The sequence below is a fragment of the Cupriavidus pampae genome (assembly GCF_914271485.1).
Classification (GTDB): Bacteria; Pseudomonadota; Gammaproteobacteria; order Burkholderiales; family Burkholderiaceae; genus Cupriavidus; species Cupriavidus pampae.
In genome coordinates this window covers 283799-341469 of record NZ_CAJZAG010000001.1, presented here as the reverse complement: position 1 = coordinate 341469, position 57671 = coordinate 283799, and the positions used below count along the sequence as shown (strand labels likewise).

Sequence of the window (57671 nt, the reverse complement as noted above, 5' to 3'; positions counted from 1 at the left end):
CGATCATCTTCAAGCCGACCAACTGGCTGTCCGCGTACACCAGCTACGTGGAATCGCTGGAGCAAGGCGCCACGGCACCGCTGCAGGCCGTCAATGCCAATCAGGTGTTCGCCCCGCTCAAGAGCAAGCAGTATGAAGTCGGCGTGAAAGCGGACCGTTCCACCTGGTCGGCCAACGCCGCGGTGTTCCGCATCAAGCGCGGCCTGACGTACACCACCTCCGAAGGCCTGTTCACGCAGGACGGCGAAGCGCGTTACGACGGTCTGGAAATCGGCGGCAAGATCCGCCCCACGCCGCAGTGGCTGATCGGCGCCACGGTCCTGTTCCTCAATGCCAAGAACGAGAGCGCCGCCGAAGGGATCAACGGCAATCGCGTCGATGGCACGCCCAAGCAGCAGGCGGCGCTCTACACGGAATACCGCCTGTGGGATACCGGCTTCACGGTGACCGGCGGCGTCCAGTATTACGGCGCGCGTCCGATCGACCCGGCCAATACGGTGCGTCTGTCGTCCTACACGCTGTTCGATGCCGGCGTCCGCTACACGACGCGCGTCAACGGCAACCGTGCCACCTTCCGCTTCAATATCGACAACCTGACCAACAAGGCCTACTGGCTGACCAGCGCGTCGTATCTGACGCAAGGCGCCCCGCGCGTCTTCAAGCTCAGCGCGCAGCTGGACTTCTGATCGGTGAGTAACGGTTATCGGCTGGAAAATCACCTTCCAGCCGATAACCTTGTGATTTTTTGGACATTTCCCGTCACTTGCGTACGCTCTAAACCACAACTAGAATGCAAATCGTTCGCAATAACTCCAAACGCGCGGCGTCGCGACGGGATTGTCACCATGGCATTGACAGATACGGCCGGAAGCACGGGCCACGCTTTCGCGAGCATCTATCGCAGCCATCACGGTTGGCTGGTTGGCCTGCTGTCGCGCAAGCTCGGTAACGTGGACAATGCCGCCGACCTGGCGCACGACACCTTCGCGCGCCTGCTCAAGCACGGCGACGCCGAGTCGCTGCGGGAGCCGCGCGCGTACCTGACGGCCGTCTCGACCAATCTGACCACCGATTATTTCCGTCGTCTGGCGCTGGAGCGCGCCTATCTGGACGCGCTGGCCTGCCATCCGGAAGCCACCGTGGCCTCCCCGGAGACGCGCGCGCTGGTGCTGGAGGCCCTCACCGAGATCAGCCGTGCGCTCGACCGGCTGCCGCCGCGCGTGCGCGAGATCTTCCTGCTGTCGCAGATCGACGGCCTGGCCTACAAGGAAATCGCCGAGCAGCTCGAAGTGACGGTCAACGTCGTGCAGAAAGCCATGACCCGCGCCTACGTACAGCTGTGCCAGTTGGTCCACCGCTGATGGGCGCGCCGGATGCCAAAGTCATCGAGCAGGCCGCTGTATGGATGACAACCTTCCAATCGGGCGAGGCGACCGCCGCTGACGAAGTGGCCTGCGCCCGCTGGCGCGCCGCGGATCCCGAGCATGAGACGGCCTGGGAGATGATCAGCGCGATCAACCTGCGCATTCGCGATGGCATGGCGGGCGTACCGCCTGCCGTGGCCCGTCACGCATTGGGCATGAGCGCCACGCAGCGCTCCCGCCGCGACATGGTCAAATCGCTCGCGGGCATCGGCGCATTGGCGATGCTTGGCGGTGGTACCTGGCTTCTATCCGAACCCGGTCGCTATGACCGTCTTGCCGCGGACCAGTCGACCGGGCCCGGCGAACGGCGCACCATCGAGTTGCCCGACGGCTCGGTGGTCACGCTCAACACGGCGTCCGCGATCGATGTTGCATTCGACCGCGACACCCGCACCATTCGCCTGCTGACCGGCGAGATTGCCGTGCACACGGCGAAGGACGCACGGCATCGGCCCCTGCGCGTGGCCACCCGATTTGGCGATATCGTCCCGCTCGGCACGCGCTTCGTGGTGCGCGATGTCTCCGCTGGCACCGCCAGTGGCCGTGCCGACACGATCTCCGTGGCGGTAACCGAAGGCGCGGTCCGCATTGCGCCCGTGGCCGGCAGCACGCCCGCGCAGGTGTCGGCCGGGCAGCAGGCCAGCTTCAACGCGACGGCCGTGGGCACCGCTGAAACCCTCGACCTCGCCAGCCGGTCCTGGCTCGACGGCATGCTGCTCGCGCGCCGGATGCCGTTGCCCGATTTCATCGCCGAACTCGCGCGATACCGTCGCGGGGTGCTGCGCTGCGACCCATCGCTTGCCACCTTGAGCGTCTCCGGCGCGTTTCCGCTGGATGACACCGACGCCGCGCTGATGCTGCTGGCGAAAGCCGTACCCGTCCGCACCCGAGCGATCACGCCCTATTGGGTAACCGTCCTTCCTCGCTAGCTTCGGCAGTACAGTGCTTCGTCACTCCAATCGTGGTGCGCGCCGCCGCAGCGTTGCCGACCAGCCCCGCGCGCGCAGGCTGCACGGCACCCTGCGCGCGTTCCTCATGGCGGGCACCGGCGCCTTGATGGCGTCGGCTGCGCCAGGCGCCATCGCGCAGACCGCAACGACCACGGCCCCCGTCACGGATCAGGCCAGCGACAAAACCGGCCCGCGCTCCGCGCAGCGCTTCGATATCGCGCCCGGCCCACTCGACGTCACGCTCGCGCAATTCGGTGCCGCCGCCGGCGTGCCGATTGCGATCGATCCCGCAATGGCGGCATCGATGCATAGCGACGGCTTGCGTGGCACCTATACCGTCCCCGAGGCACTGCGCGCACTGTTGAGCGGACAGCCGCTCGAGGCCGTCGCGACCGCGGGCGGCGGCTACTGGCTGCGTCCAAGCGCCCTCACCGGACCGGCTCCGGAGGTGCCGCCGCCGTTGCCCATCTCCATGCTGGCCGAGGTGACCGTGACGGCCGCACCTGGCGCCAGCGGCGATGACAATTACCGTGCCACCACGGTCGACCTCGGGGCGATGGGCCATCGCGCGATCGTTGACCTCCCGTACAGCGTGGAGGTGATTACCCGCGATCAACTGGACAATCAACAGGCCGCGTCGCTCGTCGACGCCCTGAAAACCGATGCCTCCGTCACGCCGATCAGCAACAACATCGGCGGCCTGTCGTCGCAGATCGCGATTCGCGGTGTGGGGCTCGATCTGCTGAGTGGGCGCAAGATCGACGGCCTCAACATCTTCGGATGGAGCGGCGATCTACCGGTGGAACACTTCGAGCAGATTCAGGTGCTCAAGGGCGCGAGCGGCTTCCTGTATGGCTTCGCGCAGCCCGGTGGCATCGTCAACTTCATCAGCAAACGGCCCACCGATACCCCGAAGCGCGACGTCCTGACCTCGATCACGGACAGCGGCACGATGCTATTGAGCGGCGATCTGGGCGGACGCTTTGGCACGGACGATCGCTTCGGCTACCGCGTCAACGTGGTCGGCGAAACGGGTGACAGCTATGTCAAGCATGGTGGGCGCGTCGAACGGGGCTCCGCGTCGCTGGCGGTGGACTGGCGCGTGCTGCCGAATCTGGTGTGGGGTGCGGACGTGCTGACCGTCAACCGGCGCGTCACGGGTTCGTCGAGCTGGGGCATCTTCCCGAACGCGAGCGGCAGTGAAACCGACTTCGCGGTGGCGCAGCCCCCGCCGGCGATTCCGGGCAGCAGGCGGATTTTCTCGCCGTTCACCAGCTACGAAACACGCGCCAGGGTCTATGGCACCGATGTCAGCTGGGCGTTCGCCGAAAACTGGAAAGCCAGCCTGCGCTATCGCGGGTCCACGATGGAGCGCGTCTATATGAACGGCTCGATGTTCGTGAACCGCGTGGGCGACTACACCGAAGTGCAATATGGCGGTACCGACCAGTTCGACACCGACGACGTGCAGGCCCTGGTCACGGGCACCGTGCACACCGGATTCATTCGCCACGAACTGGTTTTCGGTACCTCGTACGGCCGCATTCGCACGTACTTCTCGAGCGTGACCAACGAGGCGGTGCTGGGCACCGGCAACCTCGCGAACCCCGGCAGCTTCGACAATCCGCACCTCGAGGCGCCGCCCGCCGACACGCTGGGCAGCTATACCACGCAACGCGCGGTGTTCGCTTCGGACACGCTCCATATCGGCGAGCATCTCGATGTGATCGCCGGCCTCCGGCGCAATGGTCTCCGTGACAGCATCAACGGGTATGACAAGACCGCCTATACGCCGACGGGGGCCGTGGTGTTCAAGCCGCTGCCCGCGCTCTCGATCTATGGCAGCTATATGGAGGCGCTGGAACAAGGCGCCACCGCGCCGCTGACGGCGGCAAACGCTCAGGAAGTGTTTGCCCCGCTGAAGACCCGGCAGGTGGAGGCCGGCGTCAAGGTGGACCGGCAGCGGTGGTACGCCTCCGCTGCCGTGTTCCGCATCCAGCGCGGCCTTACCTACACCACGGCGCAGAACGTCTTCACGCAGGATGGCGAGTCCCGCTACGACGGCCTCGAGCTGCTGGCGAAGACGCGGCTCACGGCACGCTGGCAACTGATCGGCAGCGTGATGTTCCTCGATGCCAAAAACGAGACCGGCGATCCGACGCTGGCCGGCAAGCGCGTGGACGGCACACCGCGCCAGCAGGCCAAGCTCTATACCGAATACCGGCTCGGCGACACCGGGCTGACGCTCACCGGCGGACTGCAGTACTACGGCGCGCGGCCGATCGACTCCGCCAATACCGCGACGGTGCCCGCTTACACGCTGTTCGACACGGGCATCCGCTACGAAGGACGCCTCGGCGGCGCCCGCACGGTCGTCCGGTTCAATATCGACAATCTCACCAACAAGGCGTACTGGCTCACGAGCGCGTCCTATCTGACGCAAGGCGCTCCGCGCACGTTCAAGCTCAGCGCCAGGATCGAGTTCTAGATTTTTCTCCCGCACCCAAAAATAGTTGGCAGATTTCCGGCGGTGCTCCGTCATACCTTGTGAAAGCAACGCAATGGTTCAGTCCAATTTGCATCAAGGGAGACCAACATGTCGACGAGCGCCTCCGTCTTCGCCCCGGCGGAAACACTGGCGGAAGTTTTTCTGGGGAATCGCGCGCAGCTCAGGCGCCTTGCCCATGGCATCGTGAGAAGCCCCGAAGCCGCGGAAGACATCCTGCAGGACGCCTGGATTCGCTTGTCCGACTGCGAACGTCTGGGCGCGATTCAGCGGCCCTTGTGCTATTGCTGCCAGGTCGTGCGCAACCTGGCGCTCGATCATTGCCGCCGCCAGACGCTCGAGTCGTCCTATCGCTGTTACGACATCGAAGTAGAGACGATTGAGCTACGCGCGGCCGCTTCGCCGCAGAAATCGCTGCAGGACTACGAAGTGCTCTGCGCGATCGACCGCGAACTGTCCAAGCTGCCCGAACGAACGCGGCATGCCCATGAGCTCTACCGCATCCACGGCCTGACGCAGCGGCAGATCGCCGAACGTCTCGACTGTGCGCTGGGATTGGTCAACGCGCTGCTGGCCGATGCCGCGCGGGCCATCGAGGGTTGTCGCAACCTGATGTATGCCGACTGATCTGTCGTAATACGCCGAAATCCGCAGCAGGAAAATTGGTGACGACAAGTGCGCGGCGTCGTGTCAGAATCCGAGCAGAACTGTTTGGATTTCCGACGCATGACACAAAATCAAGACGACGCGAATTGGCAGATCGCGTGGGAATGGGTGCAGCGGGAACACGGTGCCGAGGATTTCGATGAAGACCAACGCAGCCGTTTGATGCAATGGCTGATTGCGGACCCGGCTCATCGACGCGCCTATGACAAGGCTTCGCGCCTCTGGCTGATTGCAGGGCTGGTACCACCGAAGGTCCCGGCGAAGCTTGACTCCCCAGAATTCCCGCATTCCCCGGATTAATCACGCCGTTACTCGCACGCCGTTACCTCGCCACCGTAGATAGGTGGCCCGCCCTAGAGGATTCGAACCTCTGACCGCTCGCTTAGAAGGCGAGTGCTCTATCCAACTGAGCTAAGGGCGGCCTGCAGAAGAGGCCCGCATTCTACCGCACACGCCGCCATACCAGAAAGGTTGGCGCCGCTTTTACGGTCTTTACGATCCCTGCTCGCTATCCCTGCCTGTGACCCCTGGTCACTCACGGCTGCCGCTTGATCGCGCCGTCCGGGGAGGCATGCTCTCCCCCACGCTCGTCTTCGCGCACCCGCGGGCGGCGCGGCATGCCCGGGGCGTCGCCGTTGTCATGCGAGGACACGCAGTTGCGGCCCATCAGCTTGGCGTCATACAGCGCGCGGTCCGCGCGGCGCATCACGGCATCGGCGTTCTCGCCCTCGCGACGCTCGGCCATGCCGATGCTGACGGTGTAGGCAATCGGATCGGGGTCCGATGGGCACGGCGTGGCGCGCACCAGACTGTTCAGACGCAGGCTGGCGGCGCGGCCCGTCTCCATCGTGGTGTTGGGCATCACGATGGCGAATTCCTCGCCGCCCAGACGGCCGATGACCGCGTGAGGCGGCGCATTCCGACGCAGCAGCCCCGCGAAATGACGCAGCACGCTGTCGCCCGCCAGATGGCCGTATAGATCGTTGATCGCCTTGAAGTGATCGAGGTCGACAAACGCGACGGTCACCGGCTGTTTCGCGCGCTCCGCCTTCTTGCACGTCGCCTCGAGTTCCTCCCAGAACGCGCCGCGCGACAGCACATCGGTCAGATCGTCATGGCGCGCGCGACGCTCCAGCATGCGGCGCAGACGATCGTGCGCCATCAGCGCAAAGCTCACCGACAGCCCCACCATGCCGAACACCAGCAGCACGATGATGCCGTCATGCGACGTCACCGCCGGCAGATGGCGATGATCGACGAGCATGACCACCGCGGGCGCGATCAGCACACCGATCAGCGTCGTGCAGGCCAGCGCCACGAGGATCAGCGACAACGCGGCCAGCCGGCCGGTGCCGCGCTTGAGCGGCACGCGCGGCACCGTGATGCGCACGAGCTCGAGCAATAGGAGGATCTGGATGACGGACGCGGCCAGCGTGAGTGCCGCCACGGCGGGCTCGGGCAACGCGGCAACCGCGGGGGTCGCGGGCGAGAACCCGTGTTCGACCGCATGCGCGGCGCGCGCCGCAAGGCCCGGCACATTGAGCGCCAGCAGCACCATGCCGCGGCCCGGACGGCCGACGAAATGGCGCGTGCCGTAGACCATCATCGAAAGGCCGGCCGTGAGCACGAGCTCGGGCACGGCGTCGAGCGGCCAGGCGGGACGCATCACGTGGGCCGCGAGCAGCACGACCGCCAGGGTCACGATCAGGTCACCGATTGCCCATGAACTCAGGCCACTGCGCCCCATCCCTGGCGAGCGCCGCAGCACGGCGCAAACCACCGCCATCTGCAGCGCGAACAAGCCTGCGATCAGCACCACCACCTGCGACTGAAACATCTTCTTTCCCGTTCACAAGGGCGGTCGCTAGCTCCGCGTGGCCACGCCGCCCTGCTGTTGCGACCTGCGTGGGCCGTCATGTCGTTGTGCGCGGATTATGTCAGTGCGACGCACCAAGTCAAGCCAAAATCTGCCCCATCTTCAGCAGGGTGCCGCGCTGCGCCGGAGCACGCACTTCACATCGGATCAACTTTGCGGTTGACCCGCGGTCACCCAGCGGGCTACAATCGCCGGCTTCGGAGCGTAGCGCAGCCTGGTAGCGCATCTGATTTGGGATCAGAGGGTCGTAGGTTCGAATCCTATCGCTCCGACCAGTATGAGTAGGAAGAAAAAAGGGCCTGTGCTAACGCGCAGGCCCTTTTTTCTTGCGCGTTGCAGCATGGCATCCAGCCCGCGCTGGCTCAGGCGCACTTGCCCTCGCCGTGATACAATCGCGTAGTCAGTTCCGGGGTCTGTGAGCATGCCCGGAAGCCTAGCACCGCCAAGATCGGCAGCCGCAGCAGACCAGCCCGGAACATCGGCTGGGCCCTCCCCTCCACGATTTCCTCGGCGACGCCGGGTCGCGCCTGATTATGGCGCGCGCTCGCAGTATCTCACTCAACTCGCGCAGCCTTTGGCTGCAAGCAAAGGACTACAAGATTGGCTAAGGAAGAACTCATCGAATTTGGCGGCGTAGTGTCGGAAGCCCTGCCCGACAACCGTTATCGCGTCACCTTGGAAAACGGCGTCGAAATCTGGGCTTACGCTTCGGGCAAGATGCAGAAGCACCGCATCCGGATTCTGGCCGGCGATCGCGTGACCCTGGAAATGTCGCCCTACGACTTGACCAAGGGCCGCATCAACTTCCGCCACAAGTCCTGAGTCGCGTCCACTGAGTTATCCCCTCTCGCGGCTGGCGTTGTCACCCTCGTGACATTGCCGCGCCGCAGACTGACGGGCTGCCCGCAGGTTCTTCGAACCTCCGGCGGCCCGTTTTGCTTTGGTATGCCGCAGTGGTACGCCGCAGTGGTGCGCCGAACAGTGCCACCGCTTCCCTCATGTGGCAATGGCTCGTCCCTAATGGCTCGTCCCTAATGGCTCGTCCCTAATGGCTCGTCCCTAATGGCTCGCCCCTCTTGCGCGGGGCGAGGTGCCTGACCATACTCAGGTTTCGATCGGCCACCGTCTGCTCATGAACCTCATACTGTGGCGCCACGCCGAGGCGGAAGACCTCCCCGCGGCAATGAGCCTGTCCCGCAATGCGGACCTCCAGCGCGTGCTGACCTCGCGCGGACACAAACAGGCCGAAGCGTCAGCCAAATGGCTGCGCAATCACCTCCCTACCCCCTACCGTGTGGTTTGCAGCCCCGCCGTGCGCGCACGCGAGACCGCGGCCGCGCTGTCCGGCGAGGTCGAGATCCTGCCGGCACTGGGTACTGGCGCCCACGTGAGCGAGGTGCTGGCCGCCGTCGGCTGGCCCGACGCTGACGGCACCGTCGTCGTGGTCGGGCATCAGCCCTGGCTCGGACGCGTGGCCAGCCGCCTGCTGGCTGGCCGCGATATCCCGTGGAGCGTGCGCAAGAGCGGGGTCTGGTGGCTGACCGGCCGGACCCGCTACGACGACGCCCAGGTGGTGTTGCGCGCCGTCATCCATCCCGATTTTCTCTGAGCGCCGCGCAGTGTTCGACTTCGCACGCGCGGGTGTCACAAATCTGTATCGCAAACTTCACATTTGAAGGTTTGCTTGTGGCGCGTGGCTTGCAAGCCGGTTAGAGTCGGATCAAACACCCACACGACGCGATTCTGGTCACGGAATCGTCACAACCGTGCCACGGCGTTGTCACTGGGCGTCCCTACATTGTTTCGAACCGTTTCGTCACCGAAAGGACACCGAAAGGACACACAATGCGAGACCTTCCGACGCCTACCCAGCCGATCTTCGACTCCTTGCCGACTGGCCAGAATGGCCACTCGGCGCGGAGGCGTCTTCCTCGTCAATCCGATTCGACACATGCGGCGCCTGCTTTCAGCGTGGCGTGGGCACGGCATCAGGACGAGGTAGAAGAAGCCCAGCGCCTGCGCTACAAAGTTTTCGCCGAGGAAATGGGGGCGCGCCTCCAGACCACCACGCCGGACATGGACGTGGACATGTTCGACGCCTACTGCGACCACCTGATCGTGCGCGATCAGGAAACGCTCAAGGTGGTTGGCACCTACCGCGCGCTGCCGCCGCACCAGGCCAAGCGCATCGGCTGCCTCTATGCGGAATCCGAATTCGACCTCGTACGCCTGAATCACCTGCGCCCCAAGATGCTGGAAGTGGGCCGCTCGTGCGTGCATCGCGACTTCCGCAGCGGCAGCGTGATCATGGCCCTGTGGGGCGGTCTGGGCGAGTACCTGCAAAAGTACGGCCTGGAGTCGCTGCTCGGCTGCGCAAGCGTGCCGATGAGCGATGGCGGTCACTATGCGGCCAGCCTCTATCGCCAGTTCGCCGAGAGCTCGCTCGCACCGATCGAGTACCACGCGTTTCCGCGCGTGCCGCTACCGGTGGAAGACCTCAACCAGACCCTCGAGGTGGATCCGCCCGCGCTGATCAAGGGTTATCTGCGCCTCGGCGCGAAGATCTGCGGCCTGCCGGCATGGGATCCCGACTTCAACGTCGCGGACTTCCTCACGCTGCTGCGCGTGCGCGACATGAACCCGCGCTATGCCCGTCACTTCCTGGGGTTGAAGTAAAAAAACGCCGCGCTTTTCGCGCGGCGTTTTTCTTACACGTACACCACCTTGTAGCGCTTGCCGATGCGTTGCCACTCGTCGGCTTCCTGCGCCAGGCTGTATTCGACCAGCGGGTTGGCGTCGATCCATACCTTGGGCAGGCGCACTTCGAAGCCTTCGTCGAGCGCATCCGAACGCTGGCTAACGCGGATGTCCGGCAGCTTCGCGTCGGAGCGTCGGCGGCATAGCACGAAGGCCAGGCGCAGGCTGAACAGCATGCGCCAGTCCAGGAACTTGCCGCTGCCCGACAGCTTGCCAAGCTTGCCCGCATGACCCAGCAGCAGCGTAGCCAGCCGCGCCTGATCGGTCTTCGAGAAGCCCGGCATGTCCGCATGCGTGGCGATATACGCCGAATGCTTGTGATACCCGCCGTGCGAGATCGACATGCCGATCTCATGCAGGCTCGCGGCCCAGCCGAGCAGCGCCAGATTGTCGTCGCGACGCTCGTTGGGCGGCGGGTCGGGAAACTGCGCCAGCAGCTCCCGCGCGGCCGCGCCCACGCGCTCCGCCTGCGCGCGATCCACCGCATAGCGGCGCATGAACTGATCCACCGTGACCGTACGCATGTCCTCGTGGTGACTGCGACCCAGCAGGTCATACAGCACGCCGAGGCGTAACGCGCCGTCGGTCACATCCATGCGTTCGATATCGAGCTCGGCGAACACGCCCAGCATGATCGAAAGCCCGCCCGGCAGCACCGGAATACGATCGGCCTTGAGCCCCGCGAGCTTCACGCGGTTGGCGTTCTCCGCCTTGACCAGCGCGCGCTTGAGCCGCTCGAGCCCTTCGCGCGTAATGCCATGCTCGGCGGGGTTGTCGTTCATGCCGTTGAGTTCGATCAGCTCGGCCAGCGCCCGCGCGGTACCCGACGAGCCCACCGCCTGCTGCCAGCCCGCCGCGCGATACTGGCGCACCAGCACCTGGATCTCGCGGCGCGCGGCCAGCTCGGCCTGCTTCATCGCGTACTCGTCGACATTGCCGCTCGGGAAAAACTGACGGCTATGCGAGACGCAGCCGATATACAAGCTTTCCATCAACTTCGACTGATAGCCGCTGCCGATAATGAATTCGGTGGAGCCACCGCCGATATCGACGACGAGTCGATTACCCTGACACGCCGGTGCGTCGTGCGAGGCGCCCAGATAGATCAGGCGCGCTTCTTCGCGGCCCGCGATCACTTCGATCGGGAAGCCCAGCGCGTGCTCGGCCTCGATCAGGAATTCCGGCGCGTTGCGCGCGACGCGCAGCGTGTTGGTGGCCACCGCGCGCACGTGCTCCGGCGAGAAATCGCGCAGCCGATCGCCAAAGCGGCGCAGCGCATCGATACCGCGGCGGCGCGCGGGCTGGTCGAGGTATTTGTCGGGCGTCAGGCCGGCCGCGAGCCGTACCGGCTCACGCAGGGCGTCGACCTGAAAGATCTGGCTGGCGGGACCGGAAGCCGTGGGCGTCTCGTCCACCCGCCCGATCATCAGGCGGAAGCTGTTCGAGCCCATGTCTACGGCGGCCAGCAGGCGTGGTGTCTGTGTCATTGCGTTCTGTTGCGCGGGGATGCGTGGGGAAGCGCCCGATAGCGGCTTCGCACCAAACCCCGTAAATTATGTCCTTGTCATGTCGTCATCATGACAAATCCAATGTGTCATGGAACTGACACACAACTATGGAAAAGTCGTCAAATTATCAAAAGAAGATTCATGACCATGTCGACGACTGCGCCCGGCACCCTTCTCAACCGCGAGCTGGGCATCCTTGAGTTCAACGCGCGTGTGCTGGCACAAGCCGCCGACCCCAACGTTCCGTTGCTGGAAAGGCTCAAGTTCATCTGTATCGTATCCAGCAATCTGGATGAGTTCTTCGAAATCCGTATGGCGGGTCTCAAGGAGCAGATTCGCGATAACGCATCGGGCCTGACGCCCGATGGACTGTCGTTTCTGCAGACCTATCATCTGGTCACCGAGCGCACGCAGCGCCTGGTTGCCTCGCAGTATGACATGCTGCAGAACGTGATTTTCCCCGCGCTCGAACAGGAAGGGGTGTACTTCCACCTGATGGGCACGTGGACCGACGCGCAGCGCGGCTGGGCGCGCGACTTCTTCGTGCGCGAACTCGGGCCGGTCCTCACGCCGATCGCGCTCGATCCCGCGCATCCGTTCCCGCGCGTGCTCAACAAGAGCCTGAACTTCGTGGTCGAACTGTCCGGCAAGGACGCGTTCGGCCGCGAGGCGGACCTCGCCATCGTGCAGGCGCCGCGCGCGCTGCCGCGCGTGGTCAAGATGCCCGAGAAGCTCTCCGGCTATCCGTTCGGCTTCGTCATGCTGTCGTCGTTCATGCAGGCATTCGTGCATGAGTTGTTTCCCGCCATCGAAGTGCAGGGATGCTACCAGTTTCGCGTGACGCGTAACTCTGATCTGTTCGTCTCCGAGGATGACATCACCGACCTGCGCGAGGCCCTGCAGGGTGAACTGCCGACGCGGCACTTCGGCGATACGGTGCGGCTCGAAGTATCGTCCGACACCCCTGCCGCGCTGTCGCGCCGGTTGCTGCTGGAGTCCGGCCTGACCGAGCAGGACCTGTACCGCGTGAGCGGACCGGTCAACCTCGTGCGGCTGATGCAGATTCCCGATCTGATCGATCGCCCCACGCTCAAGTACCCACCGCACGTGGCCACGCCGGTCAAGGCGTTTCCGCCCGGTGTCCCGATGTTCGACGTGATTCGCCAGCAGGACGTGCTGCTGCACCATCCGTACGAGAGCTTCAGCTCGGTGCTGGACCTGCTGCAGCTGGCCGCGGCCGACCCCAATGTGGTCGCCATCAAGCAGACGGTGTACCGCACCGGCAACGAATCCGCGGTGATGGAAGCGCTGATGACCGCGGCACGCAACGGCAAGGAAGTCACGGTCGTGGTGGAACTGCTGGCGCGCTTCGACGAGGAAACCAATATCAACTGGGCCGAGCGGCTCGAGTCCGCGGGCGCCCATGTGGTCTACGGCGTGGTTGGTCACAAGTGCCACGCCAAGATGCTGCTGATCGTGCGGCGTGAGGTAGGCGACGGCAAGAACGGTACCAAGAGCAAGACCGTGCAGCTGCGCCGCTACGCGCACCTGGGCACCGGCAACTATCATCCGCGCACCGCCCGGCTCTACACGGACTTTGGCCTGCTCACCTCCGAAGAGAAAATCTGCGAGGACGTGCATCACGTGTTCCAGTTGCTGACCGGTACCGCCGGTACGATCCGCCTCAATCATCTGTGGCAGTCGCCGTTCACGATGCACAGCAACCTCGTGGACCATATCCGCAACGAGGCCCGCAATGCGCGCGCCGGCAAGCGGGCACGCATCATCGCCAAGATGAACGCGCTGCTGGAGCCGACGATCATCGAGGAACTGTACAAGGCCTCGCGCGCGGGCGTGAAGATCGACCTGATCGTACGCGGGGTCTGCGCGTTGCGGGCGGGCGTGCCCGACATGTCCGAGAACATCACCGTCCGCTCGATCGTCGGCCGCTTTCTCGAGCATCACCGCGTGTACTACTTCCGCGCGGACGGCGACGATGTGCTCTACCTGTCGAGCGCGGACTGGATGGACCGCAACCTGTTCCGCCGCGTCGAGGTGGCGTTCCCGATCCTCGACCGCAAGCTCAAGGCGCGCGTGATCAAGGAAGGCCTGCAGGTGCATCTGCGCGACAACGCGTCGGCGTGGATCATGCAACCGGACGGTGAATACGCGCGCAAGCCGTCGCGCGCAAAGAAATCGCTCGTGAGTCAGGTGGAGCTGCTGGACATGTTCGCGGGATAGCGGCGCACCCCTCGTAACGGGAGATGGCAAAGATCTGTTGAGATCATCCGGCGCCGGCATCGATGTTCATAGACTGCCGATGTCTCTCTCACGGATCGCCATCTCATGAACGCAAGGGTCATTTCTTCGCTGTGTATTTCTCTGCTGCGCGCCGCGGCGCTGCTGGCTGGTGCAGGCGCCCTGCTGACATCGCCCGCGCACGCCTATAGCGGCACCATCACCTTCAATGGAAAGGTCACTGCGCAGACCTGCAGCATCAACGGCAACAGTGCCGTGCCAGTGGACTTCACCGTCGCGTTGCCGACCGTCTCCGCCAGCACCCTGAAGACGCCCGGCAGCACCGCGGGCCGCACGATGTTCACGCTTCAGCTGAGCGCATGCACCCCGACGTCCGGCAACGTCCAGGCCTACTTCGAAAGCGGTCCCACGACCGACACGACGACCGGCAATCTGATTCTGGACAACATCAGCGGCTCAGCCGACAATGTGCAGATCGCGCTCCTCAACGCCGACGGCACGCCGATCAAGGCCGGATTCGCCCCGGGTAGCCAGGGCACCAATCCGGTTTCCATCGATGCCACGGGCAATGCTACGCTGACGTACGGCGCGCAATATGTCGCCGTGAAGGGGGCCGCTCAGGGCGGCACCGCCACCACGCGCGTGGTCTACACGCTCGTGTACCCCTGAAGCCGCTGGCCACTCGCCATCGCGCCCTGCCCTCGGCGACCCTATGCCGCACCGATTCGCATTCGCCCTGCGGCGAGCCACCCTCGCCCTCGCCCTGGTCGCTGGCCATCAGACCGCGCAGGCCTCCGTGGTCATCGGCAGCACGCGCGTGATCTATCACGCCGCGGACGCCGAGACCACGGTCCGGCTCGCCAATGACGGCAACCTGCCGGCGCTGACTCAGATATGGATCGATCACGGCGATCCGGCGGCATCACCCGCGTCGATCGACGTACCGTTCGTGGTGACGCCGCCCATCGCCCGGATCGATCCGGGCAAGGGCCAGACCCTGCGCATCGTTCATGCCGGCGAGCCGCTGCCGCGCGAGCGTGAGTCGGTCTTCTATCTCAACGTGCTGGAGGTACCGCCAAAACCGACGCCCGGCACGGCCGATGCCAACCTGCTGCAGATGGCATTTCGCTCCCGCATCAAGCTGTTCTTCCGTCCCACCGATCTCAAAGGGGACGTGCGGGACGCCCCCGCGCGGCTGACCTGGCATGCGGCCCGCGTGAACGGCGCGCTGGCGGTCGAGGCGATCAATCCCACGCCCTATCACGTAACGATTTCCGAGATTTCCGTTGCCGCGGATAACGAGTCCGCGACCAACGAGAAAGGCGGCATGCTCGCGCCCGGCGGGACGCTGCGGTTTCCATTGCACGGATTGCACGGATCGCACGGATCGCACGGCCATGCGCGCATCGGTGCTGGCACGCGTGTACGCTTCGGCGTCATCAACGACTACGGTGGCACCTCTTACATCGAAGCGACACTGTCGCAAGCTGCGGCGGAGTAACGGTGGCCCGATGCGCGTCATGGGAGTCACGCTGGCCGCGACGGCCATCGTGGTTCTCACCGCGCTGACGTCCGCGCGCGCCGACACCGCTCTCGCCGCCATCGACTTTCACAGCGGCTTTCTGTACGGGGATGGCCCGCGCATCGACACCACGCGCTTTGCCTACGGCAATCCCGTGCAGGCCGGCATCCATCACCTCACGCTTTACGTCAATCAACAGCGGCTCGGGCGCGTGTCCGTACGCCTGGCGGTTGCCGATGCGCATGGGCCCACGATACAGGCCTGCTTCGACCGGGCGTTGTTGCAGCGACTGGGCGTCGATCTGTCGCGCCTGTCGTCCACCGCGGCCGCCACGCTCGCACACGCCGACGAGACCTGCCATCCGCTGCCGGCGCTGGTCGAAGGCGGCACGGCCTACTACGACATGAGCGACCTGCGCCTGGACGTCACCGTGCCGCAGGTCGCGCTCGCCAGACAGGCGCGGGGCCACCTCGACCCGTCATATTGGGACGATGGCGTTCCCGCCGCGATCCTCCGCTACGACGCCAGCGTCTATCGCGCGCGCATTGCCGATGCGGCGTCGAGTCCCTCTTCGTCCGTGCAGGCCTATGTCGGCCTCGATATGGGGCTCAACGCGGGCCCCTGGCGCCTGCGACATGTCGGCAACCTGAGTGGCAACCTGGGCGGCAGCCTCGCCAGCAGCTTGCCATACACGACCATGCAGACCTACGCGCAACGCGCCATCGTGCCGTTGCGCGCGCGCCTGACCATCGGCGACGGCTTTACCGACGGTACGTTGTTCGACAGTGTCGGCTATCGCGGCGTGCAGATCGCGAGCGACGATCGCATGGTCCCGGAATCGCAGCGCGGCTTTGCGCCGACCGTACGCGGCATCGCCAACACCAATGCGCGCGTACAAATCCGCCAGGGCGGCAATATCCTCTACGAGACCACGGTGGCGCCCGGCGCGTTCGAGGTCGACGACCTCTATGCCACGGGCTACGGCGGCGACCTCGACATCGTCGTGACCGAGGCCGATGGCAGCATCCGCTCGTGGCGCGTCCCGTTTGCATCGACGATCCGTGCGCTGCGCCCCGGGGTAACTCGCTTCTCCCTGAGTGCGGGCCAATATCGGAATCCTTCGCTCGACAGCACGCCGTGGGTCGTGCAGGCGATAGTGCAGCATGGCCTGAGCAACTTCGCCACCGTTTATGGCGGCGTGAGCGCCGCGCGAGACTATGCGGCGCTGGCGGGTGGCCTGGCGCTCAATAGCGAGTACGGCGCGCTCTCGTTCGATCTCGCGCAATCGTTTGCCAGTATTGCGCGCGGGCAGGCGCTCAACGGACAGCGCTGGCGTGCCACGTACAACCAGCGACTGACGCAGCCCGGCACGAATTTGTCACTGACGGCCTATCACCAGACTGGCAGCGGCTACCTCACGCTTGCGGAGGCCGTGGCACGCCGCGATGCCTCGCCGCACGGCATCGCGGCCGCCGCGTTGCCGCACAGCCGCGTGCAAGCCACCGTCCACCAACCGTTGTCACGCGGTTTCGGCACCTTCTATCTGTCGGGTTCGGTGCAAAGGTACCGGTACCGAAGTGGCACCGATGCCCAGTTCCAGATCGGCTACACCAACAGCTTTGGGCGTCTGAGCTACAGCTTGTCGGCCTCGCGGCAGTTCGACGTGACCCTGCGCAGATGGGACAGCCGCCTGATGCTCACGCTCGGCATTCCGCTGGGGCTCGGCGGCCACGCCCCCTACTCCAGCACCTCGCTGACTTACCAGCCGCACGGCGCCATGCTGGCACAGCAGAGCCTGAGTGGCGCCGCCGGCCGCGACGATGCGCTGGGGTACGGCATCACCGCGAGCTATCAAGCTGCCGCTGGCGATCAAGGCATGCGCGAGGCGCTCGGTGCCAGTGGCAACGTCACCTACGTCTCGTCCATGGCGACAATCAACGGCAACGCCAGCGCGTCTGCCTCGTATCGTCAGGTGGGGGGCGGTATCACCGGCGTGATCGTCGGCTATGGCGGCGGGCTGGCGGCATCGCCGGTGCACGGAGACACACTGGCGGTCGTGGAAGCCGACGACGCGGCCGGTGCGCGGCTTGCCAATGCAAGCGGCGCGCGGGTCGGACTATGGGGCCGCGCGGTGATCTCCAACCTGCAGCCGTTCGCCAGCAATGCGATCGAGCTCGATCCGTACGGATTGCCGTTGAGCGTGGAACTCAAGGAAGCACTGCACCACATCGCGCCAACCGCGGGGGCGGTGATCCCCGTACGTTTCGACATGGAACGAACGGGACCACCGGTGCTGATCCGCGGCCGTACCGCCGAGGATCGGCCACTGCCGTTTGGTGCCGACGTCATCGATGCGGCAGGCCGAAAACTCGGCGTGGTGGCGCAAGGCGGGCGCGCGCTGGTGCGCGGCCTCACGGCCGATACCGGCACGTTGACGGTGGCATGGGGTCCCGGCGCGCGCGAGCAATGCCGGCTCGACTACGTGGTAACGGATCCCGCCCAGAGTCAGGCTGCGCACGGCCGTCCGGCGAACGACCCGTCGGCGGAGCCGCCCACATCCTCGCTGCCGACGGGGGAAGGCCGCTGTACCTAGCGCGGCGCGGCCTCGTTATGCGCGGCCTGTGCTCCGGTCAGGCCACCTGCCGCGTCGCGTCCGCAGGCTCGTACCCACTGCGGTCCGCCGGAAAGATGATGCGGAACGTGCTGCCTCGGCCAAGCTCGCTGGTCACGCGCAGGTCCGCGTGATGGCGCGATAGCACGTGCTTGACGATGGCGAGCCCAAGGCCCGTGCCGCCGGTATCGCGGGAACGGCTGCGATCGACGCGATAGAAGCGCTCGGTCAACCGCGGAATATGTTCGGGCGCGATGCCGAGGCCGGTATCGCTGACCGAGAATACCGAATGGCCATCGGTGAACTTCAGGCGAATGGCAATGCGGCCACCGTCGGGCGTGTAGCGCACCGCGTTCGACACCAGGTTGCCGAGCGCCGACAGCAGCTCGAGCTCGGCGCCGCGCAGCACCACCCCATTGTCGATATCCACCTCGACGCGATGACGCTGCTGCGACAGGGCTTCGGCGTCATGCACCAGATGCGCGGCCAGGGCTGGCACGTTGATGTGGTCGAACGTCGGCGCCTGCGCATCGCTCTCGAGCTTGGCCAGCGCCAGCAGATCCTCGACGATGCGCTGCATGCGCATCGACTGCACCAGCATCATGTCGATATAGCGCTGCCGATCCTCCTCGGACACCGGCAGATCGCGCACCGTCTCCAGAAAACCGGTCAGCACGGTCAGCGGCGTCTTCAGCTCGTGCGAGACGTTAGCGACGAAATCGCGCCGCATGGCTTCGGTGTTTTCCACCTTGGTGATGTCCTGGGTCAGCACGAGCTTGCGGCTTTCGCCATAAGGAAGGATCTGCACCGCCGTCACGTTGCGCTTGTGTTCGCCCATGTCGCGCATGACCAGCGGCTCGTCATAACGTTCGCGCGTGAGGTAATGCACGAACTCGGGCCGGCGGATCAGGTGCGTGATGCGCTGGCGTACGTCGCGCCGCGCATTGAGCCCGAAATGCTGCTCGGCCACACCGTTGCACCATTCGATCTGATCCGCGTCGTCGAGCATCAGCACGCCATACGGCGACGCCTGAATCGCCTGGATGAAGCGCGTATGCTGCTGTTCCACCTGCAGCACCTGCGTGCGCCAGCGCTTGACCAGCCGGTGCAGGCGGTAATACACCTCACCCCAGATGCCCAGCGCGCTCGGAATCTCGCCATAGGCCGGCGCGTCGAGCACCTTCCACAGCCGGTTGATCTGGAACAGGTAGTAGCCCAGCAGCGCGAACAGCATCGCGCACAGGCCAAGCAACGCCGGCAAGGCACCAGCGAAGAGATAGATCCCCACCGCGATGACGGCAAGGCTGATCAGGGCGGCCGCGGATCGGGCCCAGATGATATTCATGCGGAGATGAGGGAATCGGACGGCTTCAGGCGGCGTTCAACATTCGCGCCGCGTTTGCGACGGAGTGTGCCATGGATTGAAACCCGGCGACATAAGGCGGATTCCCAAGGCGCCATCGCCGCCCGCTCGATGCATGATGCGATGGCGCCAGGTACTTCTCATTGATGCAACTCAATGACTCGGCGAGCGGGCCAGGCGATAACCGCTGCCCCGTACCGTTTCGATCATGTTGCTGTAGCCACCGGGCGTGAGCGCGGCGCGCAGGCGCTTGATATGGACATCGACGGTCCGCTCTTCCACGAATACATGGTCGCCCCACACCTGATCCAGCAACTGCGAACGGCTATGCACGCGCTCCGGATGCGTCATCAGGAAGTGCAGCAGCCGAAACTCGGTGGGACCGAGGTCGAGCTTGAGCGGGCCTTCGTTGTCCGAACCCGTCACGCGATGCGTGGCCGGATCCAGTCGCAGGCCATTGATGGCCACCACGTCGTCGGTCAGCTGCGGCGCGCGGCGGCGCAGCACCGCCTTGATGCGCGCCAGCAGTTCCTTCGGCGAGAACGGCTTGGTCACATAGTCGTCGGCGCCCGCTTCGAGCCCCATGACCTTGTCCTGCTCCTCGCTGCGCGCGGTGAGCATGATGATCGGAATCTGTTTGGTGCGATCGTTGGACCGCAACTCCTTGGCGAAGGTCGCACCCGACTTGCCCGGAAGCATCCAGTCCAGGAGCACGAGGTCGGGCAGCACGTCGCTCATCAGCGACAGCGCTTGCTCGGCGTTGTAGGCCCGGATTGGATAATGTCCCGCGTGCTGCAGGTTGACGGCGATCAGTTCCGCGATCGCCGGTTCGTCCTCGACAACGAGAATACTGCTTGGCATGTAATTTTTCTCCGCTTCGTCAGTCTCGTACCGCGTCAGCTCAACGCTTCCCGCTCCATGTCTTCGCGGGATGCGTGGCGAACGTCGGTACCCTTCACGATGTAGATGATGAACTCCGCGATATTCTTGGCATGGTCGCCGATCCGCTCCACCGCCTTGGCGATGAACAGGAAATCGAGCGCCACCGAGATCGTACGCGGATCCTCCATCATGTACGTAATGAGCTTGCGCACGAATGCACGGAATTCGTCGTCGATCGCCTTGTCATCCTTGACGATACGAGCCGCCGCCACGGTGTCCAGGCGCGCGAACGCGTCCAGTGCCTGGCGCAGCAGCGTGATCGCCATCTCTCCCGACAGCTTCACTTCGGAATAGTTGATGATGTGCGCGGCAGCGTCTTCCATGATGTGCTTGGTGCGCTTGGCAATCTTCTCCGCCTCGTCGCCCGCACGTTCGAGATTCGTGATGGTCTTGGAGATCGCCATCACCAGACGCAAATCGCGTGCGGTCGGCTGGCGGCGCGCGATGATGTTGCCGCAGTCCGCGTCGATCTCGACTTCGAGCGCGTTGAGCTGCTGTTCACGCGTGATCACGCGATCCGCCATTTCGCCGTCGAAGTCCGCCAGCGCGCGCATGGCCGATTCGATCTGCGACTCCACCAGCCCGCCCATCTGCAGCAGCTTGGTGTTGATGGCGTTGAGGTCGGCGTCGAACTGGGTCGACAGGTGCTTGTCAGTCATGGTGTTCTCCTGGCCGCTAATGCGTATGTTACGCGTTGCCTCGCAACGAATCCCGGACGACCGGGGGCTCAGCCGAAGCGGCCGGTAATGTAGTCTTCGGTTTCCTTGCGGTGCGGCTTGATGAAGATCTTCTCGGTCTCGCCGAACTCGATCAGCTCGCCCAGGTACATGTATGCGGTGTAGTCCGAGCAACGCGCGGCCTGCTGCATGTTGTGGGTCACGATCACCACCGTGTACTCATCCTTGAGCTCGGCGATCAGTTCCTCGATGCGGCCCGTCGAGATCGGGTCCAGCGCCGAGCACGGCTCGTCCAGCAGCAGCACTTCGGGGCGGATCGCAATACCGCGCGCGATGCACAGACGCTGCTGCTGACCGCCGGACAGGCCGTAGCCAGACTGGTGCAGCTTGTCCTTGGCCTCGTTCCACAGCGCGGCCTTCGAGAGTGCCCATTCCACGCGATCGTCCATCTCCGAGCGCGACAGCTTCTCGAACAGGCGCACACCGAACGCGATGTTGTCGTAGATCGACATCGGGAACGGCGTCGGCTTCTGGAACACCATGCCGACCTTCGCGCGCAGCAGCGAGATGTCCTGCTTGCTGGTCAGCAGGTTCTCGCCGTCCATGTTGATCTCGCCCTCGGCGCGTTGCTCCGGGTACAGCGCGAACATCTTGTTGAACGTACGCAGCAGCGTGGACTTGCCGCAGCCCGAGGGTCCGATGAACGCCGTGACCTTGCGGTCCGGAATCGACATGTTGACGTGCTTGAGCGCGTGGAACTGACCGTAGTAGAAGTTCAGGTCGCGGACGTCGATCTTGCTGCGGACGGTATCGGGAATATCGATGACAGTAGAGGTCATGCTCGTGTCTCGCTTGAATTCGATTATTTCTTGAACAGCATGCGCGCGATGATATTCAGCGCCAACACACCAACGGTAATCAGGAACACGCCGGCCCAGGCCAGCTGCTGCCATTCCGTGAACGGGCTCATCGCAAAGCGGAAGATCGTCACCGGCAGGTTGGCCATCGGCTTGTCGAGGTCCGAGGTCCAGAACTGATTGGAGAGCGCGGTGAACAGCAGCGGCGCGGTTTCGCCCGCGATCCGCGCCACCGCCAGCAGCACGCCGGTGATGATGCCCGCGTACGAGGACTTGACCGTGATCGACATCACCATCTTCCACTTCGGCGTACCGAGTGCCACCGCGGCTTCACGCAGCGCGTTCGGCACGAGGTTCAGCATGTTCTCGGTGGTGCGCACCACGATCGGGATCTGCAGCAGCGCCAGCGCGCAGATGCCGGCCCAGGCCGAGAAATGGCCCATGCGAACGACCACGATCGCGTACACGAACAGCCCGATCACGATCGACGGCGCCGACAACAGAATGTCGTTGATAAAGCGGATGACGCTGGCCAGCAGGTTCTTCTGGCCGTATTCCGCCAGATAGACACCAGCCAGGATGCCGAGCGGCGTGCCGATCAGCGTAGCCAGCCCCACCATCACGAAGCTGCCGAAGATCGCATTGGCCAGACCGCCACCGGCGGTGTTCGGCGCCGGCGTCATCTGCGTGAACAGATCCCACGACAGGCCACCGATGCCGAGCGAGACCGTGGTCCACAGGATCCACATCAGCCAGAACAGACCGAAACCCATTGCCGCCAGCGAAGCCGTCAGCGCATACATGTTCATGCGGCGGCGCGAACTTTGCAGGCGCGTGCGCACGACCTCGGAATCGGCGCGGACCGCCGGAATGGAAGAAGACGCCATGGCGTGACTCGCTTGGTTCATTTGCCCCCCTCGTTCTTGGCAAGACGCAGCAGCAGCACTTTGGAAAGGGCCAGCACCACGAACGTGATGAAGAACAGGATCAGGCCCAGTTCCATCAGCGCGGCGGTATGCAGGCCGGCACCAGCTTCGGCAAACTCGTTCGCGAGCGCCGAGGTAATGCTGTTGCCCGGCGCGAAGAGCGAAGGGCTGTCGAGCAGATTGGTATTGCCGATCACGAACGTGACGGCCATCGTTTCACCGAGCGCGCGGCCCAGGCCCAGCATCACGCCGCCGATCACGCCGGCACGGGTATAGGGCAGCACCACGCGCCACATCACTTCCCACGTCGTGCAGCCGATGCCGTACGCGGACTCCTTGAGCAGCACGGGGGTAACTTCAAACACATCGCGCATCACCGAGGCGATGTACGGGATGATCATGATCGCCAGGATCACGCCCGCGCACAGCAGGCCGATACCCAGCGGCGCGCCCTGGAACAGCTTGCCGATGACCGGCACCTGTCCGATCGTCGCGGACAGCGGCTTCTGGAAATACTCGCCGAAGATCGGCGCAAACACGAGCAGGCCCCACATGCCGTACACGATCGACGGCACTGCGGCGAGCAACTCGATGGCGGTACCGAGCGGTCGGCGCAGCCAGGCCGGCGACAACTCGGTGAGAAACAGGGCGATGCCGAAACTGACTGGCACAGCGATGATGAGTGCGATCAGCGAGGTCACGATCGTGCCGTAGATCGGCACCAGTGCACCGTACACGTCGGCGGGCGGATCCCACTCGGCATTCCACAGGAAGCCGATGCCGAACTGCTTGATCGAAGGCCACGCGCTGATGGCGAGCGAGACAATGATGCCGCCCAGCAGCAGCAGCGTCACGATGGCGGCGCCGCGGGTCAGGCCGCCGAACAGAATGTCGCCGGTGCGGCTTGGTGGCCGTACGGCCGGAAGATCGGACGAAGTCGCCATGGTGGATGTCAGGTTGCGTTGAAACCGAAGGAGCGATGAAACCCAGGTGGACCCTGGCCGGGCCGCGCGGATAAGCCGCAACGAAGGGACCGCAATACGAATGCGGCCCGGCCAGTGGGTAAGGCTTAGTACAGCGCCTTGCCCGAAGCGTCCTTCACGGACGTCTTCCACGTGTTGCGGATCTGGCTCACGACCGATTCCGGCAGCGGCACGTAGTCGAGGTCGGTCGCCATGGCGCCGCCACTCTTGTAGGCCCAGTCGAAGAACTTCAGCACTTCCGTACCTTGCGCCGGCTTATCCTGGCTCTTCTGCACCAGGATGAAGGTAGCGCCAGCGATCGGCCATGCGCCCTTGCCCGGCTGGTTGGTCAGGATCTGGTAGTACGTCTTGCTCCAGTCGGCACCAGCGGCGGCGGCGCGGAACGCGTCGTCGCTCGGCTGCACGGTTTCGCCGGCCGTGTTCTTCATGTTCAGGTGGGTCATCTTGTTCTGCTTGGCGTAGGCATACTCGACGTAGCCAATCGCGCCATTCAGACGCTGCACGAAAGCGGCAACGCCTTCGTTACCCTTGCCGCCCGTGCCGCCACCCGGCCAGTTCACGGTCGTGCCTTCGCCCACCGAGTTCTTCCAGTCGGCGCTGGCCTTGGCCAGGTAGTTCGTGAAGATGAAGGTCGTGCCCGAACCGTCGGCGCGACGCACCGGCAGGATGTCCTGAGCCGGCAGCTTGACCTTCGGGTTCAGCGAGGCGATCGCGGGATCGTCCCACTTCTTGATCTTGCCCAGATAGATGTTCGCCAGCACTTCGCCGGTGATCACCAGTTCGCCCGGCTTCACGCCTTGCAGGTTGATCACGGGCACCACGCCGCCGATCACGGTCGGGAACTGAACCAGACCTTGCTTGGCCAGTTCGTCGTCCTTCAGCGGGGCGTCCGATGCGCCGAAATCGACCGTCTTGGCGCCAATCTGCTTCAGGCCGCCCGACGAACCGATCGATTGATAGTTGACCTTGTTACCCGTTGCTTTTTGGTAGGCGTCTGCCCATTTGGAATACACGGGCGCCGGGAACGAGGCGCCTGCACCGGTAATTTCCGCCGCGAACGCAGTACCCGCCACTACCAACGAAACGATGCCTGCTACGGCAGTCTTGACCAGCTTCATATGTCCTCCAGAGAACATGGTTGGGGAATGACAAATTTTTGACAAGTCGAACTTTATGCGGTCTATATGACAGTTCCATGACATCCCGCAATGTTCTTCTTAAGTGGCTTCAAATGGCGGTTTGCGGGTTGCGGGCGCACTGGACGCAACCCCTCTGGCGGGTGACAAGCGACGGCGGTTAATTGAATATTGCCGCCATAAAAAAGGCCAGCGCGGGGCTGGCCTTCGGTGCGTGGCGCGGTGAAACGCGCCATGCGTAACTTACGGGTTTGAGCTCAGGATTGCAGCGCCTTTGCCAGTGTCTGGGCGGCCAGCTCGGCAGTTTCCACCTGTTCCGCTTCCACCATCACGCGCACCACGGGTTCCGTACCCGACGCGCGGATCAGCACGCGACCCCGCCCTTCCAGCTCCGGTTCCACCTGCGCGCGCGCAGCAGCCAGACCGGCGTGAGTCTTCCAGTCGAATCCCTTCTCCACGCGCACGTTGATCAGCGTCTGCGGGAACAGGCGCACGCCATCGAGCATTTGCGCCAGCGTCTTGCCGCTGCGACGCAGCGCGGCCAGCACCTGCAGCGCCGACACGATGCCGTCGCCGGTGGTGTGCCGGTCGAGGCAGAGCAGGTGCCCCGACCCTTCGCCGCCGAGCGTCCACTTGTTGCGGTTCAGTTCCTCGAGCACGTAGCGGTCGCCCACGTTCGCTCGCACGAACGACACGCCCAGCCGCTTGAGCGCGAGCTCCACGGCCATGTTCGTCATCAGCGTGCCCACCGCGCCCTCCACCGTCTGACCGGCGGCCTGGCGATCGCGCACGATCACGTACAGCAGTTCGTCACCGTTGTAGAGACGGCCCGAGGCATCGACCACCTGCAGGCGATCGGCATCGCCATCGAAGGCCAGACCCAGATCCGCGCCATGCGCCTTGACCGCTTCGACCAGCTTGTCCGGCGCGGTCGCGCCATAGCCGGCATTGATGTTGCGGCCATCGGGCTGGTTGCCGATCGACAGCACGTCCGCGCCGAGTTCATGGAACACGTGCGGCGCGATGTGGTACGCGGCGCCATGCGCGCAGTCGACCACGATCTTCAGACCGTGCAGATCCTGTTCGTACGGGAACGTGCTCTTGCAGAATTCGATGTAGCGGCCGGCGGCATCGTCGATACGCCGCGCGCGCCCCAGATCGTCCGAGCGCACGCAGTTCATCGGCTCTTCGAGCGCGGCCTCGATCTGCGACTCGACCGCATCGGGCAGCTTGTCGCCATTCGACGAGAAGAACTTGATGCCGTTGTCGTAGTACGGATTGTGGCTCGCGGAGATGACCACACCCGCGGCCAGACGCAGCGCGCGCGTCAGGTAGGCCACGCCCGGTGTGGGCAGCGGGCCGGTCAGCAGCACATTGACGCCGGCCGAGGTAAAGCCGGCCTCGAGCGCGGCCTCGAGCATGTAGCCCGAGATCCGCGTGTCCTTGCCGATCAGTACCGTCGGCTTGCCCTGCGAGGTCTTCTGGCTCAGCGCCAGCACCTTGCCCGCGGCATAGCCGAGGCGCATCACGAAATCCGGCGTGATCGGCGATTCGCCGACCCTGCCCCGTACTCCATCGGTCCCGAAATATTTGCGTGTCATGTGTTCTCGTTCTCCCATTGCCACCGAGCGGCGGCAATCGATTCGTGGCGGATCGCCCACCAGGTCTTCAGGGCGTCCACCGTTTGTTCTACGTCGTGCACGCGCACGATAAAGGCACCGCGCTCCGCGGCGCAGACCGCGGCCGCCAGGCTCGCGGCCACGCGCTGTATCGGCGGCTTGCCCCCGATGATCGCACCGAGCGTCGACTTGCGCGACAACCCCGCCAGAATCGGCAGGTCATCGATCGCGAGCCGCGACATCTGCGCGAGCAGACGGAGATTATGATCCGGTGTCTTGCCAAAGCCAAAGCCCGGATCCAGCGAGATGCGCTCCTCGCTCACGCCCGCCGTACGCAGGGTTGACACCCGTTCCCGCAGGAAGTCGGCCACCTCCCCCACCACGTCCGAGTAATGCGGGTCCTCCTGCATCGTCTGCGGGTCGCGCTGCATGTGCATGACGCACAACCCGGCATCGCCTGCCGCCACGGCCTCCACCGCGCCGGGCATGCGAAAACCCCAGATATCGTTGATCAGATCGGCTCCGCCCGCCAGCGCCGCGCGCATGACCTCGGGCTTGTACGTGTCGATCGACAACGGCCTGCCGCAGTCGCGCAGCGCCTCGACGATTGGCATCACGCGCGCGAGCTCTTCGTCGAGCGGCAGCGCCGCGGAACCGGGCCGGCTCGATTCGCCGCCGATGTCGATGATATCGACGCCCTCCGCGATCATCTGCTCCGCGTGCCGCAGCGCCGCGTCGCGCGAGGCATGGCGGCCGCCGTCGGAGAACGAGTCCGGCGTGACATTGAGAATGCCCATGACTAGCGGGCGATGGTCACGAGCGAAGCGATAGCGCCCGCACTGGAAAACGGAAGTGCTCATCGGCGGGAGATTACCAAAAGAAAAAGCCGGTGCGCAAAGGCACCGGCTTTTTTTGTCCTCGCGAGGGGCGTTAGGCCGTCGCGGGCGCGTTGGTCGGCGGGGTCACCGGCGAACCGCCCGAAGGCGTATTGCCACCACCATTCTGACCCGACACACCACGCGGCGGGCGCGGCGGCTTGCCAGCCATGATGTCGTTGACCTGATCCGCGTCAATCGTTTCCCACTCCATCAGCGCGTTGGTCATCGCTTCGACCTTGTCGCGATTCTCTTCGAGCAGGCGCTTGGCCAGCGCGTATTGCTCGTCGATGATGCGGCGGATCTCGCTATCGACCTTCACCTGCGTGGCTTCCGACACGGTCTTCGAAGACAGCTTGCCGAACATGCCGTCCTGCTCGGTATCGACGTAGACCATCGCGCCGAGCGAGTCGCTCATACCGAAACGGGTCACCATATCGCGAGCGATCTTGGTGGCACGCTCGAAGTCGTTGGACGCTCCCGTGCTCATGGCATGGAGGAAGACTTCCTCTGCCGCACGGCCGCCGAAGAGAATGGCAATCTCGTCCAGCATGTTGTCCTTGTACTTCGAATACTTGTCGTGCTCCGGCAGTTGCCAGGTTACGCCCAGTGCCCAGCCGCGCGGCATGATGGTGACCTTGTGGACCGGATCGGCCTTCGGCAGCAGCTTCGCCACCACCGCGTGACCGGACTCGTGGTAAGCCGTCGCCTTGCGCTCTTCTTCGCGCATGACCGTCGACTTGCGCTCCGGGCCCATGTAGATCTTGTCCTTGGCGTCCTCGAAGTCCTGCATATCCACCACGCGCTTGTTACGGCGTGCGGCAAACAGCGCGGCTTCGTTGACCAGATTCGCGAGGTCGGCGCCGGAGAAGCCAGGCGAGCCACGCGCGATCACCGATGCGTCCACGTCGTTGCCGATCGGCACCTTGCGCATATGGACCTTCAGGATCTGCTCGCGGCCACGGATATCCGGCAGACCGACGTAGACCTGGCGGTCGAAACGGCCCGGACGCAGCAGCGCCTTGTCCAGAACGTCCGAACGGTTGGTCGCGGCAATCACGATCACGCCCGAGTTGGCCTCGAAGCCGTCCATCTCGACCAGCATCTGGTTCAGCGTCTGTTCGCGCTCGTCGTTACCGCCGCCCATGCCGGCGCCACGATGACGGCCAACCGCGTCGATTTCGTCGATGAACACGATGCAGGGGGCCTGCTTCTTGGCGTTCTCGAACATGTCGCGCACGCGGGCCGCGCCCACGCCGACGAACATTTCAACGAAGTCCGAACCGGAGATGCTGAAGAACGGCACCTTGGCTTCGCCGGCGATGGCGCGTGCCAGCAGCGTCTTGCCGGTACCCGGAGGGCCCACCAGCAGTACGCCGCGCGGAATGCGTCCGCCCAGCTTCTGGAATTTCTGAGGATCTTTCAGGAAGTCGACCAGCTCGACCACTTCTTCCTTGGCTTCGTCGCAACCGGCGACGTCCTGGAAGGTGACCGCGTTCTGGTTCTCGTCGATCAGTCGCGCTCGCGACTTGCCGAACGAGAAGGCACCGCCCTTACCGCCGCCCTGCATCTGCCGCATCATGTAGAACCAGAACACGATGATCAGCAGGGTTGGTCCGAGGTAGTAGAGCGCCTGAACCAGGACGTTCGGCTCGTCGTCGGCCTTGCCGGTAACCTGTACGCCGTACTTCATCAGGTCGCCGACCATCCAGATGTCGCCCGGCGAGATGATCGTGTACTTGGCGCCTTCCTTCGGTGAGACCACCAGGTTCCGGCCCTGCACGTCGACGCGGCTCACCTTGCCATTCTTCGCGTCATCCATGAACTGCGAATAGGTGACGCCGTCCTGGGCGCGAGGTTTGTCGAACTGCTTGAAGACGGTGAACAATACCAGCGCGATCACGAGCCAGATTGCCGCCTTTTGAAACAGGTTGTTATTCAAGGCCGAACTCCTTTGCAAATGCCTTGCCAACGGGATGGCTGCATTGCATTGTAATGCAGCGCCCGTTCCTGGGGGTGAAACCTAAAACTATGGCGTCGATAGTGTCTCAATCGACTGTTTTCAGATGTCGCCCAAGAATAAAGGTTTCCGCCGACTTGTCGCGCGACGCCTTGGGCTTGCGCTTTGCGACCACCTTGAACTGGCGTTTGAACTTCTCCACGATCTGGCTGTAGCCGCTACCGTGGAAGCACTTTACCAGCAAAGCTCCATCCGCCTTCAGATGGGCCTGGGCAAATTCCAGCGCAAGATCGCACAGATACTCGATTCGCGCGGCATCGGCAAAGGCCACACCTGACAAATTGGGGGCCATATCCGAGATAACAAGGTCGATTCTCGATCCGCCAGAAGCTTCCAGCACCACCGCTTCCAGCTCCCGGAATACCGACTCCTCGCGGAAATCGCCCTGAATGAAAGTGACGTCAGCCACGGGCTCCATTGGCAGAAGATCGATCGCAATCACCGCGCCGTCGATTTTCCCGTCTTTCGCGCGCGGCGAGGCCGCCAGGCGGTTACGCGCATATTGACTCCAGCTGCCCGGTGCCGCGCCGAGGTCGACGACGACCCCACCCGGCCGGATCAGCTTGTCCTGCTCGTCGATTTCCTTGAGTTTGTAGGCGGCCCGCGCGCGATATCCCTCGCGCTGGGCCATCTTGACGTAAGGATCGTTGATATGGTCGTGCAGCCACGACTGGTTGAACTTGTTCTTGGCCATGCTGTGCGGTTCCCCGCGCGCTTTCATGACTCATTTCATGACCTCGCGCAGGAACCTGTCCCTTTTTCCTGATGTTTACCGCCGGTGGGTGTGGTTTTGGCGGATAATACGCGCCACTTTGCCACTGCAGATCCCATGTCCGCTCTACAACTGATTTCCGCCCAGCGTTCCGAACTCCGCTCCCGTGCCCATGGCCTCAATCCGGTCGTGATGATCGGCGCGGAAGGCCTCACGCGCGCGGTTCTGGCCGAGATCGACCGCAGCCTGGCGGCACATGATCTCATCAAGATCCGCGTCTTTGGCGACGAACGCGATGCGCGTATTGCCATTTACGATGCGATCTGCGACGAGCTCGACGCCGCGCCGATCCAACATATCGGCAAACTGCTGGTAGTCTGGCGTCCGGGTCCGGCCCGCCTGAAGGAGAACCAGCCCGACGACCTCGGCCGCCGCCAGATCAAGCGCACCCCGGGTACCGGCAGCGCGCCGCGCACCGTGACGATCCGCAAGCCGAGCGCCGCGCCGAATCGCCGCCCCACGCGCAAGCAGGTGACCGTGCTCGGTAACGAGCGTGTCACCGCGGGCGGCACCGTCAAGCGCTCGCGCGCCCGTCCGGCCAGCCAAAAGAAGAAATCCCTAGGCTAAAGAGGCACTAGCAAAACGATCCTGGCGTCGTTGCGCGGCCTTGCCGTACCATTTGTACTGTCTGCGGCCGCGCGCCTAGCCAGGAGCGCTTCGCTTCGTTTTGCTAGCGCCTCCCAACCCCTAATCACTCCCCCGCCGAGCGCGGCGCCGCGGCGCGCCATACCAGCACCAGCGCAAGCACGCTGTGCACGAGGTAAATCGCGCTCGACACGCCGTGCAGCATGCCGAACTGCGACTTGTACTGCGATTCCGATACGCCCACGCCGGCGGCCTGAGCCTTGACGCGCAGACCTTCCATAAAAGGCTGCACGCCGAAATACCCGGCCAGCACACATACCAGCATAGCCAGCACGATCCAGCGCAGCGCGCGATAACGTGCCGCGCCACGGCGGATCATCACATTGCACAGCACGAGCTGCAGCACACCGATCGTCACGCCGAGGATGGCCTCGGTGCGGAACAGGTGGCCAGCGATCATGCCGGCGGTCTCGCGGCTCGGCAGCACCGAGAACAGCGTCGGGGCGACCATATAGCCGATGGTCCACAGGCTCCCCGCCCAGACAACGGTCAGCAGCAGGAAGATGCGGTGCGGAAGCGGCGGCAGATTCGAATACGAGGACGAGAACACAGCCGGCCGCCCGTCAGACGTAGCGGACGGTAACGACTTCGTATTCGCGCTCGCCACCCGGGGCCAGCACGGTCGCCACGTCACCCTCGAACTTGCCGATGAGCGCGCGCGCGATGGGAGAGCTCACCGAGATCTTGCCCGAATCGATATCGGCTTCGTCGTCGCCGACGATCTGGTAGCTCACGTTCTTGCCGGACTCGAGGTCCTCGAGGTCGACGGTCGCGCCGAAGACGATGCGGCCATCGGTATCCAGCTGGGTCGGGTCGATGATCTGCGCGGCGCCCAGCTTGGCTTCCACTTCCAGAATGCGGCCTTCGATGAACGCCTGCTTTTCCTTGGCGGCATCGTACTCGGCGTTCTCGGACAGATCGCCCTGCGCACGCGCTTCGGAGATGGCGTTGATCACCGCGGGACGTTCGACGGCCTTGAGGCGCTGCAGCTCTACCTTCAAAAGTTCCGCGCCACGCTTGGTAATCGGAATGGTGCTCATGTCTCGTTCAACAAAAAAATGAGCCGCAGCGGAGCCGGAACCGTACCTTTGCAATGACTGGCGAAAGGCACTTCCGCTCGACCGCGGCTTTCAGATGAGATTCGGTGATGCGCAAATGCAACACTCACCGAACGGCGAATTCGACGTAGTGTAGGCCAATAAGCCCGCCGGTATCAACCCGGTGAAACGGTGGGTTGCGTTGGGTAACCGGCGGGAATGGCGCTCAGGGCAACGACGCGTGCAGGCTCTGCAGGTCGTACACCTCGAGGCTCTGCATGTGCTTCAGCCCCTCGACCGCGGCGCGCGCGCCGGCGATCGTGGTGTAGTACGGCACCCGGCCGGCAAGCGCGGCGATACGGATCGAACGCGAGTCGGCGATCGCGGTGCGTGTCTCATCGACAGTCGTGAAGACCAGCGCGAGTTCACCGTTCTTGATCATGTCGACAATGTGCGGACGGCCGTCCTTGACCTTGTTGACCACGCGCACCGGAATGCCGGCCGCTTCGATCGCCGAGGCCGTGCCGCGCGTTGCCACGATCGGGTAGCCGAGGTCGTGCAGCATGCGGGCCACGCCCACGGCGCGCGGCTTGTCGCTGTCCTTGACCGTGATCAGCACGGTGCCCTTCTCGGGCAGACGCGAACCGGCCGCGAGCTGGCTCTTGAACAGCGCCTCGCCAAACACCTTGCCCACGCCCATGACTTCACCGGTCGAGCGCATTTCAGGTCCAAGCACCGGATCCACGCCCGGGAACTTGTTGAACGGGAATACCGCTTCCTTCACGCTGAAGTAAGGCGGTACCACTTCCGACATGATGCCCTGCGAGTCCAGCGTCTGGCCGGCCATGCAGCGCGCGGCGATCTTGGCCAGCGACAGGCCCGTGGCCTTCGAGACGTACGGCACCGTGCGCGATGCGCGCGGGTTCACCTCGAGCACGTAGACGGTGTCCTTGCCATCGACCTGCTGGATCGCGAACTGCACGTTCATCAGGCCGATCACGTTCAGCGCCTTGGCCATCGCGGCGGTCTGACGCTTGAGTTCGTCGACCGTTTCCTGTGCCAGCGAGTACGGCGGCAGCGAGCACGCGGAGTCGCCCGAGTGCACGCCAGCCTGCTCGATGTGCTCCATCACGCCGCCGATAAACACGCGCTGGCCATCGCTCAGCGCATCGACGTCGCACTCGATCGCGTCGTTGAGGAAGCGGTCCAGCAGCACCGGCGAGTCGTTCGATACCTTGACGGCCTCGCGCATATAACGCTCGAGATCGCGCGGCTCATGCACGATTTCCATCGCGCGGCCGCCCAGCACGTACGACGGACGCACCACCAGCGGGTAGCCGATTTCCTCGGCCAGGCGCAGCGCTTCGTCCTCGGCACGCGCGGTGCGGTTGGGCGGCTGGCGCAGGCCGAGTTCGTTGAGCAGCTTCTGGAAGCGCTCGCGGTCTTCGGCGGCGTCGATCATGTCCGGGCTCGTGCCGATGATGGGCACGCCGTTGGCTTCCAGATCGAGCGCGAGCTTGAGCGGGGTCTGGCCGCCGTACTGCACGATCACGCCAACCGGCTTTTCCTTGTCCACGATCTCGAGCACGTCCTCGAGCGTCAGCGGCTCGAAGTACAGGCGGTCGGATGTGTCGTAGTCGGTCGATACCGTTTCCGGGTTGCAGTTGACCATGATGGTTTCATAACCATCCTCGCGCAGCGCGAGCGCCGCGTGCACGCAGCAGTAGTCGAACTCGATGCCCTGCCCGATCCGGTTCGGGCCACCGCCCAGCACCATGATCTTGCGGTTGCCGGTCGGGTCCGCTTCGCACTCGCCATGCTCGGCCTCGTAGGTCGAGTACATGTACGCGGTGTTGGTGGCGAACTCGGCGGCGCAGGTGTCCACACGCTTGTAGACCGGACGCACGTTATGCGCGATACGGGCTTCGCGCACGGCCTTGGAATCCGTCTTCAGCAGACGCGCCAGACGGCGGTCCGAGAAGCCCTTCTGCTTCAGGTGACGCAGCTCGACGGCCGACAGGCTATCCAGCGTGCGCGCGCGCACCAGGCCTTCGGTCTTCACCAGATCTTCGATCTGGGCCAGGAACCACGGGTCGATCGCGGTCTCCGCGTAGACTTCCTCGAGCGACATGCCCAGGCGGAACGCATCGCCGACGTACCAGATACGGTCCGGACCGGCTTCACCGATCTCCTCGATGATTTCGTCACGGTCCGTGGACTTCTCGTCCAGACCGTCCACGCCGACCTCGAGGCCGCGCAGCGCCTTCTGGAACGATTCCTGGAACGTGCGGCCCATGGCCATCACCTCGCCCACCGACTTCATCTGGGTGGTCAGGTGGCTGTCGGCCTGCGGGAATTTCTCGAAGGCGAAACGCGGCACCTTGGTGACCACGTAGTCGATCGACGGCTCGAACGACGCCGGGGTCGCGCCGCCGGTGATTTCGTTCTTGAGTTCGTCGAGCGTGTAGCCCACGGCCAGCTTGGCCGCGACCTTGGCGATCGGGAAGCCCGTGGCCTTGGAGGCCAGTGCCGACGAACGCGACACGCGCGGGTTCATTTCGATCACGATCATGCGGCCATCGACCGGATTGATCGAGAACTGCACGTTGGAGCCGCCGGTGTCCACGCCGATCTCGCGCAGCACCGCCAGCGAGGCGTTACGCAGGATCTGGTATTCCTTGTCGGTCAGCGTCTGGGCCGGGGCCACGGTGATCGAGTCACCCGTGTGGATACCCATCGGGTCCAGATTTTCGATCGAGCAGATGATGATGCAGTTGTCGTTGCGGTCGCGCACGACTTCCATCTCGTACTCTTTCCAGCCGAGCAGCGATTCCTCGATCAGCAGTTCGCGCGTGGGCGAGAGGTCCAGGCCGCGCTTGCAGATCTCTTCGAACTCTTCGCGGTTGTACGCGATGCCGCCGCCGCTGCCGCCCAGCGTGAACGACGGGCGGATCACGATCGGGTAGCCGCCGCTGCCGGTTTCCTGCGCGATGCGGCCTTGCACGGCCATCGCCTCGTCCATCGAATGCGCGATGCCGGACTTGGCCGAGCCAAGACCGATCTTGGTCATCGCATCCTTGAACTTCTGGCGGTCTTCGGCCTTGTCGATGGCCTCGGGCGAGGCACCGATCAGCTCCACGTTGTACTTGTCCAGCACGCCATGGCGATGCAGGTCCAGCGCGCAGTTCAGCGCGGTCTGGCCGCCCATAGTCGGGAGGATCGCGTCGGGACGTTCCTTCGCGATGATGCGTTCCACGACTTCCCACGTGATCGGCTCGATGTAGGTCACGTCGGCCGTGCTCGGGTCCGTCATGATCGTGGCCGGGTTCGAGTTGACCAGGACCACGCGGAAGCCTTCCTCGCGCAGCGCCTTGCAGGCCTGTGCGCCGGAGTAGTCGAATTCACACGCCTGGCCGATGATGATGGGGCCCGCGCCGATGATCAGGATGCTTTTGATGTCTGTGCGTTTTGGCATTGCACGCTCTCTTTGTTGGCCGGTTCGCGAAACTGTCGCGCACCGCGCCGGATATCAGGATATGGCCGCTCGTCAGTTCAGGGTGGCCGTGGCCAGCTTGGCGCTGAAGCCAAGGAACATCGCGCCCACGCCGCTCGTCATGCCGGCCGAAAGGCGGCGACGTCGGCGGAACGCGTCCGCAAGCCGCGCACCCACGAGGATGATCGTGGTCAGGTACGCGAAGCTGCAGACCTGGCACACCAGCCCCAGCGCGACGAACGACAGCGCGGGGTAGCCGAAATGCGGATCGACGAACTGGATGAAGAACGAGATGAAGAACAGGATCGCCTTCGGATTCAACAGACTGATGACGAGCGCCTTGCGGAACGGATTCGGCGACGACAACACGCCGCCTTCCATCGCCGCCTGCGCCGCCATACCCGCCGCACCCGCGTCTACCGGCTCCGCGCGTCGCTGCCATGCGCGCACCGCGCCGCGCAGCATCTGCAGGCCGATCCATGCGAGGTAGCCCGCGCCGACGTACTTGACGACGTGGAACAGCCCCGGGCTGGCCTGCAGCAGCGAGGCCACGCCCGCGGCCGACAGCACCATCAGGATCGCGTCGCCGAGGAACACGCCACACGCGCCACGGTAGGCCACACGGATACCGCGCTGGGCCGCGACCGACAGCACATACATCGAATTCGGCCCCGGCAGCAGCACGATAAAAATCGTACCGAGCAGGAAGGTCCAGAAATCGGTAATGCCGAGATTGGCGTGCATGAAGGCGTTCATCGCGTCTGTCTCACTTTCTCCGGGCTTACTGCTTCGCGTCCTGCATCAACTTGATGAAGCGGTCGAACAGGTAAGCCACGTCGTGCGGACCCGGCGATGCTTCCGGGTGACCCTGGAAGCAGAACGCGGGCTTGTCGGTCAGCGCGAAACCCTGCAGCGAACCGTCGAACAGCGACGTATGCGTGACGCGCACGTTGGACGGCAGCGTGTCCGCATCCACCGCAAAGCCGTGGTTCTGCGAGGTAATCACGACGCGACCGTCGTCGAGGTCCTTGACCGGATGGTTCGCGCCGTGATGGCCAAACTTCATCTTCAGCGTCTTGGCGCCCACCGCGAGGGCCATGATCTGGTGGCCCAGGCAGATGCCGAACGTCGGAATGCCGCGTGCGATGAATTCGCGCGTTGCGGCAATCGCGTAGTCGCACGGTTCCGGATCGCCGGGGCCGTTCGACAGGAAGATGCCGTCCGGATTCAGCGCAAGCGCGTCGGCGGCGGTGGCCTGAGCCGGCAGCACGGTGACCTTGCAGCCACGCGCAGCCAACATCCGCAGGATGTTGAACTTGACGCCGTAGTCATAGGCGACCACGTGGAACTGCGGCTTGTCCTGCGTGCTGTAGCCCGACTCGAGCGACCACTCGGACTGCGTCCACACGTACGGCTCGCGCACGGACACGACCTTGGCCAGATCCATGCCGGCCAGGCCGGGGAACGAGCGAGCAAGATCGATGGCCTTCTGGACATTGTCCTCGCCGGCCAGGATGCAGCCGTTCTGGGCGCCCTTCTCGCGCAGGATACGCGTGAGCTTGCGCGTGTCGATGCCGGCGATGGCAACGACCTTCTCCTGCTTGAGGTAATGACCGAGCGTGTGCTGCTTGCGGAAGTTCGAGGCCAGGATCGGCAGATCCTTGATGATCAGGCCGGCGGCATGGACTTTCGTGGCTTCAACATCCTCAACGTTCACGCCGTAATTGCCGATATGCGGATACGTCAGCGTGACGATCTGCCGGGAATAGCTGGGATCGGTGAGGATTTCCTGATAACCGGTGATGGCGGTGTTGAACACCACTTCGCCGATGGTATGGCCGGAAGCGCCAATGGAATAGCCACGAAAGACCGTGCCGTCTGCAAGCGCGAGGATGGCGGACGGAAAAGACGGTAACACGGGTAGGCTCCTGCTGGATTCACCCCGTGCCCGACCTGCGCAACGCGTCCTGCTCGTGATCGTCGTCCAGAGCGACTTTTTCATCACAAAAGCACGGATGTTCGCAGTGAGTGCAAACCACGCGCGATCGGGAAAAACATCGCAAAGGTCAGAGACGAGCCGAAGGAGCGGCGGAAGGTTGGTTTCCGGTAGTTGGCGGTAGGCGCTAGGGTGAAGGGTTCTGAAAGCGAAACTTTCGAATTATATCTCGCGCCGCCCAATTTCTCAAGTTTTCAAGGACTTGGCGACGCTCATGGCACGGCCGGCGGCGGCACGATAGCGGTCACTTCGATCTCGACCTTCGCGCGGGGCTCGACCAGCGCCGACACCTCCACGGCGGTCATGGCCGGGTAATGGCGCCCGATGATCTCGCGGTAGTGAGCCCCGATGGCCGGGTACGCGTCCACGTACTCGCCCCGGTCCGTCACATACCAGGTCATGCGCGCAATATGCTCGGGCCCGGCACCGCCGGCGGCCAGCACGGCCACGACGTTGCGCAGCGCCTGCGCGACCTGCCCCGCGAAGTCATCGGTCTCGAACACGTTGCTGGCATTCCAGCCGATCTGGCCGCCGACGAACAACAAGCGGCTGCCGACCTGCAGGTCGGCCATGATGCCGTTGGCATAGCCACGCGGGGGGGCCCAGCCGGGCGGTTGCAGCGTCTTCATGCGTGGGTCTCCGTGGTTTGAAATGCGCGCATCGCCGCACGCACGCCGGCGGGCAGTGGCCGCGGCGCAAGGTCTTCAAGGCTCACACACACCAGCCGCGGCGTCGCGGTCAGGCGCGTATCGCCATCGGGGCCGGCAAAGCGGATGTCGAGCACGCAGCTCGACTCTCCGAGATGCGCGACGCGCAGATCGCGCGTGAGCCGGTCGCCGAGACGACTCGGCGCGTGGAAGCGGCAGTCGAGGGCAGCCGTCGGCACGCCCGCACGGTCGATCGCATGCATGACATCGAACGGCCAGTCGAGCGCCTGCGCGAACCAGTCCTCGACCAGCTCGTTGAGCATCTCGAAGTAGCGCGGGTAGAACACGATGCCAGCGGGGTCGCAATGCCCGAAGCGCACCTGCACCGTGTTGCGAAACACATCGTTCATGCGCGCCCCTCGGCCATCTGACGCAGGCGGAAGCGCTGCAGCTTGCCGGTTTCGGTGCGCGGCAGCGCGGCGACGAATTCGATACGGCGCGGATACTTGTACGGCGCGATCTGGCGCTTCACGTGCTCCTGCAGCGCCGCGCGCGTCTCGTCGCTGGCGGGCACGCCCTCGCGCAACACCACGTACGCGGTCACCACCTGACCGCGCTCGGCGTCGGGGCCACCCACCACGCCGCACTCGGCGACCAGCGGATGCTGCATCAGCGTGCCCTCCACTTCCGGTCCCGCGATGTTGTAGCCGGCCGAGATGATCATGTCGTCCGAGCGCGCCTGATAGAAGTAGTAACCGTCGGCATCGGCGACGAAGGTGTCGCCAGGCAGATTCCAGCCATCGCGCACATACGCGTGCTGACGTGCGTCGTCGAGGTAGCGGCAGCCCGTCGGCCCGCGCACCGCGAGGCGGCCCGGCGTACCGGGCGGCACGGGCTGCATGTCGTCGTCAACGATGCGGGCTTCATAACCCGGCACCACACGCCCGATTGCACCGGGGCGCACCTCGGCATCCGCGCTCGAGATAAAGATATGCATCATCTCCGTGCCGCCGATGCCATCAGTCATCTCGATGCCAGTGGCCGCACGCCAGGCGGTGCGCGTGGCATCGGGCAGCGCCTCGCCGGCGGAGACGCTCTTGCGCAAGCTGCTCAGATCGAACTGCAGCGCGAGCACGGCCATCTGGCGATAGAACGTCGGCGCGGTGAAGACGATGGTGGTGCGGTGCGTCTGAATCAGCGCGAGCAGCGTCTCGGGCGTGAGCCGCTCCGCGAGCACGGTGCTGGCGCCGATCCGCAAGGGAAAGCACAGCAGGCCGCCGAGGCCAAACGTGAACGCCAGCGGCGGCGTGCCGCAGAACACGTCGTCGGGCGTGGGGTGCAACACGTGGCGCGGGAAGGTGTCGCACATCGCCAGCACATCGCGCTGAAAGTGCATCGTGCCTTTGGGCTGGCCCGTGGTGCCGCTGGTGAAGGCGATCAGGCAGATATCGTCGGCGGCCGTGTCGCAGGCGCGGAACGGCCCCTTGTCCTGCTGACGCGAGATCACCGTCTCCAGTGCGTCATCGCCCTCGCCGTTGAAGTAGCGCACGGTGGTCAGCGACGGGCAATGGTAATCGCCGCCCACGTGCAGCGTCGCATCGAGTTCGTCGCGCAGTCGCGCATCGCACAGCGCGGCCGAGACCTGTGCCTTGTCGATGATCTGCTTCAGTTCCTTCGCGCGCAGCAGCGGCATGGTCGGCACGGCGATCATCCCGGCCTTGACTACCGCAAGCCAGCTTGCGGCCATCATCAGATTGTTCGGTCCGCGCAGCAGCACGCGATTGCCGGGCACGAGCCCCATCTCGCCCACGAGCCCATGCGCGATGCGATCGACGAGCGCCGCGAGCTCGGCGTACGTGACCGCGCCCTGCGCGTGGCGCACGGCGATGCGGTCGCCGCGCCCTTCGTCCACATGGCGGTCGAGCAGCGCCGCAACGCAGTTGAGGCGCGCGGGATAGTCGGTGTCCGCGTTGAATGCAAAGGCCGGCCACGCATCGCGTGGCGGCAGGCGGTCGCGCGCGAACGTATCGACATGCGCGGTGGTGGCCGCAGTGGTGGCCGCGGTGGTGGCCGCAGTGGTGGCAGTTGTAGTCATGCGGGCCTCCGGGTCGGGGCTTCGGAATGGGCGAACGCCTGCAGCGTCTCGCGCGCGATGATCAGCTTCTGGACTTCCGTGGCGCCTTCATAGATGCGTAGCGCGCGAATCTCGCGATAGAGCCGTTCCACGCGCGTGCCCACCTTGACGCCGAGGCCGCCAAAGATCTGCACCGCACGGTCGATCACCTGCTGTGCGTTTTCCGTGGCGACCATCTTGGCCATGGCCGCCTCGCGCGTGGTGCGTACCTGCCGCACGTCGCGCAGCCATGCCGCGCGATAGGTCAGCAGCGCGGCGGCGTCGATGGCGGTGGCCATATCGCCGATGGCCGCCTGCGTCAATTGCAGGTCGGCGAGCTTGCCGCCGAACATGTCGCGCGACGTGGCGCGCGCCAGCGCATCGTCGAGTGCCGCGCGGCCGAAGCCGAGCGCGGCGGCCGCCACCGACGCGCGGAAAATATCGAGCGTCATCATCGCGACCTTGAAGCCCTGCCCCGCTTCGCCGAGCCGTTGCGCGACCGGCACGCGGCAACCGTCGAAGCGCAGCGTGGCGAGCGGATGTGGAGCGATCACGTCGATGCGTTCGGCGATCGACAGGCCCGGCGTGTCGGCATCGATCACGAATGCCGTGATGCCGCGCGACCCGCGTTGGTCACCCCCAGCTTCTCCTGTGCGGGCGAACACGCAGTAGAAGTCCGCGATACCGCCGTTCGAGATCCACGTCTTGGTGCCGTCGAGCACATAGTGGCTGCCGTCGGCGGAGAGTGTGGCGCGGCATTGCATCGCCGCGACGTCAGAGCCTGCCTCGGGCTCCGACAGCGCGAAGGCGGCAATCGCTTCGCCGCGTGCCACGCGCGGCAGATAGCGTTCGCGCAGCGCGTCGTCGCCCGCGAGCGTGATGGCGCCGGAGCCCAATCCCTGCATCGCGAACGCGAAATCGGCCAGCCCGTCGTGCCGCGCCAGCGTTTCGCGCACGACGCATAGCGCGCGCGAGTCCAATGCCGGCAGTGCGCCGCCGTATGACGCCGGCACGCAGTAGCGCAGCCATCCGTCCTGACCGAGCGCGCGCACCAGCTGCCGGCATGCGCGGTCGGTGTCGGCGTGATCGATGCTGTGCAGCGACTGCGTGCACCATGCGTCGAGCTCGCACTCGAGCGTGCGATGCGCGTCGTCGAGAAACGGCAGTTCGAGGTAGGTCCGGTCGGCCATGCGTGCTCTCCCCTTTCGCTTGCGCTCAGTCGCCTTCGAATACTGGTTTCTGCTTCGCGACGAAGGCGTCGTACGCGCGACGGAAGTCGCGGGTCTGCATGCAGATCGCCTGGGCTTCGGCCTCTGCTTCGATCGCTTCGTCGAGTCCCATGTTCCACTCCTGATGCAGCAGCTTCTTGGTGACGCCGTGCGCGAAGGTTGGGCCCGCCGCGATCTGCGCGGCCAGCGTGTGGGCGGCATCGTGCAGTGCGTCGGGGGTATGCAGCGCGTTGAAGAACCCCCATGCGAGTCCTTCATCGGCGGTCAGCGCGCGGCCCGTATAGAGCAGCTCGCTCGCGCGGCCCTGCCCGATCACGCGCGGCAGCAGCGAGCACGCGCCCATATCGGCGCCGGCGAGGCCCACGCGTACGAACAGAAAGGCGGTTCTTGCCTGCGCGGTGCCGAGGCGCAGATCCGACGCGAGCGCCATCATCGCGCCGGCGCCCGCGCATACGCCATCCACTGCGGCGATGATGGGCTGCGGACAGGCACGCATGGCCTTGACCAGATCGCCGGTCATGCGGGTGAAGTCGAGCAGCTCCGGCATCGTCATGCGGGTGAGCGGGCCGATGATTTCGTGCACGTCGCCGCCCGAACAGAAGTTGCCGCCCGCGCCGGTGATCACCACCGTCTTGATATCGCGTGCATAGGTCAACGCGCGAAACAGGTCGCGCAGTTCGGCGTACGCGTCAAACGTGAGTGGGTTCTTGCGCTCGGGCCGGTTCAGCGTGATCGTGCCCACCTTGCCGTCGGCGGAGGCCGACCACAGGAAATGCTCGGCCTGGTAGCCCGCGAGGTCGTGCTTGTGGTGGTGCATCGGGTGTGAGGGGGTATCGCTCATGTCGTGTCTCGCTCCTTTTGCTTTTATCCCGCCATGACTTCGCCGCCCGCGACTGGGATGGCCTGACCCGTGATCGCCGCGGCGGCGGGCTGACACAACCATGCGACGGCATCGGCCACCTCTTCCGGTTGCACGAGTCGTCGTTGCGGATTGCGGGACGACAGCTCCGCGCGGGCCTGCGCCTCGGTGCGGCCGGTCTTGCCGACGATGTTCGCCACCGCGTCGCGCACGATGTCGGTCTCCGTATAGCCGGGGCAGACGGCGTTGACGGTCACGCCCTTGGTGGCCAGTTCGAGCGCGAGGGCGCGCGTGAGTCCGATCACGCCGTGCTTGGCCGCGCAGTACGCGCTGACGTAGCCGTAGCCGACCAGCCCCGCCGTGCTGGCGACATTGACCACGCGGCCCCAGCCGGCTTCGAGCATGGCCGGCAACGCGGCCTGCGTGCAGAGGAAGGTGCCAGTCAGGTTGACGTCGAGCATGCGCCGCCAGGCTTGCAGGTCGGTCTTGCCGAACGGGGCGCTGGTGGCCTGGCCGGCGTTGTTGATGAGTACGTGAATCGGGCCTGCCTGTTGCGTGGCCCGTGCCATGGCCTCGGCAACGCTGTCGGCGTCGGTGATATCGGCCACGACGGTAAACACGCGCCCCCACATCGGTGCGCCGGGCACCGCGCGCAATGCCGTGGCAGCGGCATCGAGGCTGGCGGCGTCGCGGCCCAGCAGCGTGACGGCTGCGCCGTCCGCAAGCAGGCGCCGCCCGATCGCGGCACCGATACCGCGGCTGCCGCCCGTGACGAGCGCGTGGCGGTTGGCCAACGTGGGCGACGGGAAAGTGGCGTCATTCACGGCGACGGTCTTCGCGGTAGCGTTCATATCGCCGCTCAATGCTCGGGCGCGGACGTGGCAGCCGCCGCGCGCGCGAGGTTGGCCTCGAGCTGTTGCTTGCCCGCTAGGTACTGGTGCGGCCACGCGATATCGCGATAGCCCGCGCGCGCGGCTTCATGCAGCGTCCAGGCGGGATCGGCCAGATGGGGCCGCGCGATCGCGCACAGGTCCGCGCGCCCGGCCGCGATGATGCCGTTGACATGATCGGCCTCGAAGATCGCGCCCACGGCGATCGTCGCGATGCCGGCCTCGTTGCGAATGCGGTCGGAAAACGGCGTCTGGTACATGCGGCCATAGACCGGCGCCTGCTCCGCACTGACCTGCCCCGACGAGCAATCGATCATGTCCGCGCCCGCGGCGTGGAACGCGCGCGCGATCTCCACCGCATCGTCGGCGGTAATGCCGCCCTCGACCCAGTCATGCGCGGAGATGCGCACCGACATCGGTCGGTCCTCGGGCCACACCGCGCGCACGGCGCCGAACACTTCGAGCGGATAGCGCAGGCGATTGGCCAGCGGGCCGCCATAAGCATCCTCACGCTGGTTGGTCAGCGGCGAGATAAAGCTCGACAGCAGATAGCCGTGCGCGCAATGCAGCTCGAGCCAGTCGAAACCCGCCTCGGCCGCGCGCCGCGCATTGGCCACGAAATCGTCGCGCACGCGCGTCATGTCGTCGCGCGTCATCGCGCGCGGGGTCTGTGAAACACCGGGCAGGTAGGGCAACGCCGAGGCCGACACCAACGGCCAGTTGTCATGCGCGAGCGGATGGTCCATTTGCTGCCAGCCCACCTGCGTCGAACCCTTGCGGCCCGCATGGCCCAGCTGGATCGCGATGCGCGCGTCGCCGTTCGCATGCACGAAATCGACGATGCGGCGCCATGCATCGCGTTGCGTGTCGTTCCACAGCCCGGGACATCCAGGCGTGATGCGTGCATCGGGCGAGACGCAGGTCATCTCCGCCACCACCATGGCGGCGCCGCCAAGCGCGCGCGCGCCGAGGTGGACCAGGTGGAAGTCGCCCGGCACGCCATCGACGGCCGAGTACATCGCCATCGGGCTGACCACCACGCGGTTTTTCAGCGTGAGGCCGCGCACGCGATACGGGGTGAACATGGGCGGCACGGATTGCGCGATGCCCGCACGCTCCGCCAGCCATTGCTCATAACCGCCGACATACGCGGCATCACGCGCGCGCAGGTTTTCGTGCGAGATCCGTTGCGAGCGCGTCAGCAACGAGTAGGCGAACTGCTCGGGCGCCAGGCCCGTGTAACGGCCGACGTTCTCGAACCACTCGGTCGAGTTGCGCGCGGCGTTCTGGATCTTGAGCACTTCGACGCTGCGGGTGGCTTCGTAGCGATTCAGGGCATCGGGCAGCGTGTCGACGGTGCCGCCATCACGCCCGATCTCCTCCGCGAGATCGATCGCATCCTCGAGCGCGAGCTTGGTACCCGACCCGATCGAGAAGTGCGCGGTGTGCGCGGCGTCGCCCATCAGCACCACCGGCACGCGGCGGCCGTGGTCGAACGTGTTCCAGTGCACCCAGCGCTTGCAGATCACGCGCGGAAAGCGGATCCAGCTGGCGGAGCCGCGCAGGTGCGTGGCGTTGCTGATCAGCTTGTGACCGTCGAGATAGCGTGCAAACAGCCGCTCGCACCAGGCGACGCCCTCCTCCTGGCTCATGTCGGCCAGCCCCGCCGCCTGCCACACGGACTCGGGTGTCTCCACGATAAAGGTCGAGGTGTCGTCGTCGAAACGGTACGCATGCGCCTGGAACCAGCCGTGCTCGGTGCGTTCGAACGCGAACGTAAAGGCGTCGAAGCGCTTGTGTGTACCAAGCCAGACGAAGCGGCACTGGCGGGTGTCGATATCGGGCGCGAACGATGCCGCATAGCGGGTACGGACGCGGCTGTTGATACCGTCGGACGCAATGACGAGGTCGGCGTCGTACTCACGTGCGAGCGCCTGGTCGTCGATGACGTCGGTCTCGAACACGAGCCGCACGCCGAGCGCTTCGCAGCGCGCCTGCAGGATATTGAGCAGCTTCTTGCGGCCGATGCCAATAAAGCCATGACCGCCGGAACGGATGGTACGGCCGTCGATATGGATGTCGATATCGTCCCAGTGATTGAACGCGGCATCGATCTCGCGCGCGCTGACCGGGTCGGCCTGGCGGAGATTTTCGAGCGTGGCATCGGAGAATACGACACCCCAGCCGAACGTGTCGTAGGGCCGGTTGCGCTCGACGATCACCACGTCGTTGGCGGGATTCTGCAGCTTCATCAGCAGCCCGAAATACAAGCCGGCCGGGCCACCGCCGATACACAGCACGCGCATCGCTCTTGCCTCCTGCGGTTGACGCTCCGCGTTACGGATGGGTCATTTACATTAGGATTGAATAGTTTATGCTTAAAATATTAGGATGAGGCTGAGGTGATGGCAACCAGTATTTGCCCGGAGGTCCGGGCAAATACTGGTTACTCCGCCATCGCCGCCTTGATCTGCTCCAGCGCCGTCGGGTCCTCGATCGTCGTGAGATCGCCCGGGTCGCGGCCCTCGGCGACGGCCTGGATGGCACGGCGCAGCAGCTTGCCCGATCGCGTTTTCGGTAGCACGTTGACGAAGTAGACCCGTGCCGGGCGCGCCACGGCGCCTAGTTGCTGGTCCACGGTCTTCATCAGTTCGCCCTCGAGCGCGACGCGGTCCGCCGGCGTGGCCGTGCGCGCGGCGTCGCGGGCGATGCAGAAGCCCATCGCCACCTGCCCCTTGAGCGCATCCTGCACGCCGACCACCGCCACCTCGGCCACGCCGTTATGCGAGGACAGGCTCTCCTCGATTTCGCGCGTGCCGAGCCGGTGCCCGGCCACGTTGATCACGTCGTCGGTCCGCCCGAGGATAAAGACGTAGCCATCCTCGTCGCGCACGCCCCAATCGAACGTCGAATAGCTACGACGATTTGGCACCGCCGTCCAATAGGTACGCACGAAGCGGTCGTCATCGCCCCATAGCGTGCTCATGCACCCCGGCGGCAACGGATAGTCGATCGCAACGACACCCTTCTGCCCCGGCGGACATTCCTCGCCAGTCACCTCATCGACGATGCGCAGGTCATAGCCGTACGCAGGCACACCGGGCGAACCGAGCTTGGCGGGCAACGCCTCCACACCGCGCTGAATCGCGATAATCGGCCATCCGGACTCGGTCTGCCAGTAGTTGTCCACCACGGGCTTGCCAATACCGTCCTGAATCCAACGCGCGGTAGGCTCGTCGAGCGGTTCACCGGCCAGAAACAGCAACCGCAGGCTCGACAGATCATGCCGCCTGAGCAACGCCGGATCTTGCTTCTTGAGCACGCGGATCGCGGTAGGCGCGGTGAACAGCATGTTGACACCATACTGTTCCACGAGCTTCCACAGAATGCCGCCATCGGGCCGCACCGGCGTGCCCTCGTACATCACGGTGCTCATGCCGGCCAGCAACGGCGCGTAGACGATATAGCTGTGGCCCACCACCCAGCCGATGTCCGATGCGGTGAACATCGTGTCGCCGGGCTTGCCGCAGAAGATGTATTCGATCGATGTGGCCAACGCCACCGCATAGCCGCCGGTATCGCGCTGCACACCCTTGGGCTTGCCCGTGGTGCCAGACGTGTACAGCACGTACGACGGCTCGTTCGACTCGAGCCACACGCACGGCACCTCGGCACCCGCCACGCGCTCGCGCCATGCCGCGTAGTCCTCGTCGCGCCCGGCGTCGCGTGGCATGTCGGAGAGCTGGCGATCGACCAGCAGAACCTTCTCGGGCTGGTGCGATGCCAGACGAATCGCCTCGTCCAGCAGCGGCTTGTACGGCACCACCTTGCCGGCACGCGAGCCGGCGTCCGCGCTGACGATCACGCGCGGGCGAGCGTCGTCGATGCGCGCGGCCAGGCTGACCGAGGCAAACCCACCGAACACCACCGAATGGATCGCGCCGATGCGCGTGCACGCGAGCATCGCGAACAGCGCTTCGGGAATCATCGGCATATAGATCAACACGCGATCGCCCTTCTCCACCCCGAGCGATTGCAGGATGGCGGCCATGCGCACCACCTCGTCGTGGAGCTGCGCGTACGTGTAGATGCGCTCCTCGCCGGTTTCAGTCGATACATAAACCAGCGCGCGGGACTGCGCGCGCGTCGGCAAATGACGATCGATCGCGTTGTGGCAGATATTGGTGCGGCCGCCAACGAACCAGCGCGCAAACGGCGCGTGGCTGTCGTCGAGCACGCGCTCGAACGGCGTTTCCCAGTCGATGCGCGCGGCCTGTTCGGCCCAGAACCCCTGCGGGTCGGCGAGCGAACGCGCGTGCATGGCATGGCTTGACGTCATGATATGGTCTCCTCCTGCGTGGCCTACTGTGTTGCCCGCACGTGCCCGCACTTGCCCATCAGCGCATGAGATGACCACGCGTGACGAACCGGCAGGCTTACTTGTCTGGGGCGCTCGGCATCGTCGGCGCACAAGGTGCCGGCGACGCCTGGAGTCTGGCGCGTATCGCGCTCATTCGTGCTGGAGAATCTACCATGACTGCATCGAGCCCGAGGCGCATTGCCTCACAATAAGCGGCCTCGTCGTTTACCCCGAAGGCAACCAGGTTCACCGCATTGCGCGAGCGGTAGCACGCCACCGAGCGCGGGTTCCAGAGCGCCGCGACCGCGGGCGTCTCGGCCTTCCCCAGCGTGAAGGTTTCACTGACGATCACGTTGCGCCGCAACTCGAAGCCGGCCCACGTGCCATTACCGGGCGCATCGCAACGACCACCCAGCGAGACATCGACCAACCGCTTGCGCGTGGCGTCGCGCGACTCGAACACCCGCGCCTTCGGGTACTGCGAGAAGGCGCGCTGATAGGCGGCTTCCGTCGAGTAGATCAGCACGCGGCCCCACGCGCCCTCCTCCTGCAGCACCTTCGCCACGGCCTCGGCCTGCGCTTCAGCGGGCAGCGCCTTCATGTCCAGCACCACCGGCACGGTCGCGGGGATGTGATGCAACGCCTGACGCAGCGACGGCATGCGCACGGGGTGCGCGCGATAGGGATACACGGCCGGCTGCCCGGCAGCGGAGTCGGTGAAGGTCCAGCCAGCGTTGAGCGACTGCAACCGCGCGAAGGTCATGCCCGCCACCGGTCCCTTGCCATCGGTCAGGCTCGCCAGATCCGTCGGGCGATACAGCACCGGCACGCCATCCGCGCTCAGCTGCACGGTTAGCCAGATCATGTCGGCATGATTGGCCAGGGCGCTCTCGATGGCGACGAGAGTGTTCTCGGGCTTGTCCTTCGTGCCGCCACGATGCGCGACGAGTTGTGGAAACGGCGGCGGTGACGTTGTGGGTTTCGCCACGACAGGGCGGGTCGCAACCTTGTCCGTGACCGCTGCGGGAGGCGTCCCACCGATCGCGGCGGGGTTCGCCGCCATACCGGGTGGCAGGACTACTGTGGGGGCACACGACGCGGCCATGGTGACCGAGGTGGACGTCAGCAACAACAACGTGAAACGCCTGCGCGACATGTCGACTCCTGTGGACGAAGTGATCGTCAGAGCGACATCCGCATGTGTGAGTGCCCGATGTCGAAGCGGCGCGTCGCACTTGATTGATCCTAATCAAGTGCGGCGCGCGTTCCGTGGTACTTCCCTCAAATAAAAACGCCTCAGTGCGTGCCGCGCTTGGGCGCGCTGGCTTTCGCCGCGGGCTTGGCTGGCGTTGTCGCCCGCGCCGGCGCTGCCTTGGCAGGCGCGGCCGATTTGCGCGACGCCGGCTCCGCGACGGCGCGACGCACCGGCTCGGCTTTGGCCTTGCCATGGGCCTGCACCTCGCGCGTCACGCGCGTGGCACGTCCCCTGGCCACCGGGGCATCCACGCGTTGCTGCGGTTCCGGCTCGGCCGCGGCCCGCGCGGCCACCGACGGACGCACCATCAGCACGAGGCTCTGGCCGGACACGAGCTTGCTGCCGGACAGCTTGTTCCACCCCTGCACCTGACGCACCGACACGTTATACCGGCGCGCGACGCTGGCCACGGTATCGCGGCGCCCGGCCTTGACGACGATGCGCTGCGCGTCGGGCACATCGGGCTCCACCACGAGCATCGCCGTTTCCGCCAGTGAGGCACTGATGTCCTGATCGTGCGGCCCGGTCCGCGGAATCATCACCGTAGAGCCGGCCTTCAGCCGCATGCCCTTGGGGATGCGATTGATCTCGCGCAACGTGTCGGCATCGATATTCAGGCGCGCCGCCAGCGATTCCACGCGCTCGCGGCTGTCCACGGTTACCGCGGTCCAGCTCGAGAGCCCGCCGCGATACGTGTTGAGGTTGAATTGAAAGCGCTCGGCGTTATCGAACGGCAGCAGGATCTGCGGGTTCGCCGCGCCGAGGATCACCGGCTTGTTGAACGACGGGTTGAGCGCCTTGAATTCGTCGAGCGGCATGTTCGCGAGCTTGGCCGCGAGCGCCACGTCGATATCGCGCGACGTGGTGACGGTGACGAAGTACGGATGATTCGGAATATCGGGTAGCCGCACACCATAGGCCGCCGGATTGGCGATGATGTTCTTCACCGCCTGCAGCTTCGGCACGTAGTAGCGCGTCTCGTTCGGCATGGTCAGGCTGGCGTAGTCCGTGGGCAGGCCACGCGCCTGATTGCGCGCGATCGCGCGCGACACCGCGCCCTCGCCCCAGTTGTACGCCGCCAGCGCCAGATGCCAGTCGCCGAACATGTCGTAGAGCCGCCCGAGGTAGTCGAGTGCCGCGTCGGTGGACGCCAGCACGTCGCGCCGCTCGTCGCGGAACATGTTCTGCTTGAGGTTATAGCTCTTGCCCGTGCTCGGGATGAACTGCCACATGCCGGCCGCCTTGGCCGTGGACTCCGCCTGCGGATTGAACGCGCTCTCGACAAACGGCAGCAGCGCGAGCTCGGTCGGCATCTTGCGCCGCTCGAGCTCCTCGACGATGTGATAGAGGTACCGGCTCGACCGGCCAACCATGCGCTCCATATACTCGGGACGCACCGCGTACCACTGCGTGCGGTCATCGACCAGGGTGCCTTCGAGGTCCTGCATCGCAAAGCCGCGACGGATACGGTCCCAGATATCGGTCGAGGGGCCGCGCATCCAGTCCACGCTGACCTCATCGACATTGATCACAGTGGTGCTCGACAGGCTGCCCGCGTTGCCGGTGCTGTTGAGCGTATTGAGCGGATCCTTCTTGCTGCTGTCCACCAGGGCGGTCGAGGCGCCGGCAGAGGCGCCGGTGGGCGGGGTCGGTGTGCTGGCGCAGGCTGCTAACAGCGCGGCACATGCAAAAACCGCCAGAAGTCGACCAAATTTCATTAAGTTCTCGGAAAGTGACGCCAAAAAGTTTGCATGATGCTATGGAAATGACGGGGACGCGTCAATGAGATTTTCCCCGTCGGCTTGATTGCATCGAGGCGCCCCGCCCGCAAGCGCCTCATTCCAACGCCCTCCGCGAGGGCTTAGCGGAAGTTGTCCTTCCAGGCCCGCAGCGCGCCGAAGGCGGCCGCGTCATCTGCCTCCCCTGCACCAATCTGGCCAGCCTTGCCGCCCTGCGCCTGCACGGCCTGCCGCACGGACGGCTCCCGCGAGCGCAGGAACGGATTGACCGCGCGCTCGTGCGCCACCGTCGTCGGCACTGTGGGCTGGCCGGCCTCGCGCAGCGCGTCCACACGCGCCGACCACGCGGCCAGCGCGGCATTGCCCGGCTCCACGGCACGCGCGAACTTCACATTGCTGGTTGTGTATTCGTGCGCGCAATACACGCGGGTGTCGCCGTGCAGCGCCGCAAATTTGTCCAGCGAGTCCAACATCTGGGCCGGAGTCCCCTCGAACAGGCGCCCGCAGCCGCTCGCGAACATGGTGTCGCCGCAAAACAGGGCGGGACCGTCCACATCCCCAATGTAGGCCACGTGGCCGGCGGTATGCCCAGGCACATCGAGCACGCGCAGCGCCAGCGCCGGATGCCGCAGCGCCACGGTGTCGCCTTCCCGCACGGCCTGCGTGCGGCCGCCGATGCGTTCGCCGCCCGGCCCGACCACGGGCATCGGGGCGCCAGCGGGGTCGTTTGGATGCGCCGCGAGCAGGTCCGCGACCCCGCCCTGGTGATCTCCATGGTGATGGGTGATTACAATAGCGCCCAGAGCCAGCCCGCGATCCGCCAGAAAGCGTTCGACGGGCGCGGCTTCACCTGGGTCCACAATGGCAACGCTATGCCCGTCGTGGATTGCCCAGATATAGTTGTCCTGGAATGCGGGGATCGGCTCCACCTTCAACATGTGTGCTCCTTATGTCCAACCGTCCGATTATAAATTGGGAAGATTGGCTGGCCTCACCTCCCGGGCAATACATGCTCGACTGGGAAAGCCGGCAGTATGACCGGACCGTGGTGGACATCTTTGGCTACCACGCGGTCCAGATGGGCCTGCCGGCGATCGATACCCTGCGCGAGAACCGCATGCCGTTCTCCGCGCTGGCGCTCGACGGCCGCGCCGGCCCACACGGCCCGCGCGCGGGCCATACCGACACGCGCCAGCTATTGTGCCGCTTTGACGAATTGCCGTTCGAGACGCAGAGCATCGATCTGGTGACGCTGCCGCACATTCTCGAGTTTTCGGAAGATCCGCACGAAGTGCTGCGCGAGGTATCGCGTGTGCTGATGCCCGAGGGCCGCATCGTGCTTACCTGCTTCAACCCGATGAGCCTGTGGGGCGCGCGGCAGGGGCTGAACCGGCTCGGCGCCTCGCCGTTCCTGCCGAGCGACGCGCAGACCACCGGTTTCGTGCGCATCAAGGACTGGCTCAAGCTGCTCGGCTTCGATATCATCCGCGGCCGCTTTGGCTGTTATTGTCCGCCCTATCGGACCGACCGCTGGCTCCAGCGCATGGCGTTCCTCGAGAAGGCCGGCGACCGCTGGTGGCCGATCTTCGGCTCGGTCTACATGATCTCAGCCGTCAAGCGCGTGCGCAATATCCGCCTGGTCGGCCCGAGCTGGAAGACCTCCAAGCCCGCGCTGGCCCCCGTTTCCGCCCCAGTGGCCACGCCCACCGGCACCCATGGCAAGACGCCCGGCGAGGATCGCTGACGCCGGCGTCCCGCCTCATTCGAGCTCATTCAGGAATTCATGCAAGAAGTCACGATCTATTCAGATGGCGCCTGCAAGGGCAACCCCGGCCCCGGCGGCTGGGGCGCGGTGCTGGTTGCCGGCGACAGCGAAAAAGAACTGTTTGGCGGCGAAACCCCGACCACCAACAACCGCATGGAGCTGACCGCCGTCATCGAGGCGCTGCGCGCGCTCAAGCGGCCGTGCGTGGTCAAGGTCTATACGGATTCCCAGTACGTGCAGAAAGGCATCAGCGAATGGATCCGCGGCTGGAAAGCGCGCGGCTGGCTGACCGCCGACAAGAAGCCGGTCAAGAACGCGGATCTGTGGCAGCAGCTCGACGAGCTCGTGCAGCCGCACCAGATCAGCTGGCACTGGGTACGTGGCCACAACGGCCACCCGGGGAACGAGCGTGCCGACGCGCTGGCCAACCGTGGCGTGGCCTCGATCGGTAGCTGAATTGAACGGCGTTCGCTCCATCCGCGCGCCGGCCATCCGTTAGAATCCCGCCCATGCGACAGATCATCCTCGATACCGAAACCACCGGCCTCAATGCCAACGCCGGCGACCGCCTGATCGAAATCGGCTGCGTCGAAATGGTCAACCGGCGCCTGACGGGCCGTCACCTGCACTATTACGTCCATCCGGAACGCGATATCCACGAGGACGCGATCGCCGTGCACGGCATCACGCTCGAGTTCCTGGCCGACAAGCCGAAGTTCGCCGAGGTCGCGCACGACATCCGCGAGTTCGTGCAGGGCGCCGAGCTGATCATCCACAACGCCGCGTTCGACATGGGCTTTCTGGAGATGGAGTTCAAGCTGGCCGGACTGACCTCGTTCCGCGAAGGCATCGGCGGCGTCATCGACACGCTGCGCGAGGCGCGCCAGATGTTCCCGGGCAAGCGCAACTCGCTCGATGCCCTGTGCGACCGCCTGGGCGTGAGCAATGCGCACCGCACGCTGCACGGCGCGTTGCTCGATGCCGAACTGCTGGCCGAGGTGTACCTGGCCATGACGCGCGGCCAGAACTCGCTGGTCATCGACATGATCGACACGAGCACGGGGACTGGCGTGGCGGCCGCCAGCGCCGATCTGTCGGTGCTGACGCTGCCGGTGCTCCTCGCCACCGATGACGAACTGTCGGCGCACGCGACGGTGCTCAAGGAACTGGACAAGGCCAGCGGGGGCAAGACGGTGTGGAAAGACGTCGCCGGAGAACTGCCCGCCCCCACTACGGTGCAGTGAAAAAAGTTGGCAAAAGGGCTTTACAAGATACTGTCAGATCTGCATAATCTCGTTTCTTCGCAGCACGCACAGCGCGCAGCGACAGACCCGGGGAAACCCAGAGGGGGAAACCCAAGCGGAAGTCTGCAGGTTGAAAACAACTTCGCAGCAACCCGATTGGGCGGTTAGCTCAGTGGTAGAGCACTGCCTTCACACGGCAGGGGTCGCAGGTTCAAACCCTGCACCGCCCACCAAATTCAATGCCAAAAAGCCAGCCTCGCGCTGGCTTTTTTGTTTCTGCGCCGATGCTGCGCCGACATACGCACGCGCCTCAGGCGTGCTGCGTCGGCTCCCACAGCATCTCCCGCAACGGACGACGGTGGCGCCAGCCGAGCTCTTCGAGCATCGGCGCATCGTAGAACGCCGGCACCGGTCCGAGGCACAGCAATCCGAGCGGCCGAGCGCCTTCAGGTAGCTGCAGCATGCGGGCCAGCGCCTGTGGGTCGAACATCGATACCCAACCGAGTCCGAGGTTCTCCGCACGTGCCGCCAGCCACAGGTTCTGGACGGCGCAGGCGGCGGACGCGAGCGCCATGTCCTGCGGCATGGTGCGGCGGCCGAACACGGTGCCGTCGTCGGGGGGCAATACGATGGCGAGCAGCTCCGCGCAATCGCGGATGCCTTCCACCTTGATGCGCAGGAACTCGGCTTCGCGCTCTCCCAGTGCCTGAGCGGTAGCGAGGCGCTCCGCGTCCACCAGTGGCAGCAGACGCTCGCGCCATGCGGGGGTGCTCAGCCGCATGAAGCGCCATGGTTGCATCAGGCCAACCGAGGGCGCCTGGTTGGCCGCATGCAGCAACCGCTCGAGCTGCGTGTCGGGCAATGGCGGACCGGGCGTGAAGTGACGGCAGTCGCGCCGCAACGCGATGACCCGATAGAGCGCGGCTCGCTCCGCGTCGCCGACCTCGTGGGCCCGCTCTTTCCCATCGCTGCCGCTGCGCTCACCGCCCGGCGTTCCTGCTTCAGATGACAACCCCTTCTCCTACGTAGCGTGCAGCTTCGACTCGGCATCCACGCCAGCCGCCGCCCCGAAATGCCGTGAGTGTCGACCGCGACCGTGAAGCCGTCAAGCACCGCTCGCACGCAAACCAGGCAAATGGAGCGGTGAAGATTCGTAGAGATACGAGAGAAGGGAGGGAGAGCGATTGGTAGACTCGGTGGCGAGTTGCATGGGGCGGCTCGATGGATAGTGGAGCAAACCAAATGAGAGAGAACCCAACCTACCGTGAACGTGTCCTGCTTGCCTGCGATGTTATTCGCCGCGGCAAAGTGGAAGCGTACCTGGACTCCTGCCCACCCGAGGTCGCGGCGCGAGCGCGGAGTATCAAGCTGACATTCGAAGAGGCGCGACGGATGTTCAAGCTCGCGGTGCGCCTCCACGACGAGAGGATGCGGAATGCAAGGACGCCCGAGTGAAAGCACAGGGCCACCCGCTTCCATGCCACGACAATACAGCCCGGTTTTTCCACGCCTCGTCGACGCCGATGACGACGTCGTGGGCATGGTGGCCTATACGCTCTACAAGCGGCAGAAGCTGGAATGGATCCAGGCATTCCGGGCGACGCACGATGGCGCTGAGCCCACGGATCGGGAGATTGCAGAGCGCTTCGCCGCGTTCTCCGGCATGCCATCTCAGATCGAACAGTATCGCAAGCAGGCTGTCGGCATGCTCGAGGCTTTCCTGCAGATCGCCGAGACCGCACAACCAAACGGGCAACGTTGGAAAGCAGCCTCGGCACGAGGGCGAAGTTTCCGGCATCGCGTCGTCGAAAGCATCGTCGCCAATCTGGTGACCGTGCTACTGACCGCCGGCGTGACCGGCATTGCGTGGGTCCTCGTCACGGGCCCAACCCATCTGTTGAGACAGACCATCGAGCAAATCCTTGGCGGAGGCTAAACCCCTATGCGATTGTTTAGATCGTTCATCGTGTTAAGCAGGCCCTCGGAAATCCGGGGGCCTTTGCTTTTGGGCGGGCGTCGGCGAGCCGTGCGAGACTAATGACTTTCTCGACCCACGGGCAGATTTCCATGACCGATTCCACGCGCGCCGCCGGCGTGCACTTCTACCGGCCCGAAGAGGGTCATCGTCTGGCGCATGATCCGTTCAAGGCCATCGTGGCGCCGCGCATGATTGGCTGGATTTCCAGTCGCGATGCGGAAGGCCGCTTCAATCTTGCGCCGTACAGCTTCTTCGGTGCGTTCGCGGGCAATCCGCCGGTCATTGGCTTTTCGAGCGAGGGCTACAAGGATACGGTCCGCAATGTCGAAGCCACCGGCGAGTTCGTGTGGAACATGGCCAGCCTGTCGCTGGCGGAAAAGATGAATGCCACCTCGGCCACCGTGCCGAGCGATGTCGACGAATTTACGCTCGCGGGCCTCACGCCGGTTGCGGGCCATAGTGTCAACGTGCCGCATGTGGCGGAGTCCCCGGCGGCGCTCGAGTGCAAGGTCATGCAGGTGATTCGCCTGACCAACATCGACGGAGAAGCGATGTCCAACTGGCTGGTGCTGGGCCAGGTGGTTGGCGTGCATATCCGCGACGAGTTCCTCAAGGACGGCCTGTTCGACACGTTCCTCGCGCAGCCAATCATGCGCGCCGGTTATCGCGCCGAGTATGCGCAGACCGGCGACAAGTTCGAGATGATTCGACCTCGTTAATGCACACGAGATCGCCACACGCAACAAGCGGAGCGAATTCAGGCGATAGCGATCGGCAACGCGGCCGCACCGGTATAGCGTAAGGTCTTTTCAAGGCCATGGAGTGCTTACCGGATGTGGGCGATCGATGCAGCCTGCGCGCAGGCGCTACCGTGGACCGGGCGCTATCCCGCGGCGGCCGGCATCTTCGAGGTGCGGCCGCGGCGACTGCCGTGCGACGCCCTGCCCGTCTACGACGACGAGCTCGGCTGTGTGATCGGCTACCTGCGCGCCCATGCGCGGCGCGGGCAGTTGATGAACCTCGACGGCGACGTCATCGCGGTATGGGCCTGTCATGCGTTCTTGCCCGAGCCCGACATGCGCGATGCCGTGCTGGTGGTCGGCGGGCTCTGGACCTCGCGCGTGCGCGGCATGACACCGCTCGATGTGATCGGCAGCGGCGCGCCGGTCCCGCCCGACGCCGTGGGCACACTGCGTCAGCACTTTATGGCGCTATCGCAGGAACCACTGTTCTACACCGAACCCGCGCTCGCCCGTATGCAAGACCGTGTGCACTTCGTGCCCGTGCATATCCTGCGGCTCGCGTTGCGTCATGGCGAGCGGCTGCCGCCACCGGCCGGACTGGCCGGTGTGGCACGCTATTCATCGCTGATGTGGTTGCGGCAGGTGCCGCATGTGCTGGATGTGGTAACGAGCGCGGATGGCCTGACGGTGCTGCGCTTCGAATACTGGCATTACGCCGGGGACTGCGCCTTGTTGGACCCCGCGGCCCCCACAGACCCGGCCACCTGAGGCGCGGTGACATGGTCGACCGCGGCGAGCACGTCCTCGACCGTCGGCGGCGCGCCACGATCGCCGATCGAGAGCGACTGCCCCGGCGTATGAATACCGAAGTGCTTCGCATCGGTGGCTGTGAACAACATCACCGACGGCTTGCCGAGCGCATCGGCCAGATGCACGAAGCCAGTGTCCATGCCGACCACGAGCGCCGAGGCGTCCACACGTTGCGCGACTTCGGTGATGGTCATCTTCGGCAGCACCTCAGCGCCAGGAATCTCGGCGGCCAGTGCCTCGGACTCCGCGCGCTCCTTGTCGGAACCCCAGGGCAGCTGGATGCGATAGCCGCGACGCGCAAGCTCCTGCCCCACGCGGATCCAGCTGGCCTGCGGCCATTTCTTGATCTCGGCGGACGTCGCGTGGAACAACATGCAGCGCGGCACGCCATCGGCGTTAAGCGGAGTGGCCGGCGCCGGCACGCGCAGCGCGTTGTGCTCGCGCGGTTCGATCTCGTAGCCAAGCGCGTTGGCGACGACCATACGCATCTTGTGCCGACAGGTGGCGTCGCCATGCGGCCCGAAGATATCGGTATAGGCAAACACGGCCTGCGGTTCGCCGAGGAACTCGGCGCCATAGCCATAGCGGCGTGGCGACCGCGCCAGCCGCGCCACGATCG

At 65.0% G+C, this 57671-nt stretch carries 51 protein-coding genes and 3 tRNA genes (2 of these 54 running past the window's edge); 22 read left to right on the top strand and 32 right to left on the bottom strand.

The genetic code is table 11. From position 1 onward, the window contains the following. The 6 genes from LDO41_RS01655 to LDO41_RS01630 form a co-directional block, all read left to right on the top strand. Positions 1-686 carry the 3' end of a TonB-dependent siderophore receptor gene (locus tag LDO41_RS01655; RefSeq protein WP_223981024.1) on the top strand. The gene continues 1483 nt to the left of window position 1, outside the view, so the window shows 686 of its 2169 coding nt (coding positions 1484-2169); the start codon falls outside the window, past its left edge; the stop codon is at positions 684-686. Positions 687-845: 159 nt separating this feature from the next. Then, the gene (locus LDO41_RS01650) at positions 846-1361 is read left to right on the top strand and encodes a sigma-70 family RNA polymerase sigma factor (protein ID WP_223981021.1); all 516 of its coding nucleotides are present in this window, start codon (positions 846-848) and stop codon (positions 1359-1361) included. Then, positions 1361-2353: a FecR domain-containing protein gene (locus LDO41_RS01645; protein ID WP_223982318.1), complete on the top strand. Its 993-nt coding sequence runs from the start codon at positions 1361-1363 to the stop codon at positions 2351-2353. The genes LDO41_RS01650 and LDO41_RS01645 overlap by 1 nt, the downstream gene beginning before the upstream one ends. Positions 2354-2366: 13 nt before the next feature. Beyond that, entirely contained in the window at positions 2367-4862 is a 2496-nt protein-coding gene (locus tag LDO41_RS01640) for a TonB-dependent siderophore receptor (RefSeq protein ID WP_223981018.1), read from the top strand. A 108-nt stretch (positions 4863-4970) separates the two neighbouring features. Beyond that, positions 4971-5507, top strand: coding sequence for a sigma-70 family RNA polymerase sigma factor (locus LDO41_RS01635; RefSeq protein WP_223981016.1), 537 nt, complete (start codon positions 4971-4973; stop codon positions 5505-5507). A 99-nt stretch (positions 5508-5606) separates the two neighbouring features. Then, positions 5607-5846: a FecR/PupR family sigma factor regulator gene (locus LDO41_RS01630; protein ID WP_223981013.1), complete on the top strand. Its 240-nt coding sequence runs from the start codon at positions 5607-5609 to the stop codon at positions 5844-5846. 44 nt (positions 5847-5890) lie between these two features. On the opposite strand, the gene LDO41_RS01625 is transcribed toward LDO41_RS01630, so the two are convergent. Further along, a tRNA-Arg gene (locus tag LDO41_RS01625) sits at positions 5891-5967 on the bottom strand. Positions 5968-6081: 114 nt separating this feature from the next. Next, complete coding sequence (locus LDO41_RS01620; RefSeq protein WP_223981010.1) at positions 6082-7383, bottom strand: GGDEF domain-containing protein; 1302 nt, start codon at positions 7381-7383, stop codon at positions 6082-6084. Positions 7384-7620: 237 nt separating this feature from the next. Between LDO41_RS01620 and LDO41_RS01615 the strand changes: the two genes are divergently transcribed. From LDO41_RS01615 to LDO41_RS01600, 4 genes are all read left to right on the top strand, one after another. Continuing rightward, positions 7621-7697: transfer RNA gene (locus LDO41_RS01615), tRNA-Pro, on the top strand. A gap of 325 nt (positions 7698-8022) precedes the next feature. Beyond that, positions 8023-8244, top strand: a complete 222-nt coding sequence (gene infA / locus LDO41_RS01610) for a translation initiation factor IF-1 (RefSeq protein WP_008641674.1) — start codon at positions 8023-8025, stop codon at positions 8242-8244. A 310-nt stretch (positions 8245-8554) separates the two neighbouring features. Then, positions 8555-9031, top strand: coding sequence for a SixA phosphatase family protein (locus LDO41_RS01605; RefSeq protein WP_223981007.1), 477 nt, complete (start codon positions 8555-8557; stop codon positions 9029-9031). Positions 9032-9267: 236 nt separating this feature from the next. Then, positions 9268-10098, top strand: coding sequence for a GNAT family N-acetyltransferase (locus LDO41_RS01600; protein WP_223981004.1), 831 nt, complete (start codon positions 9268-9270; stop codon positions 10096-10098). Positions 10099-10130: 32 nt separating this feature from the next. Here LDO41_RS01600 and ppx read toward each other — a convergent pair whose 3' ends face one another. Further along, positions 10131-11666, bottom strand: a complete 1536-nt coding sequence (gene ppx, locus LDO41_RS01595) for an exopolyphosphatase (RefSeq protein ID WP_223981002.1) — start codon at positions 11664-11666, stop codon at positions 10131-10133. A 168-nt stretch (positions 11667-11834) separates the two neighbouring features. Here ppx and ppk1 point away from each other — a divergent pair, with 168 nt between their 5' ends. The 4 genes from ppk1 to LDO41_RS01575 all read left to right on the top strand — a co-directional run bounded on the left by ppk1 (position 11835) and on the right by LDO41_RS01575 (position 18061). Continuing rightward, positions 11835-13928 (top strand): polyphosphate kinase 1, encoded by a 2094-nt coding sequence (gene ppk1, locus LDO41_RS01590; RefSeq protein ID WP_253074767.1) that lies wholly within the window; start codon positions 11835-11837, stop codon positions 13926-13928. A 105-nt stretch (positions 13929-14033) separates the two neighbouring features. Beyond that, entirely contained in the window at positions 14034-14615 is a 582-nt protein-coding gene (locus tag LDO41_RS01585) for a fimbrial protein (protein WP_223980996.1), read from the top strand. 43 nt (positions 14616-14658) lie between these two features. Next, entirely contained in the window at positions 14659-15447 is a 789-nt protein-coding gene (locus LDO41_RS01580) for a fimbrial biogenesis chaperone (protein WP_223980993.1), read from the top strand. Between the two features lie 10 nt (positions 15448-15457). Then, on the top strand, positions 15458-18061 hold the full coding sequence (locus LDO41_RS01575; RefSeq protein WP_223980990.1) for a fimbria/pilus outer membrane usher protein: 2604 nt from the start codon (positions 15458-15460) through the stop codon (positions 18059-18061). A gap of 37 nt (positions 18062-18098) precedes the next feature. Here the strand turns inward: LDO41_RS01575 and phoR are convergent, their stop codons facing one another. From phoR to LDO41_RS01520, 11 genes are all read right to left on the bottom strand, one after another. Continuing rightward, positions 18099-19424: a phosphate regulon sensor histidine kinase PhoR gene (gene phoR / locus LDO41_RS01570; RefSeq protein ID WP_223980987.1), complete on the bottom strand. Its 1326-nt coding sequence runs from the start codon at positions 19422-19424 to the stop codon at positions 18099-18101. 171 nt (positions 19425-19595) lie between these two features. Further along, complete coding sequence (gene phoB, locus LDO41_RS01565) at positions 19596-20303, bottom strand: phosphate regulon transcriptional regulator PhoB (RefSeq protein ID WP_223980984.1); 708 nt, start codon at positions 20301-20303, stop codon at positions 19596-19598. A gap of 35 nt (positions 20304-20338) precedes the next feature. Then, entirely contained in the window at positions 20339-21043 is a 705-nt protein-coding gene (gene phoU / locus LDO41_RS01560; RefSeq protein WP_223980981.1) for a phosphate signaling complex protein PhoU, read from the bottom strand. 68 nt (positions 21044-21111) lie between these two features. Next, positions 21112-21900 (bottom strand): phosphate ABC transporter ATP-binding protein PstB, encoded by a 789-nt coding sequence (pstB, locus tag LDO41_RS01555; protein ID WP_223980978.1) that lies wholly within the window; start codon positions 21898-21900, stop codon positions 21112-21114. 23 nt (positions 21901-21923) lie between these two features. Then, on the bottom strand, positions 21924-22826 hold the full coding sequence (pstA, locus tag LDO41_RS01550; protein ID WP_223980976.1) for a phosphate ABC transporter permease PstA: 903 nt from the start codon (positions 22824-22826) through the stop codon (positions 21924-21926). Next, entirely contained in the window at positions 22823-23788 is a 966-nt protein-coding gene (gene pstC / locus LDO41_RS01545) for a phosphate ABC transporter permease PstC (RefSeq protein WP_223980974.1), read from the bottom strand. Before pstC ends, pstA begins: the two co-directional genes overlap by 4 nt. A 125-nt stretch (positions 23789-23913) precedes the next feature. After that, positions 23914-24945, bottom strand: coding sequence for a phosphate ABC transporter substrate-binding protein PstS (gene pstS, locus LDO41_RS01540; protein WP_223980972.1), 1032 nt, complete (start codon positions 24943-24945; stop codon positions 23914-23916). Positions 24946-25220: 275 nt separating this feature from the next. Continuing rightward, positions 25221-26564, bottom strand: a complete 1344-nt coding sequence (gene glmM / locus LDO41_RS01535) for a phosphoglucosamine mutase (RefSeq protein ID WP_223980970.1) — start codon at positions 26562-26564, stop codon at positions 25221-25223. Beyond that, entirely contained in the window at positions 26561-27442 is an 882-nt protein-coding gene (gene folP, locus LDO41_RS01530; RefSeq protein ID WP_223980968.1) for a dihydropteroate synthase, read from the bottom strand. The genes glmM and folP overlap by 4 nt, the downstream gene beginning before the upstream one ends. A gap of 70 nt (positions 27443-27512) precedes the next feature. Next, entirely contained in the window at positions 27513-29399 is a 1887-nt protein-coding gene (gene ftsH / locus LDO41_RS01525) for an ATP-dependent zinc metalloprotease FtsH (protein WP_223980966.1), read from the bottom strand. A 106-nt stretch (positions 29400-29505) separates the two neighbouring features. Then, complete coding sequence (locus tag LDO41_RS01520; RefSeq protein ID WP_223980964.1) at positions 29506-30171, bottom strand: RlmE family RNA methyltransferase; 666 nt, start codon at positions 30169-30171, stop codon at positions 29506-29508. A 135-nt stretch (positions 30172-30306) separates the two neighbouring features. On the opposite strand from LDO41_RS01520, the gene LDO41_RS01515 reads away from it, so the two are divergent. Continuing rightward, positions 30307-30816, top strand: a complete 510-nt coding sequence (locus LDO41_RS01515) for a YhbY family RNA-binding protein (protein WP_223980962.1) — start codon at positions 30307-30309, stop codon at positions 30814-30816. A gap of 124 nt (positions 30817-30940) precedes the next feature. On the opposite strand, the gene LDO41_RS01510 is transcribed toward LDO41_RS01515, so the two are convergent. From LDO41_RS01510 to gloB, 16 genes are all read right to left on the bottom strand, one after another. Further along, entirely contained in the window at positions 30941-31444 is a 504-nt protein-coding gene (locus LDO41_RS01510; protein WP_223980959.1) for a DUF4149 domain-containing protein, read from the bottom strand. A gap of 13 nt (positions 31445-31457) precedes the next feature. Beyond that, positions 31458-31934: a transcription elongation factor GreA gene (greA, locus tag LDO41_RS01505; RefSeq protein ID WP_223980956.1), complete on the bottom strand. Its 477-nt coding sequence runs from the start codon at positions 31932-31934 to the stop codon at positions 31458-31460. Positions 31935-32157: 223 nt separating this feature from the next. Further along, positions 32158-35406, bottom strand: a complete 3249-nt coding sequence (gene carB / locus LDO41_RS01500) for a carbamoyl-phosphate synthase large subunit (protein WP_223980954.1) — start codon at positions 35404-35406, stop codon at positions 32158-32160. A gap of 72 nt (positions 35407-35478) precedes the next feature. Then, positions 35479-36180, bottom strand: a complete 702-nt coding sequence (leuE, locus tag LDO41_RS01495; RefSeq protein WP_223980952.1) for a leucine efflux protein LeuE — start codon at positions 36178-36180, stop codon at positions 35479-35481. Between the two features lie 25 nt (positions 36181-36205). Continuing rightward, entirely contained in the window at positions 36206-37342 is a 1137-nt protein-coding gene (carA, locus tag LDO41_RS01490; RefSeq protein ID WP_223980950.1) for a glutamine-hydrolyzing carbamoyl-phosphate synthase small subunit, read from the bottom strand. A gap of 290 nt (positions 37343-37632) precedes the next feature. Then, on the bottom strand, positions 37633-38049 hold the full coding sequence (locus LDO41_RS01485; protein ID WP_223980948.1) for a RidA family protein: 417 nt from the start codon (positions 38047-38049) through the stop codon (positions 37633-37635). Next, positions 38046-38477 (bottom strand): acyl-CoA thioesterase, encoded by a 432-nt coding sequence (locus LDO41_RS01480; RefSeq protein WP_223980946.1) that lies wholly within the window; start codon positions 38475-38477, stop codon positions 38046-38048. The genes LDO41_RS01485 and LDO41_RS01480 overlap by 4 nt, the downstream gene beginning before the upstream one ends. Continuing rightward, the gene (locus LDO41_RS01475; RefSeq protein WP_223980944.1) at positions 38474-40162 is read right to left on the bottom strand and encodes an AMP-binding protein; all 1689 of its coding nucleotides are present in this window, start codon (positions 40160-40162) and stop codon (positions 38474-38476) included. Before LDO41_RS01475 ends, LDO41_RS01480 begins: the two co-directional genes overlap by 4 nt. Further along, positions 40159-41370, bottom strand: a complete 1212-nt coding sequence (locus LDO41_RS01470) for an acyl-CoA dehydrogenase family protein (protein WP_223980941.1) — start codon at positions 41368-41370, stop codon at positions 40159-40161. Before LDO41_RS01470 ends, LDO41_RS01475 begins: the two co-directional genes overlap by 4 nt. Positions 41371-41395: 25 nt before the next feature. Continuing rightward, entirely contained in the window at positions 41396-42250 is an 855-nt protein-coding gene (locus LDO41_RS01465) for an enoyl-CoA hydratase family protein (protein WP_223980939.1), read from the bottom strand. A 23-nt stretch (positions 42251-42273) separates the two neighbouring features. Then, the gene (locus LDO41_RS01460) at positions 42274-43119 is read right to left on the bottom strand and encodes an SDR family NAD(P)-dependent oxidoreductase (protein ID WP_223980936.1); all 846 of its coding nucleotides are present in this window, start codon (positions 43117-43119) and stop codon (positions 42274-42276) included. An 8-nt stretch (positions 43120-43127) separates the two neighbouring features. Next, positions 43128-45464 (bottom strand): bifunctional salicylyl-CoA 5-hydroxylase/oxidoreductase, encoded by a 2337-nt coding sequence (locus LDO41_RS01455; RefSeq protein ID WP_223980934.1) that lies wholly within the window; start codon positions 45462-45464, stop codon positions 43128-43130. A 140-nt stretch (positions 45465-45604) separates the two neighbouring features. After that, positions 45605-47497 carry a propionate--CoA ligase gene (locus LDO41_RS01450; RefSeq protein WP_223980932.1) on the bottom strand — a complete coding sequence of 631 codons (1893 nt, stop codon included), beginning with the start codon at positions 47495-47497 and terminating at the stop codon, positions 45605-45607. A 97-nt stretch (positions 47498-47594) separates the two neighbouring features. Beyond that, positions 47595-48674, bottom strand: a complete 1080-nt coding sequence (locus tag LDO41_RS01445) for a glycerophosphodiester phosphodiesterase family protein (RefSeq protein ID WP_377740840.1) — start codon at positions 48672-48674, stop codon at positions 47595-47597. Between the two features lie 140 nt (positions 48675-48814). After that, the gene (locus LDO41_RS01440; protein ID WP_223980930.1) at positions 48815-50491 is read right to left on the bottom strand and encodes a transglycosylase SLT domain-containing protein; all 1677 of its coding nucleotides are present in this window, start codon (positions 50489-50491) and stop codon (positions 48815-48817) included. A 143-nt stretch (positions 50492-50634) separates the two neighbouring features. After that, entirely contained in the window at positions 50635-51450 is an 816-nt protein-coding gene (gene gloB / locus LDO41_RS01435) for a hydroxyacylglutathione hydrolase (RefSeq protein ID WP_223980928.1), read from the bottom strand. 11 nt (positions 51451-51461) lie between these two features. On the opposite strand from gloB, the gene LDO41_RS01430 reads away from it, so the two are divergent. The 4 genes from LDO41_RS01430 (at position 51462) to LDO41_RS01415 (ending at position 53754) form a co-directional block, all read left to right on the top strand. Beyond that, on the top strand, positions 51462-52256 hold the full coding sequence (locus LDO41_RS01430) for a class I SAM-dependent methyltransferase (protein WP_223980925.1): 795 nt from the start codon (positions 51462-51464) through the stop codon (positions 52254-52256). Positions 52257-52295: 39 nt separating this feature from the next. Further along, positions 52296-52733 carry a ribonuclease HI gene (rnhA, locus tag LDO41_RS01425; protein ID WP_223980922.1) on the top strand — a complete coding sequence of 146 codons (438 nt, stop codon included), beginning with the start codon at positions 52296-52298 and terminating at the stop codon, positions 52731-52733. A gap of 53 nt (positions 52734-52786) precedes the next feature. Continuing rightward, positions 52787-53521 carry a DNA polymerase III subunit epsilon gene (gene dnaQ, locus LDO41_RS01420; RefSeq protein WP_223980919.1) on the top strand — a complete coding sequence of 245 codons (735 nt, stop codon included), beginning with the start codon at positions 52787-52789 and terminating at the stop codon, positions 53519-53521. A gap of 158 nt (positions 53522-53679) precedes the next feature. Further along, positions 53680-53754 (top strand) — tRNA-Val (locus tag LDO41_RS01415). 77 nt (positions 53755-53831) lie between these two features. Here LDO41_RS01415 and bluB read toward each other — a convergent pair. Beyond that, entirely contained in the window at positions 53832-54533 is a 702-nt protein-coding gene (gene bluB / locus LDO41_RS01410) for a 5,6-dimethylbenzimidazole synthase (RefSeq protein ID WP_223980916.1), read from the bottom strand. Positions 54534-54998: 465 nt separating this feature from the next. On the opposite strand from bluB, the gene LDO41_RS01405 reads away from it, so the two are divergent. The 3 genes from LDO41_RS01405 to LDO41_RS01395 all read left to right on the top strand — a co-directional run bounded on the left by LDO41_RS01405 (position 54999) and on the right by LDO41_RS01395 (position 57010). Next, positions 54999-55457 carry a hypothetical protein gene (locus LDO41_RS01405; RefSeq protein ID WP_223980914.1) on the top strand — a complete coding sequence of 153 codons (459 nt, stop codon included), beginning with the start codon at positions 54999-55001 and terminating at the stop codon, positions 55455-55457. A gap of 131 nt (positions 55458-55588) precedes the next feature. Beyond that, entirely contained in the window at positions 55589-56218 is a 630-nt protein-coding gene (locus tag LDO41_RS01400) for a flavin reductase family protein (protein ID WP_223980912.1), read from the top strand. A gap of 114 nt (positions 56219-56332) precedes the next feature. Beyond that, positions 56333-57010: a hypothetical protein gene (locus tag LDO41_RS01395; protein WP_223980910.1), complete on the top strand. Its 678-nt coding sequence runs from the start codon at positions 56333-56335 to the stop codon at positions 57008-57010. Here LDO41_RS01395 and waaC read toward each other — a convergent pair. Next, on the bottom strand, positions 56953-57671 hold the 3' portion of the coding sequence (waaC, locus tag LDO41_RS01390) for a lipopolysaccharide heptosyltransferase I (protein ID WP_223980908.1). Its footprint extends 298 nt past the window's final position; 719 of the gene's 1017 nt are visible here — the last part of the coding sequence; the start codon falls outside the window, past its right edge; the stop codon is at positions 56953-56955. The genes LDO41_RS01395 and waaC overlap by 58 nt on opposite strands.

What these genes read in the sequence shown, in the direction of transcription:
- LDO41_RS01405 (WP_223980914.1), top strand. Translation starts at nt 54,999, where the DNA reads ATGCCACGACAATACAGCCCGGTTTTTCCACGCCTCGTCGACGCCGAT.
- ppx (WP_223981002.1), bottom strand. Translation starts at nt 11,666, where the DNA reads ATGACACAGACACCACGCCTGCTGGCCGCCGTAGACATGGGCTCGAAC.
- glmM (WP_223980970.1), bottom strand. Translation starts at nt 26,564, where the DNA reads ATGACACGCAAATATTTCGGGACCGATGGAGTACGGGGCAGGGTCGGC.
- LDO41_RS01485 (WP_223980948.1), bottom strand. Translation starts at nt 38,049, where the DNA reads ATGAAGACGCTGCAACCGCCCGGCTGGGCCCCCCCGCGTGGCTATGCC.
- LDO41_RS01430 (WP_223980925.1), top strand. Translation starts at nt 51,462, where the DNA reads ATGTCCAACCGTCCGATTATAAATTGGGAAGATTGGCTGGCCTCACCT.
- LDO41_RS01645 (WP_223982318.1), top strand. Translation starts at nt 1,361, where the DNA reads ATGGGCGCGCCGGATGCCAAAGTCATCGAGCAGGCCGCTGTATGGATG.
- carB (WP_223980954.1), bottom strand. Translation starts at nt 35,406, where the DNA reads ATGCCAAAACGCACAGACATCAAAAGCATCCTGATCATCGGCGCGGGC.
- LDO41_RS01585 (WP_223980996.1), top strand. Translation starts at nt 14,034, where the DNA reads ATGAACGCAAGGGTCATTTCTTCGCTGTGTATTTCTCTGCTGCGCGCC.
- LDO41_RS01600 (WP_223981004.1), top strand. Translation starts at nt 9,268, where the DNA reads ATGCGAGACCTTCCGACGCCTACCCAGCCGATCTTCGACTCCTTGCCG.
- LDO41_RS01630 (WP_223981013.1), top strand. Translation starts at nt 5,607, where the DNA reads ATGACACAAAATCAAGACGACGCGAATTGGCAGATCGCGTGGGAATGG.
- greA (WP_223980956.1), bottom strand. Translation starts at nt 31,934, where the DNA reads ATGAGCACCATTCCGATTACCAAGCGTGGCGCGGAACTTTTGAAGGTA.
- LDO41_RS01440 (WP_223980930.1), bottom strand. Translation starts at nt 50,491, where the DNA reads ATGAAATTTGGTCGACTTCTGGCGGTTTTTGCATGTGCCGCGCTGTTA.
- LDO41_RS01635 (WP_223981016.1), top strand. Translation starts at nt 4,971, where the DNA reads ATGTCGACGAGCGCCTCCGTCTTCGCCCCGGCGGAAACACTGGCGGAA.
- phoU (WP_223980981.1), bottom strand. Translation starts at nt 21,043, where the DNA reads ATGACTGACAAGCACCTGTCGACCCAGTTCGACGCCGACCTCAACGCC.
- LDO41_RS01650 (WP_223981021.1), top strand. Translation starts at nt 846, where the DNA reads ATGGCATTGACAGATACGGCCGGAAGCACGGGCCACGCTTTCGCGAGC.
- LDO41_RS01470 (WP_223980941.1), bottom strand. Translation starts at nt 41,370, where the DNA reads ATGGCCGACCGGACCTACCTCGAACTGCCGTTTCTCGACGACGCGCAT.
- LDO41_RS01605 (WP_223981007.1), top strand. Translation starts at nt 8,555, where the DNA reads ATGAACCTCATACTGTGGCGCCACGCCGAGGCGGAAGACCTCCCCGCG.
- LDO41_RS01515 (WP_223980962.1), top strand. Translation starts at nt 30,307, where the DNA reads ATGTCCGCTCTACAACTGATTTCCGCCCAGCGTTCCGAACTCCGCTCC.
- leuE (WP_223980952.1), bottom strand. Translation starts at nt 36,180, where the DNA reads ATGAACGCCTTCATGCACGCCAATCTCGGCATTACCGATTTCTGGACC.
- folP (WP_223980968.1), bottom strand. Translation starts at nt 27,442, where the DNA reads ATGAGCACTTCCGTTTTCCAGTGCGGGCGCTATCGCTTCGCTCGTGAC.
- pstC (WP_223980974.1), bottom strand. Translation starts at nt 23,788, where the DNA reads ATGGCGACTTCGTCCGATCTTCCGGCCGTACGGCCACCAAGCCGCACC.
- LDO41_RS01395 (WP_223980910.1), top strand. Translation starts at nt 56,333, where the DNA reads ATGTGGGCGATCGATGCAGCCTGCGCGCAGGCGCTACCGTGGACCGGG.
- LDO41_RS01450 (WP_223980932.1), bottom strand. Translation starts at nt 47,497, where the DNA reads ATGACGTCAAGCCATGCCATGCACGCGCGTTCGCTCGCCGACCCGCAG.
- LDO41_RS01620 (WP_223981010.1), bottom strand. Translation starts at nt 7,383, where the DNA reads ATGTTTCAGTCGCAGGTGGTGGTGCTGATCGCAGGCTTGTTCGCGCTG.
- LDO41_RS01455 (WP_223980934.1), bottom strand. Translation starts at nt 45,464, where the DNA reads ATGCGCGTGCTGTGTATCGGCGGTGGCCCGGCCGGCTTGTATTTCGGG.
- phoR (WP_223980987.1), bottom strand. Translation starts at nt 19,424, where the DNA reads ATGAATATCATCTGGGCCCGATCCGCGGCCGCCCTGATCAGCCTTGCC.
- pstS (WP_223980972.1), bottom strand. Translation starts at nt 24,945, where the DNA reads ATGAAGCTGGTCAAGACTGCCGTAGCAGGCATCGTTTCGTTGGTAGTG.
- pstB (WP_223980978.1), bottom strand. Translation starts at nt 21,900, where the DNA reads ATGACCTCTACTGTCATCGATATTCCCGATACCGTCCGCAGCAAGATC.
- LDO41_RS01400 (WP_223980912.1), top strand. Translation starts at nt 55,589, where the DNA reads ATGACCGATTCCACGCGCGCCGCCGGCGTGCACTTCTACCGGCCCGAA.
- LDO41_RS01575 (WP_223980990.1), top strand. Translation starts at nt 15,458, where the DNA reads ATGCGCGTCATGGGAGTCACGCTGGCCGCGACGGCCATCGTGGTTCTC.
- LDO41_RS01480 (WP_223980946.1), bottom strand. Translation starts at nt 38,477, where the DNA reads ATGAACGATGTGTTTCGCAACACGGTGCAGGTGCGCTTCGGGCATTGC.
- rnhA (WP_223980922.1), top strand. Translation starts at nt 52,296, where the DNA reads ATGCAAGAAGTCACGATCTATTCAGATGGCGCCTGCAAGGGCAACCCC.
- ppk1 (WP_253074767.1), top strand. Translation starts at nt 11,835, where the DNA reads ATGTCGACGACTGCGCCCGGCACCCTTCTCAACCGCGAGCTGGGCATC.
- LDO41_RS01580 (WP_223980993.1), top strand. Translation starts at nt 14,659, where the DNA reads ATGCCGCACCGATTCGCATTCGCCCTGCGGCGAGCCACCCTCGCCCTC.
- dnaQ (WP_223980919.1), top strand. Translation starts at nt 52,787, where the DNA reads ATGCGACAGATCATCCTCGATACCGAAACCACCGGCCTCAATGCCAAC.
- LDO41_RS01445 (WP_377740840.1), bottom strand. Translation starts at nt 48,674, where the DNA reads ATGTCGCGCAGGCGTTTCACGTTGTTGTTGCTGACGTCCACCTCGGTC.
- LDO41_RS01520 (WP_223980964.1), bottom strand. Translation starts at nt 30,171, where the DNA reads ATGGCCAAGAACAAGTTCAACCAGTCGTGGCTGCACGACCATATCAAC.
- LDO41_RS01475 (WP_223980944.1), bottom strand. Translation starts at nt 40,162, where the DNA reads ATGACTACAACTGCCACCACTGCGGCCACCACCGCGGCCACCACTGCG.
- LDO41_RS01460 (WP_223980936.1), bottom strand. Translation starts at nt 43,119, where the DNA reads ATGAACGCTACCGCGAAGACCGTCGCCGTGAATGACGCCACTTTCCCG.
- gloB (WP_223980928.1), bottom strand. Translation starts at nt 51,450, where the DNA reads ATGTTGAAGGTGGAGCCGATCCCCGCATTCCAGGACAACTATATCTGG.
- pstA (WP_223980976.1), bottom strand. Translation starts at nt 22,826, where the DNA reads ATGAACCAAGCGAGTCACGCCATGGCGTCTTCTTCCATTCCGGCGGTC.
- phoB (WP_223980984.1), bottom strand. Translation starts at nt 20,303, where the DNA reads ATGCCAAGCAGTATTCTCGTTGTCGAGGACGAACCGGCGATCGCGGAA.
- LDO41_RS01465 (WP_223980939.1), bottom strand. Translation starts at nt 42,250, where the DNA reads ATGAGCGATACCCCCTCACACCCGATGCACCACCACAAGCACGACCTC.